Source organism: Streptomyces sp. NPDC051662, assembly GCF_040681655.1.
In the GTDB taxonomy this organism is placed as follows: Bacteria; Actinomycetota; Actinomycetes; order Streptomycetales; family Streptomycetaceae; genus Streptomyces.
Window position 1 is genome coordinate 113,820 of the sequence record NZ_JBFAZD010000003.1, and the last position, 56,747, is coordinate 170,566.

At 70.9% G+C, this 56,747-nt stretch carries 49 protein-coding genes (2 of these 49 cut by a window edge); 31 read left to right on the top strand and 18 right to left on the bottom strand.

The annotated features are described in order from the left end of the window. Positions 1–1,056: the 3' portion of a sigma-70 family RNA polymerase sigma factor gene (locus AB0M67_RS05995; protein ID WP_365743086.1), read on the top strand. It extends 183 nt beyond the left edge of the window; the window shows 1,056 of its 1,239 coding nt (coding positions 184–1,239); its start codon lies off the left edge, out of view; the stop codon is at positions 1,054–1,056. A 93-nt stretch (positions 1,057–1,149) separates the two neighbouring features. Here AB0M67_RS05995 and AB0M67_RS06000 read toward each other — a convergent pair whose 3' ends face one another. After that, on the bottom strand, positions 1,150–1,851 hold the full coding sequence (locus AB0M67_RS06000; protein WP_365743088.1) for a CGNR zinc finger domain-containing protein: 702 nt from the start codon (positions 1,849–1,851) through the stop codon (positions 1,150–1,152). A gap of 116 nt (positions 1,852–1,967) precedes the next feature. On the opposite strand from AB0M67_RS06000, the gene AB0M67_RS06005 reads away from it, so the two are divergent. Continuing rightward, on the top strand, positions 1,968–2,669 hold the full coding sequence (locus AB0M67_RS06005; protein WP_365743090.1) for an SDR family oxidoreductase: 702 nt from the start codon (positions 1,968–1,970) through the stop codon (positions 2,667–2,669). Positions 2,670–2,757: 88 nt separating this feature from the next. On the opposite strand, the gene AB0M67_RS06010 is transcribed toward AB0M67_RS06005, so the two are convergent. Continuing rightward, on the bottom strand, positions 2,758–3,186 hold the full coding sequence (locus AB0M67_RS06010) for a PPOX class F420-dependent oxidoreductase (RefSeq protein ID WP_365743092.1): 429 nt from the start codon (positions 3,184–3,186) through the stop codon (positions 2,758–2,760). A gap of 134 nt (positions 3,187–3,320) precedes the next feature. On the opposite strand from AB0M67_RS06010, the gene AB0M67_RS06015 reads away from it, so the two are divergent. After that, entirely contained in the window at positions 3,321–3,734 is a 414-nt protein-coding gene (locus AB0M67_RS06015; protein ID WP_365743094.1) for a roadblock/LC7 domain-containing protein, read from the top strand. Between the two features lie 204 nt (positions 3,735–3,938). Then, positions 3,939–5,099, top strand: a complete 1,161-nt coding sequence (locus tag AB0M67_RS06020) for a DUF6397 family protein (protein WP_365743096.1) — start codon at positions 3,939–3,941, stop codon at positions 5,097–5,099. Positions 5,100–5,144: 45 nt separating this feature from the next. Here the strand turns inward: AB0M67_RS06020 and AB0M67_RS06025 are convergent, their stop codons facing one another. From AB0M67_RS06025 to AB0M67_RS06040, 4 genes are all read right to left on the bottom strand, one after another. Beyond that, positions 5,145–6,119, bottom strand: a complete 975-nt coding sequence (locus AB0M67_RS06025) for an NADP-dependent oxidoreductase (protein ID WP_365743098.1) — start codon at positions 6,117–6,119, stop codon at positions 5,145–5,147. Positions 6,120–6,250: 131 nt separating this feature from the next. After that, positions 6,251–6,604 (bottom strand): VOC family protein, encoded by a 354-nt coding sequence (locus AB0M67_RS06030; RefSeq protein WP_365743100.1) that lies wholly within the window; start codon positions 6,602–6,604, stop codon positions 6,251–6,253. A 75-nt stretch (positions 6,605–6,679) separates the two neighbouring features. Further along, positions 6,680–7,654, bottom strand: a complete 975-nt coding sequence (locus tag AB0M67_RS06035; protein ID WP_365743102.1) for a fibronectin type III domain-containing protein — start codon at positions 7,652–7,654, stop codon at positions 6,680–6,682. A 425-nt stretch (positions 7,655–8,079) separates the two neighbouring features. Beyond that, positions 8,080–8,790 carry a carbonic anhydrase gene (locus tag AB0M67_RS06040; RefSeq protein ID WP_365743104.1) on the bottom strand — a complete coding sequence of 237 codons (711 nt, stop codon included), beginning with the start codon at positions 8,788–8,790 and terminating at the stop codon, positions 8,080–8,082. Positions 8,791–9,062: 272 nt separating this feature from the next. Between AB0M67_RS06040 and AB0M67_RS06045 the strand changes: the two genes are divergently transcribed. After that, positions 9,063–9,545 carry a GNAT family N-acetyltransferase gene (locus tag AB0M67_RS06045; RefSeq protein ID WP_365743106.1) on the top strand — a complete coding sequence of 161 codons (483 nt, stop codon included), beginning with the start codon at positions 9,063–9,065 and terminating at the stop codon, positions 9,543–9,545. 222 nt (positions 9,546–9,767) lie between these two features. On the opposite strand, the gene AB0M67_RS06050 is transcribed toward AB0M67_RS06045, so the two are convergent. The 4 genes from AB0M67_RS06050 to rhaI form a co-directional block, all read right to left on the bottom strand. Further along, a complete protein-coding gene (locus tag AB0M67_RS06050; protein ID WP_365743699.1) occupies positions 9,768–10,790 on the bottom strand; it encodes a LacI family DNA-binding transcriptional regulator in 1,023 nt (340 codons plus the stop codon). A 192-nt stretch (positions 10,791–10,982) separates the two neighbouring features. Further along, complete coding sequence (locus AB0M67_RS06055) at positions 10,983–12,485, bottom strand: rhamnulokinase family protein (RefSeq protein WP_365743108.1); 1,503 nt, start codon at positions 12,483–12,485, stop codon at positions 10,983–10,985. A 159-nt stretch (positions 12,486–12,644) separates the two neighbouring features. Further along, positions 12,645–14,696 (bottom strand): bifunctional aldolase/short-chain dehydrogenase, encoded by a 2,052-nt coding sequence (locus AB0M67_RS06060; protein ID WP_365743701.1) that lies wholly within the window; start codon positions 14,694–14,696, stop codon positions 12,645–12,647. A 52-nt stretch (positions 14,697–14,748) separates the two neighbouring features. Then, positions 14,749–15,918 carry an L-rhamnose isomerase gene (gene rhaI / locus AB0M67_RS06065; protein ID WP_365743110.1) on the bottom strand — a complete coding sequence of 390 codons (1,170 nt, stop codon included), beginning with the start codon at positions 15,916–15,918 and terminating at the stop codon, positions 14,749–14,751. A 274-nt stretch (positions 15,919–16,192) separates the two neighbouring features. Here rhaI and AB0M67_RS06070 point away from each other — a divergent pair, with 274 nt between their 5' ends. From AB0M67_RS06070 to AB0M67_RS06110, 9 genes are all read left to right on the top strand, one after another. Further along, on the top strand, positions 16,193–17,716 hold the full coding sequence (locus AB0M67_RS06070; RefSeq protein WP_365743112.1) for a sugar ABC transporter ATP-binding protein: 1,524 nt from the start codon (positions 16,193–16,195) through the stop codon (positions 17,714–17,716). Then, on the top strand, positions 17,713–18,762 hold the full coding sequence (locus AB0M67_RS06075; protein ID WP_365743114.1) for an ABC transporter permease: 1,050 nt from the start codon (positions 17,713–17,715) through the stop codon (positions 18,760–18,762). The genes AB0M67_RS06070 and AB0M67_RS06075 overlap by 4 nt, the downstream gene beginning before the upstream one ends. Continuing rightward, a complete protein-coding gene (locus AB0M67_RS06080) occupies positions 18,746–19,816 on the top strand; it encodes an ABC transporter permease (protein WP_365743116.1) in 1,071 nt (356 codons plus the stop codon). The genes AB0M67_RS06075 and AB0M67_RS06080 overlap by 17 nt, the downstream gene beginning before the upstream one ends. Before the next feature lie 84 nt (positions 19,817–19,900). After that, positions 19,901–20,986 (top strand): rhamnose ABC transporter substrate-binding protein, encoded by a 1,086-nt coding sequence (gene rhaS, locus AB0M67_RS06085; protein ID WP_365743118.1) that lies wholly within the window; start codon positions 19,901–19,903, stop codon positions 20,984–20,986. Between the two features lie 136 nt (positions 20,987–21,122). Next, complete coding sequence (locus tag AB0M67_RS06090; protein WP_365743120.1) at positions 21,123–22,547, top strand: L-fucose/L-arabinose isomerase family protein; 1,425 nt, start codon at positions 21,123–21,125, stop codon at positions 22,545–22,547. After that, positions 22,547–23,572 (top strand): LacI family DNA-binding transcriptional regulator, encoded by a 1,026-nt coding sequence (locus AB0M67_RS06095; RefSeq protein ID WP_365743122.1) that lies wholly within the window; start codon positions 22,547–22,549, stop codon positions 23,570–23,572. The genes AB0M67_RS06090 and AB0M67_RS06095 overlap by 1 nt, the downstream gene beginning before the upstream one ends. A gap of 134 nt (positions 23,573–23,706) precedes the next feature. After that, the gene (locus AB0M67_RS06100; RefSeq protein WP_365743124.1) at positions 23,707–24,765 is read left to right on the top strand and encodes a glycoside hydrolase family 19 protein; all 1,059 of its coding nucleotides are present in this window, start codon (positions 23,707–23,709) and stop codon (positions 24,763–24,765) included. A 215-nt stretch (positions 24,766–24,980) separates the two neighbouring features. Then, positions 24,981–25,559, top strand: coding sequence for a tyrosinase family oxidase copper chaperone (locus tag AB0M67_RS06105; RefSeq protein ID WP_365743126.1), 579 nt, complete (start codon positions 24,981–24,983; stop codon positions 25,557–25,559). A gap of 54 nt (positions 25,560–25,613) precedes the next feature. Continuing rightward, complete coding sequence (locus AB0M67_RS06110) at positions 25,614–26,477, top strand: tyrosinase family protein (protein ID WP_365743128.1); 864 nt, start codon at positions 25,614–25,616, stop codon at positions 26,475–26,477. 94 nt (positions 26,478–26,571) lie between these two features. Here AB0M67_RS06110 and AB0M67_RS06115 read toward each other — a convergent pair whose 3' ends face one another. Both AB0M67_RS06115 and AB0M67_RS06120 read right to left on the bottom strand, forming a co-directional pair. Beyond that, the gene (locus AB0M67_RS06115) at positions 26,572–26,868 is read right to left on the bottom strand and encodes a chaplin (RefSeq protein ID WP_365743130.1); all 297 of its coding nucleotides are present in this window, start codon (positions 26,866–26,868) and stop codon (positions 26,572–26,574) included. Between the two features lie 129 nt (positions 26,869–26,997). Beyond that, complete coding sequence (locus AB0M67_RS06120) at positions 26,998–27,477, bottom strand: DUF2000 domain-containing protein (protein ID WP_365743132.1); 480 nt, start codon at positions 27,475–27,477, stop codon at positions 26,998–27,000. Positions 27,478–27,571: 94 nt separating this feature from the next. On the opposite strand from AB0M67_RS06120, the gene AB0M67_RS06125 reads away from it, so the two are divergent. Continuing rightward, positions 27,572–28,066: an Lrp/AsnC family transcriptional regulator gene (locus AB0M67_RS06125; RefSeq protein WP_365743134.1), complete on the top strand. Its 495-nt coding sequence runs from the start codon at positions 27,572–27,574 to the stop codon at positions 28,064–28,066. A 9-nt stretch (positions 28,067–28,075) separates the two neighbouring features. Here the strand turns inward: AB0M67_RS06125 and AB0M67_RS06130 are convergent, their stop codons facing one another. Next, positions 28,076–29,863, bottom strand: a complete 1,788-nt coding sequence (locus AB0M67_RS06130) for an ABC transporter ATP-binding protein (protein ID WP_365743137.1) — start codon at positions 29,861–29,863, stop codon at positions 28,076–28,078. Between the two features lie 162 nt (positions 29,864–30,025). Here AB0M67_RS06130 and AB0M67_RS06135 point away from each other — a divergent pair, with 162 nt between their 5' ends. The 3 genes from AB0M67_RS06135 to AB0M67_RS06145 all read left to right on the top strand — a co-directional run bounded on the left by AB0M67_RS06135 (position 30,026) and on the right by AB0M67_RS06145 (position 35,839). Further along, complete coding sequence (locus AB0M67_RS06135; RefSeq protein WP_365743139.1) at positions 30,026–31,702, top strand: SpoIIE family protein phosphatase; 1,677 nt, start codon at positions 30,026–30,028, stop codon at positions 31,700–31,702. A gap of 270 nt (positions 31,703–31,972) precedes the next feature. Next, a complete protein-coding gene (locus AB0M67_RS06140; RefSeq protein ID WP_365743703.1) occupies positions 31,973–35,461 on the top strand; it encodes a phosphodiester glycosidase family protein in 3,489 nt (1,162 codons plus the stop codon). A 162-nt stretch (positions 35,462–35,623) separates the two neighbouring features. Further along, entirely contained in the window at positions 35,624–35,839 is a 216-nt protein-coding gene (locus AB0M67_RS06145) for a hypothetical protein (RefSeq protein WP_365743141.1), read from the top strand. Here AB0M67_RS06145 and AB0M67_RS06150 read toward each other — a convergent pair. Next, complete coding sequence (locus AB0M67_RS06150; RefSeq protein WP_365743143.1) at positions 35,836–37,185, bottom strand: cytochrome P450; 1,350 nt, start codon at positions 37,183–37,185, stop codon at positions 35,836–35,838. The genes AB0M67_RS06145 and AB0M67_RS06150 overlap by 4 nt on opposite strands. A gap of 232 nt (positions 37,186–37,417) precedes the next feature. Between AB0M67_RS06150 and AB0M67_RS06155 the strand changes: the two genes are divergently transcribed. Beyond that, on the top strand, positions 37,418–37,831 hold the full coding sequence (locus tag AB0M67_RS06155) for a MerR family transcriptional regulator (protein ID WP_365743145.1): 414 nt from the start codon (positions 37,418–37,420) through the stop codon (positions 37,829–37,831). Next, positions 37,828–38,796, top strand: coding sequence for an aldo/keto reductase (locus AB0M67_RS06160; protein WP_365743147.1), 969 nt, complete (start codon positions 37,828–37,830; stop codon positions 38,794–38,796). The genes AB0M67_RS06155 and AB0M67_RS06160 overlap by 4 nt, the downstream gene beginning before the upstream one ends. Positions 38,797–38,850: 54 nt before the next feature. On the opposite strand, the gene AB0M67_RS06165 is transcribed toward AB0M67_RS06160, so the two are convergent. Continuing rightward, a complete protein-coding gene (locus AB0M67_RS06165; RefSeq protein ID WP_365743149.1) occupies positions 38,851–39,504 on the bottom strand; it encodes a GNAT family N-acetyltransferase in 654 nt (217 codons plus the stop codon). Between the two features lie 217 nt (positions 39,505–39,721). Between AB0M67_RS06165 and AB0M67_RS06170 the strand changes: the two genes are divergently transcribed. Further along, complete coding sequence (locus tag AB0M67_RS06170) at positions 39,722–40,699, top strand: LLM class flavin-dependent oxidoreductase (protein ID WP_365743151.1); 978 nt, start codon at positions 39,722–39,724, stop codon at positions 40,697–40,699. Positions 40,700–40,709: 10 nt separating this feature from the next. Here AB0M67_RS06170 and AB0M67_RS06175 read toward each other — a convergent pair whose 3' ends face one another. Beyond that, complete coding sequence (locus AB0M67_RS06175; RefSeq protein WP_365743153.1) at positions 40,710–41,981, bottom strand: cytochrome P450; 1,272 nt, start codon at positions 41,979–41,981, stop codon at positions 40,710–40,712. A 209-nt stretch (positions 41,982–42,190) separates the two neighbouring features. Beyond that, the gene (locus AB0M67_RS06180; RefSeq protein WP_365743155.1) at positions 42,191–46,186 is read right to left on the bottom strand and encodes a bifunctional nitrate reductase/sulfite reductase flavoprotein subunit alpha; all 3,996 of its coding nucleotides are present in this window, start codon (positions 46,184–46,186) and stop codon (positions 42,191–42,193) included. A 712-nt stretch (positions 46,187–46,898) separates the two neighbouring features. On the opposite strand from AB0M67_RS06180, the gene AB0M67_RS06185 reads away from it, so the two are divergent. The 10 genes from AB0M67_RS06185 (at position 46,899) to AB0M67_RS06230 (ending at position 55,565) form a co-directional block, all read left to right on the top strand. Next, complete coding sequence (locus AB0M67_RS06185; RefSeq protein ID WP_365743157.1) at positions 46,899–48,041, top strand: type III polyketide synthase; 1,143 nt, start codon at positions 46,899–46,901, stop codon at positions 48,039–48,041. Positions 48,042–48,153: 112 nt separating this feature from the next. Further along, positions 48,154–48,753 carry a cupin domain-containing protein gene (locus AB0M67_RS06190; RefSeq protein ID WP_365743160.1) on the top strand — a complete coding sequence of 200 codons (600 nt, stop codon included), beginning with the start codon at positions 48,154–48,156 and terminating at the stop codon, positions 48,751–48,753. A 37-nt stretch (positions 48,754–48,790) separates the two neighbouring features. Further along, positions 48,791–49,393: a hypothetical protein gene (locus tag AB0M67_RS06195; protein ID WP_365743162.1), complete on the top strand. Its 603-nt coding sequence runs from the start codon at positions 48,791–48,793 to the stop codon at positions 49,391–49,393. Beyond that, on the top strand, positions 49,390–50,475 hold the full coding sequence (locus AB0M67_RS06200) for a PrsW family intramembrane metalloprotease (RefSeq protein ID WP_365743164.1): 1,086 nt from the start codon (positions 49,390–49,392) through the stop codon (positions 50,473–50,475). Before AB0M67_RS06195 ends, AB0M67_RS06200 begins: the two co-directional genes overlap by 4 nt. Continuing rightward, positions 50,472–51,113: a ScbR family autoregulator-binding transcription factor gene (locus AB0M67_RS06205; RefSeq protein ID WP_365743167.1), complete on the top strand. Its 642-nt coding sequence runs from the start codon at positions 50,472–50,474 to the stop codon at positions 51,111–51,113. Before AB0M67_RS06200 ends, AB0M67_RS06205 begins: the two co-directional genes overlap by 4 nt. Before the next feature lie 299 nt (positions 51,114–51,412). Further along, positions 51,413–52,198, top strand: coding sequence for a 3-oxoacyl-ACP reductase FabG (gene fabG, locus AB0M67_RS06210; protein WP_365743169.1), 786 nt, complete (start codon positions 51,413–51,415; stop codon positions 52,196–52,198). A 91-nt stretch (positions 52,199–52,289) separates the two neighbouring features. Beyond that, entirely contained in the window at positions 52,290–53,129 is an 840-nt protein-coding gene (locus tag AB0M67_RS06215; protein ID WP_365743171.1) for an NAD(P)H-binding protein, read from the top strand. 97 nt (positions 53,130–53,226) lie between these two features. Next, positions 53,227–53,880 (top strand): hemerythrin domain-containing protein, encoded by a 654-nt coding sequence (locus AB0M67_RS06220; RefSeq protein ID WP_365743173.1) that lies wholly within the window; start codon positions 53,227–53,229, stop codon positions 53,878–53,880. A 38-nt stretch (positions 53,881–53,918) separates the two neighbouring features. Further along, complete coding sequence (locus AB0M67_RS06225; RefSeq protein WP_365743175.1) at positions 53,919–54,440, top strand: anthrone oxygenase family protein; 522 nt, start codon at positions 53,919–53,921, stop codon at positions 54,438–54,440. A 132-nt stretch (positions 54,441–54,572) separates the two neighbouring features. Next, the gene (locus tag AB0M67_RS06230) at positions 54,573–55,565 is read left to right on the top strand and encodes an AraC family transcriptional regulator (protein ID WP_365743176.1); all 993 of its coding nucleotides are present in this window, start codon (positions 54,573–54,575) and stop codon (positions 55,563–55,565) included. A gap of 486 nt (positions 55,566–56,051) precedes the next feature. On the opposite strand, the gene AB0M67_RS06235 is transcribed toward AB0M67_RS06230, so the two are convergent. Next, positions 56,052–56,747, bottom strand: the 3' portion of a protein-coding gene (locus AB0M67_RS06235) for a 4'-phosphopantetheinyl transferase superfamily protein (protein ID WP_365743178.1). 72 nt of this gene lie beyond the right edge of the window; 696 of the gene's 768 nt are visible here — the last part of the coding sequence; the start codon falls outside the window, past its right edge; its stop codon occupies positions 56,052–56,054.

Below are 56,747 nucleotides of genomic sequence, written 5' to 3' on the forward strand. Positions count from 1 at the left end.
CGCCGGATGACCGAGCGGGTACGTGGCGAGCAGGCGCGCCGCCGCCGCGAGGACCTGGCGGCGAGACAACTGCCCGCGGACCGACGGACGGCGCCGGCCGCGGACAGCGCGGACCCGGCGGACCGGGACGACTCGCTGGTCCTGCTGTTCCTGTGCTGCCATCCGGCACTGTCGCCCTCGGCCGCGATCGCACTGACCCTGCGCTGTGTCGGGGGTCTGACCACGAGCCAGATCGCGCGCGCCTTCATGGTGCCCGAGACGACGATGGGGCAGCGGATCAGCCGGGCCAAGCAGCGGATCAAGACGTCCGGGATCCCGTTCCGGATGCCGGAGGGCGAGGAGCGTGCCGGCCGGCTCGACAACGTACTGCATGTCCTCTATCTGATCTTCAATGAGGGTTACGCCACCAGCGAGGGCCCCGATCTGCAACGGGTCGAGCTGTCCCGGGAGGCGATCCGGCTGACCAGGGCCGCCCATGAACTGCTCCCCGATGACAGCGAGGTGGCCGGTCTGCTGGCGCTGATGCTCCTCACCCACGCCAGAAGCGCCGCGCGCACCGGCGCGGCCGGTGAACTGATCCCGCTGGCGGAGCAGGACCGGCGGCTCTGGGACGCGCGGGCCATCGACGAGGGCACCGCGCTCCTTACGGCCACCCTTCCCAAGGGGCCCCTCGGTCCGTATCAGGTCCAGGCGGCGGTCGCCGCCGTCCATGACGAGGCGGCGACGGTCGAGGAGACCGACTGGCCGCAGATCCTCGCCCTGTACGGAGTGCTGGAGCAGCTGTCCGCCAGTCCGGTGGTCTCCCTGAACCGGGCGGTGGCCGTCGCGATGGTGCGTGGTGCGGACGCCGGTCTCGGCATTCTCAAGGCCCTTGAGGCGGACGGCCGTCTGGCGGGCAACCACCGGCTGTATGTGGCGCGGGCCCATCTCCTCGAAATGGCCGGCGACCGGCAGGGCGCGCTGGAGAACTACCGGGAGGCGGCGCACCGTACGACCAGTCTTCCGGAACGGCATTACCTCACGCTTCGCGCCGCGCGCCTCGCCGCCGCGGACTGAGGACGCCTCCTTGGTAGCCCTGCTTGGGGTGCCCCTGTTCGGAGTGCCCCTCTTCGGAGTGCCCCTCTTCGGGAGTGCCCGCCCTGCCCGGGATCAGCCGGCCGGTGCGCCCTCGTCCTTGCCGTCGCGGTCGCCCTCTGCGGCGGCCCGTATCCGCTTGCGCTGTCGTGAGGCGCGCAGATTGGCCGCGTTGCCGCAGATACGTACGTCATGCCAGACACCGCTGTTGTTGCGCGACGTGTCGTAGAAGGCCGACCCGCACTCGCCATTGCGGCAGATCTTGAGCCGGGGCCAGGTCCCGGCCCGCTGGGCGAGCAGTGTCTCCGACCAGAGAGCCGACTCCAGCCAGCCGCGCCCCCGGCCGACCGGGAGTAGCCGTACCTGGCCCTGTTCGTCGGGGGCGAGCCGCACTGGGACACCGCGACCGGAAATGGGGCGGGGAGCCGTATCGGAACTGGGGCGGGGCGTCGTCCCGGAAGCGGGGCCGGGCGCCACGACGGCGCCGGGTTCCGTGTGTGACGCCGGGGCCGTGGTGATCAGCCGCTCGAAGGATTCCCGCAGCTCGCGCAGGGCCCGCGGATCCGACGGGGACAGCGCGCAGTCGGGGGAGTCGAGGCCGTGGATATGGGCCCATTCCCCGGCGGCGCCGGTCAGCCACCGCTCGGCGGCCTCGTGGTCGGCGAGCAGATCGGGCGCGTATCCCTTGATGGCGCGGGTGTTGATCAGCTCCTGCACCAGCGCGAGTCCGGCAGGAGCCTGGCGTACGCGATATCGCTCATTGGCCACCCATGACATAACCGAATCGTACTTGACTATGTCGGGGTGGGCGAGCAAGGTGAAGACAGAGGCTATTGCGTTACGCCTCTGTCTCATTCAAGGGGTATACGTCCATTTCGCGAGGAGAGAGCGACATGACCACCGTCACTGGAGCAACCGCCCTGGTCACTGGGGGACAGCGCGGCCTGGGCAGGGCCTTCGTACAGGAACTGCTGGAGGCGGGGGCGGCGAAGGTCTACGCCACGGCCCGTACGCCCGTCGCCGAGAGCGACCCCCGGATCGTCCCCCTGCCGCTGGAGGTGACCGACGGGAACTCGGTCGCCGAGCTGGCGCGTACGGCCGACGATGTCTCCATCGTCATCAACAACGCGGGGATCTCCGGCGGCAGCCCGCTCACCGAAGTCGGCATCGACGAGGTCAGGGCCGTCTTCGAGGCCAATGTGTTCGGTGCGCTGCGGGTTGCCCAGGCATTCGCGCCGGTGCTGGCGGCCCGTGGTGGCGGGGCCCTGGTCGATGTTCACTCGGTGCTGTCCTGGGTGGCGGGAGCCGGTGTCTACGGTGCGACGAAGGCCGCTCTGTGGTCGCTCACCAACTCGCTCCGGCTGGAACTGGCGCCCCAGGGGACACAGGTGGTGGGTGTCCATCTGGGTTACACGGACACCGACATGACCCGTGGGCTGGACGTCGCCAAGAACGATCCACGGGACGTGGCCCGCGATGTCGTCGCCGCGCTGGAGAAGGGCGAGAGCGAAGTCCTCGCCGACGAGGTGAGCCGTGCCTTCAAGGCCGCGCTGTCCGGACCCGTCGAGGGGCTGAGTCTTCGGCCGGCCGCCTGACGCCGTGATCGCTCGCGCGGCCCGGCACGGGTGAGACCCGGCGGGGTGGGGCGGCGGCACCGAGTCGTGCCGCCGCCCCACCCGGGGGTCAGTCCGCGATGTCGGCGTACGCCAGCACCTTGTCGATCTTCACCCGTACCACCATTTCGCCCGGCACCCCGTTGCGCTCCCCGAACTCTTGCGCCCGTTCCTCCCCCATATACCGCGCGGCGATCCGGGTCGCCCAGGCGCGCAGCTGATCCGGCTCCTCATGGATCTCGGCCCGCCCGTTGATCACCACGAAGGAGAACGGCGGACGTTCGTCGTCCACGCACAGCGCCAGCCGGTCGTCGCGCAGCAGATTGCCCCCCTTCACGGTCTCCCTGCCGGTGTTGAAGACAAGATCGTCGCCGTCCAGTACGAACCAGATGGGCGCGATGTGCGGGCTTCCGTCGGCCCGTACGGTGGACAACTTGCCGGTGCGCGTACCTTCCGAGACGAAGGCGCGCCACTGCTCCTTGCTCATGTTTGTCGCCATGTCCGCATTTTCCGCTGATCGTGCGGCCGGCGCGACGCGGCACCGCCGGGGACCCGCTTGCCCGGGAGCGGCCGGTGCGGAAGGCTACGGGCGTTGCGGGACCATGGGGAACACTTGAACGGGGAGGAACGACAATGCCGTTGGAAAAGGGACTCGACTGGTTGCTCGACGACCTGACCGAACGGGTCGAGCACATCAAGCACGCTCTGGTGCTGTCCAACGACGGTCTGGTGACGGGGGCCAGCACCGGACTGGCCCGCGAGGACGCGGAACACCTCGCGGCGGTCTCCTCGGGGCTGCACAGCCTCGCCCGGGGATCGGGACGGCATTTCCGGGCCGGCCAGGCCCGGCAGACGATGGTCGAGTTCGACGAGGCGCTGCTGTTCGTCACCGCCGCCGGTGACAGCAGCTGTCTGTGCGTACTGACGGCGGCCGAGGCCGATGTCGGCCAGGTCGCCTACGAGATGACGCTGCTCGTCAACCGGGTCGGTGAGCACCTGGGTGTCGCGGCGCGGCAGCCGGGAGACACCAGCCTGAGTGGTCTCTGAGGTCCCTGACCTCTCTGAAGACTCTCAGCCGGAAGCCGGAAGCCGGAAGCCGGAAGCCGGAAGCCGGAAGCCGGAAGCCGGAAGCCGGAAGCCGGATCCTCGGCCCGGTCCGGTCCGGGAGTTATCCACAGGGTCGGCGAAGAATGCCGCTGTCGCGCTACGGTCGTCACCGAGAGTAGTTACGCCTCACGGGGGAGGACCATCATGTCCGTCAGCGATGCTCAGTCACAGGCTCGGAGCCACAGCGCAGGGGAAGCGAACACGTCCGCCGTCCCGGCGACGGCCGAGGCGGTGGAAACCGCGGGGAAGGGCCCCCGGGCCGTCGGCGCCGACCGGGCCGCGCGGGAACTGGACCTGCGGCGGGGCGAATTCGAGCTCGCCGTGCGACTCGGGCACATCCGTACCATCACCACCGTCGGCGTGACGACCGCCGGCTCGACCGCCCGGACCACCTTCGGTCGACGGCAGGTCACCCGGCAGGAGATCGACCGTCTGAGGGCGGCGGAGGGATTCCCGGACACTCTGCGCGAGCGGGTGAGGACCGTGGGCACCGCCGAGGGGGCGGCGCTGATGCCTGTCAGTCCGGGGCGCTTCACACAGCTGGCCCGGTCGGGGTTCCTCGTGCCGGTGAGGTTCTATCTCAATCGCTACCGCGCGGTCGTATGGCTGTATCTGGCCGATGAGCTACGGTCCTTCGCCGCCAGGGAACCAGGGCTGCTCACCGGACGGTTCCCACGGCCCCTGCGGGCCGGCCTGGAGGCGGGGGTGGACTGGCGGCCACGCAACTGGCGGGGCCGGCGCATCGGTGAGTTGCTGCATGACAGCGGGGACCCCTGGGAGCGGGCCGCCATCGCGGGCTGTGTGCTCGATCCGGTCCAACTGGCGGAGTTGGTGGCCGACCCCTACGAACGTGCCTATCTGGACTGGCTGCGGCCGGACCTCGGCCATGGCCGGCCCGAGTCGGAAGCGGCGCGGACCGCCGTCCAGCGTGTGCTGGTGGCGGACCACCCGGACGAGATCCAGTGGCACCGCGCCAGTCTTGACACGCTGCTGACGGCGGCCCGGCGCGCACGCCCCGCGCCACGCCCCGGCACCTCCACGCCGCACAGCGGGGGTCCTGCCCCGAGGTATGGCGGGACAGGACCGGCACCGGCACCGGCACCCGATCTCGCACCCGCAGCCGCACTCGTACCCACACCCACACCCGCAGCCGCACTGACAGGACCAGAACCTGTGCCGACAGGGCGGGAATCCGGGGCGACGCCGGTCACGCGCCGGCCGGCGTGCGAGGGCGGCCACCGGGGGCTGCTGAACCGACTGCGGGTCAGGGGGAGGAGAGGTCTCCGCGCCGGGGTTTGGAGCTGAGCGGTGCTCTCCGGGGCCGAGCCCGACGGGGGCAGGGCACGGAGGTCAGGAGATGACGCGCAGGACGAGCTTGCCGCGGATCCGTCCCCGCTCGCCCCGGCGGTGCGCCTCGGCCGCGTCCGCCAGCGGAAGGACGTCCTCGATCTCGACCTTGGCGACGCCCCTGTCGATCAGCTCCGCGATCCGGGCCAGGGACGCGCCGTCGGGCTCCACGAGAAAGGCGCTCGCGCGCACATCCCGCACGAGGGCCGCGTCATGGAGCTCGGGGGAGACGCCGGAGGGCACGGCGACGAGGACGCCACCCGGCCGCAGGGTCGTGAGCGAACGGGTGCTCGTCGTGTCGTGTTCGTCCCCTACGAGATCGATCACCACATCGACGTCGCGTACGGCGTCCTCGAACCGGACCGCGGTGTAGTCGATGAGTTCGTCGGCGCCGAGCGCGCGCAGCCAGTCGTGCTTGGCGGCGCGGGCGGTGCCGATGACATGGGCGCCGAGGTGCTTGGCGAACTGCACCGCGAAGTGGCCCACGCCGCCCGCGGCGGCGTGGACGAGGACGCGCTGTCCCGGCTCGACCCGCGCGGCGTCGACGAGCGACTGCCACGCGGTGAGCGCGGCCAGGGGCACCGCGGCGGCCTGGTCGTGGCCGACCGACGTGGGCTTGCGGGCGAACTGGCGGGAGGGCGCGGTCACATACTCGGCGTAGGCGCCGGCCTGCCGGGGGAACCACGGCATGCCGTACACCTCGTCGCCCACCCGATGGGTGTGGACACCGAAACCGACCTCCGTCACGACGCCCGAGACATCCCAGCCCAGCACGAAGGGAGGTTCCCCCAGAACGCCGGCCATCCCGCCGCCCGCGCGGGTCTTCCAGTCGACGGGGTTCACCCCCGCCGCGTGGACGCGGACCTGTACCTCGGTCGGCAGTGGCTGTGGCCGTGCCCGCTCGGCGGGCCTGAGCACCTCGGGGCCGCCGAAGGTGTCCTGGGTGATCACGCGCATCGTTCTCGCGTCGCTGCTCATCGCGGTTCTCCTGTGGTGCGTGCCGGGGCGCCTGCGTACCCCCGGCGGCTGCCGTCCGATGTCCGCAAGCTATCCCCAGGGGGCCGTGCCGGCGATCGGCGCGCCGGGGGACACGGAGGAGGCCGCCTGTGTCACTGCCGGAGGTGACTCACCACATTGACCACCCGGCCGTTGGGATCGGTGACGAAGAACCGCCGTACCCCCCACGCCTCGTCCCGCAGGGGGTAGACGATCTCGGCGCCGCTCGCGACGACCGCCGCGTACACCGTGTCCACGTCGTCCACCTCGATGCTCAGATCGGGGACGACGGCGACGGACTCGTCGTGCCGCATCAGCGTCAGCTGCGCGGTGGGCTGGGAAGGGGAGGCGAGCGTCATGACCCAGCCCAGGTTCATGACTTCTTCCAGTCCGAGGAGCCCGTAGAAGTCCCGGCTCTCTTTCATGGCCTCGGACCGAATGTCGGGTACGACTCTGCGGACGGACATCGGTGGCTCCTGTCAGTGACTGCGGGCGGTCCCGCATACCCCATCCTTCCCCCAAGCGGGGCCCGGGGGCCGTCGTCAGGGCCGGGCGTCGCCGGTGACGATGGTGCGTTCCGCGGAGAACTTGCCCCAGTTGCCGTCGGGCAACTTGGCGCGGATCTTCACCCGGTAGGTCTCGCCGGCCTTCTTGCTCGCGTACACGCTATAGCTGGCCCGGCCCGTCGGAGGCTCGCCGCCCCAGATCAGGGTCGTCGCGAACTTCCCGTCGAGATAGATCTGATAGGAGGGGACCTCGCCGCCGGTCTTCGGCGCCAGCCAGGACAGATCCACGTAATAGGCGCCGTCGGCGGCGTGTGTGGTGGCTCGGAAGTCGATCGGAGCGGTGTCGGGGTCGTCGCCGGGGCCGCGCGGGGTGGTGATCTCCACGGCCCGGCTGGCGGGCGAGGTGTTGTCGGCCGCGTCCCGCGCGGTCACGGTGAAGCTGTAGTGGGTTCCGGGCCGCAGTTGGGTGATCCGCGCGCCCGTCGCGTCCCCGCCGACGCTATGGATCTTGGAGCCGCCCTGATAGATGTCGTACGAGGTGATGCCCTGGTCGCCCGCCGCCGCGGCCCAGTTGAGCTGGGCGCCTCTGGCGCCGTCGCTCTTGCCCGTCACCCCGGTCGGCCGGGCCGGGGCCTTCTTGTCCTCGGTGACCGCGGCCGGTGTGGTGACGGCCAGTTCGCCGCTGGGCGGGGAGACGGCGCCCTCGGCGCCCTTGGCCCGGACGCTGAAGGTGTAGGCGGTCGACGGCTTCAGTCCGGTGACATCGATCATGGTCTCGTCGGCCGGGACGTCCTTGATCTTCGTCTTGCCCCGGTACACCTCATATCCGCTGACTCCGTCCTTGCCGGGCGCCGGCTTCCACATGACATGGACGGAAGTGGCGCTCCCGGCCTGGGCCGTGACACCGGCCGGCACCGAAGGCGCCTTCGGTGCCTCGTCGTTGGAGCCGCACGCGCCCAGCGCGAGGACGGCGGCGGACGCGAGGGCGGCAAGACAGAAGGTCCTTCTCATGGCCGTGTCCTCCACCTGGGGGGCAATGGTCTAGACATATATGACACAGGTGTCGGGTGCACATCAAGGGGGAGGCGGTATCCGATGACGGATCATCACGAGATCCACGCGCCAGGACGTCGGCGCGGACAGGTGCCGGGCGGGGAATTCCTCGCCGCGACCGGTGATATCGCCTCGGACGAGGGGACCCGGCAGGTGCTCTCGCGCGCGGCCCCGGGCGGACATCCTCATCAACGATCCGGGCGTCTTCGGCGCCCGGCCCGCGCTGGGGATCAGCGATACGGGGTGGCGGCGACGCGGCGTGGCGGCGATCCGGGTCGACGGCGGATACCCGGATACGCGGATACATCGACTCGATCGTTCCCTGACCGGGACACCTTCCGGCCCCGGTCAGGGAACGATCGAGTGGCGACGTGGAGAACCGGTCAGTCTATCCGGTGGACCAACTGGTTGGTGAGCTCGTAACGGGCTCCGACGATGGCCAGCTTGCCCTCGGCCACCTTGGCCGCGAGGTCGGGCTCGGCGGCGAGGCGCGCACGGACCAGCTTGACGTTGGCGCTGACGGTGGCGTCGACGCGCGCGTCGCCGTGCTGCGAGTGATCGATGGCGGGCTTGATCTGATCGGCCAGATACTGGATGTGGTTCGGCAGCCGCTCGCCGGTCTCCTCGGCCTCGACCGCCGCGGCGACGGCGCCGCACGACTGGTGGCCCAGGACCAGGACCAGCGGGATCGCCAGCTCCAGCACGCCATAGGCGATGCTGCCGAGGACGGCCTCGTCCAGGACCTCGCCGGCCGACCGTACGGTCATCAGGTCGCCGAGGCCCTGGTCGAAGGCGAGCTCCGGTGGTACGCGGGAGTCGATGCACCCGAGGACGACGGCGAAGGGGTGCTGGCCCGTCACCAGGGACTGCCGCAGGGCCGTGGTCTCGTGCGGGTGCTGCTGGCGGAAGGTTCGCCAGCGCTTGTTGCCCTCGGAGAGCTCGTGAAGGGCCTGGTCGGGGGTGGTCGGGCGAGTGCTCCTCGGCCGGGTGACAGCCGCGCCCGCGGAGGGCGCGGCAAGCGTCACTCCCGCGGTGGCCGCACTTCCCGCGAGGGCCGCGCGAAGCAGCGTCCTGCGGGGTGTTCCCGTGGTCATGGGGGGTCTCTGTGCTCTGGTCAATATCACGGCCGGAGACTATCCGTGACAGCCTTGGCCAAGGATTTCACTTGGTGATCTGTTGACCAGCTCTTGAGCCAACTGTGGCTCAAACCCGACGGGTTCAGTGTGGCCTCATGATTCGTTCCCTCGCCGTTCAGCCGTTGAAGCCTGCCGGGGAGGCCGTCCGTTTGTGGTTGCATGGTTCGGTGAATCGACAGACGATGCCTACGGCCGATGACATCCCCATGTGTGATGTCCGGCGTCGCGGCATGGATGACCTCGACGCGTGCGTGCGGGTCCTGGGCGAGGTGCACAAGGGCGACGGGTACCCGGTGAACTGGCCCGAGCACCCCATGGGCTGGCTCGCCCAGCCCGCTCAACTCGACGCCTGGGTAGCCGAATTGGATGGCCGGATCGTTGGCCATCTCGCCCTCTGCCCGGCGGGCGAGGGTGATGTCGCCCCCGCCCTCTGGAGCAGCCGCGCCGGTACCACCATCCGCGAGATCGCTGTGGTGAGCCGCCTGTTCGTCGCTCCCTCGGCGCGCGGTCACGGCATCGGCGCCCTGCTCATGGCCCAGGCGGCGAGAGAGGCCAGACGGCGCGGCCTGCACCCCGTACTGGACGTGGTGTCCACCGACGCCGCCGCGGCGGCACTTTACGAACGCATGGGCTGGAGCCTGCTCGCTGTTGTCGATCAGCGCTGGAGCCCGGATCAGACGGTCACCGTCCGCTGCTACGCCGCCCCCGCCTGATCCGACCGCCGCACAGCCGCTTCGAGTCGCGGGGCCATGTGGCACCAGGCCCGGGACCTCTGTCCGGCCCCGCGACCACGCGGCACCCACCGCCGGTCAGAACTCCACCTCACGGCGCGGCGGTTCACGCCCACACCCCAGCGCCGGGCAGTGACACGAATGGGCGAATTTCCCTGACCCGCCGACGGTCCTGCCACCGCCGGGAAACCGGTCGTCACGCGCTCAGCGCCCCAGCCGGCGCGTCGAACTGCGTACCACCAGCTCCGGCTGGAGGACGACGGAGTGATGCGTGTGACGCTCGGCGTCCGGGCCCGTCTCGTCCATCAGCATCTCCGCCGCCGCCCGCCCCATCGCGTCGGCCGGCTGCCGTACGGACGTGAGCGGTACGACGGCCGCCGCGGCGAACTCGATGTCGTCATAGCCGACGATCGACACATCACCGGGCACATCCACCCCGGCCCCGTACATCGCCTGAAGGACCCCGAGCGCGAGCAGGTCATTGGCGCAGAACACCGCGGTGGGGCGTTCCGCGAGTCCCAGCAGCCGGGCCCCCGCGTCGATACCGGACGCCACATCGAGCCGCGCCGACTCCACCTGCCGCAGGGCCTGTTCGGGCAGACCCGCGTCGCGCAGCGCCATCAGCGCGCCGGTACGGCGGTCCCGGCACTGGGGGAGCGACATCGGTCCGCTGATGTAGGTGACGGAGCGGTGCCCGGCCGCCAGCAGATGCCGGACGGCGAGCGCGCCACCGGCCACATCGTCCACTGATACCGAGCACCCCTCGGCGGCGGGCACCGCACGGTCGACATGGACGAACGGAATGCCCCGGCGCGCGAAGTCCCGTACGTTACGGCCGGTCGTGTCGGCCGGGGTGAGCAGCACCCCGCGTACCCGCTGCTCGGCGAAGAGCCCCAGATACTCCGCCTCCTCGGCCGTGCTGCCCGCGCTGTTGCAGAGCATCACCCCGAGCCCCGCCTCACGCGCCGCCCGCTCGGCTCCCTTGGCGACGGCGACGAAGAAGGGGTTGGCCATGTCGAGCACCAGGATGGCGAGAATGCGGCTGGTACCGACCCTGAGCTGCCGGGCCGTCTCGCTCCGTACGAAACCGAGCTGGTCTATCACCGCCCGCACCCGCACCCGGGTGTGCTCAGACACCTTCTCGGGGCGGTTGAGCACATTCGAGACGGTGCCGACCGAGACCCCCGCCAGCCGGGCCACGTCCTTGATACCGACCGTCTGCACCACGCGCCCTGCCCGTTCTGTCACATCTCGTTGGTTCCCCTGACCGAGTGGACCATCCTAACGGGGGAAGCACGCCCGATCGGATATATCACCCACAGGGGTGTCAGCACAGACATGTCACCACGGGCCTGTCCGCAGAGCCCCAGGGACCCAGAGGACTCAGGGCCCCAGGGACCCAGAGGACCCAGGGGCACGTCAGCGCCGCGCGCCCTCGCCGGCGAGCGACTCCGCGGCCCGGTCCCAGCCGGCCCGGTCTCCCGTGGGCTCGTAACGGCGCGGCTCCATCGTGGCGCGGAGCAGGGCGCGCAGCTCGGCCAGACCGCCACGGACGACGCCCGCCGCGCGCGCCTGGACGAGGACGTTGCCGAGCGCGGCGGCCTCGGCGGGACCCGCGACGACGGGCAGCCCGCAGGCGTCCGCGGTGAGCCGGCACAGCAGTTCGTTGCGGGCGCCGCCGCCGACGACATGCACGGTGTCCACGGCGCGGCCGGACAGCCGCTGGGCGTCCTGGATCGCCCTGCGGTGCGCGAGCGCCAGGGAGTCGAGAACACAACGGGCGATCTCGGCCGGGCTCTCCGGCGCCGGTCCTCCGGCGCGGCGGCAGGCGTCCCGGATACGGTCCGGCATACCGCCGGGCGCGAGGAACGCCGGATCGTCCGCGTCCACGAACGACCGCAGGCCCGGCACCTCCGCGGCCTCCCGCAGCAGCCGGTCGAGCCGCTGCGGCGCGCCCTCGGCCTCCCAGGTCCGCAGACACTCCTGGAGCAGCCACAGACCCATGATGTTGCGCAGATAACGGACCGTGCCGTCCACGCCCAGCTCGTTCGTGAAGTTGGCGCGCCTGCTCTCCTCGGTGAGCACCGGGGCGTCCAGCTCCAGTCCCGCCAAGGACCAGGTGCCGGTGGCGACATACGCGAAGCGGTCCCCGGAGGCGGGCACCGCGGCGACCGCGGAGGCGGTGTCGTGCGAGCCGACGGCCGTCACCGGCACCGGGCCGGTCAGCCCGGTCTCGGCGAGCACGTCAGGGAGCAGCTGTCCCGCCGGATCGCCCGGACCGCGCAGCGGCGCGAAGAGCGTCAGATCGATACCGAGCGCGTCGGCGACGGACCGTGACCACTCCCGGGTCCGGGGGTCGATGAGCTGGGTGGTGGAGGCGTTGGTGAGTTCGGTCCCCGCCTCGCCGGTGAGCCAGTACGCGATCAGATCGGGGATCAGCAGCAGCCGCCGCGCGGCCCCCAGCGCGGCACTGCCCCGCGCGGCGGTGAGCTGGAACAGCGTGTTGAACGGCAGATACTGCAGGCCCGTGGCCCCGTACAGCGCGGACGGCGACAGCACGGCGCCGACCTTCGCCGCCTCGCCCTCGGTACGGGTGTCCCGGTAGTGCACCGGATTGCCGAGCAGCGCGCCGGAGGCGTCCAGCAGTCCGTAGTCGACGGCCCAGGTGTCGATCCCGACACTCGCGGGCGCGCGTCCCGCCGCCGCGCCGGCCGCCCGCAGACCGTCCAGCACGCCTCCGTACAGCGACAGGATGTCCCAGTGCAGCGTGCCCGCGGTTCGTACCGGCCGGTTGGGAAAGCGATGGACCTCTTCCAGACGCAGCGTCCCCGCGCCCCGGCCGGAGACCCGCCCCACCATGACACGGCCGCTGGACGCGCCGAGGTCGACGGCGGCGAAGGGGAGCGGTTCGGTGGCTGGCACGGCTGACCTCGTCGGAACTCGTCGAACAGCGGAGAGACAGGGGGACACAGGGGGAGACAGCGGGGAGTGAGGGCGGCGGGAGCGGGGTGAGAGGAGCGGGGCAGTCGGGCCGGTCGTGCTGCCCCACCCCGGCCCCGCCCACCCCGCTCCGCCATGGCGTCAGCGCAGGAACGCCGCCGCGACCCCCGCGTCCACCGGGACATGCAGCCCTGTCGTATGGGTCAGCTCGCCGCCCGTGAGCGCGAACACCGCGTTGGCCACATGCTCGGGCAGCACTTCCCGTTTGAGGATCGTCCGCTGCGCGTAGAACTCGCCGAGCTTCTCCTCCGGCACGCCGTACACCGCCGCGCGCTCCGCACCCCAGCCACCGGCGAAGATCCCGGAGCCGCGCACCACCCCATCGGGGTTGACGCCGTTGACGCGGATACCGAGACCGCCCAACTCGGCGGCGAGCAGCCGCACCTGATGGGCCTGGTCGGCCTTGGTCGCGGAGTAGGCGACGTTGTTCGGGCCCGCGAACACCGCGTTCTTGGAGGCGATATAGACGAGGTCACCGCCGAAGCCCTGATCGGTCATCACCCGGGCGGCCTCGCGCGAGACCAGGAACGAGCCGCGCGCCATGATGGAGTGCTGGAGGTCCCAGTCCCGGGCCGTGGTCTCCAGCAGCGGCCTGGAGATCGAGATTCCGGCGTTGTTCACGACGAGATCCACTCCGCCGAAGGCGAGCGCCGCCGCGTCGAACGCGGCCTTGATCTGGTCCTCGTCGGTCACATCGACGCTCACCGCGACGGCCTTGTCCGCGCCGCCCAGTTCATCGGCGACCACCTTCGCGCCCTCGGTGTTGAGATCGGCGACCACCACACACGCGCCCTCGGCGACCAGCCGGTGCGCGATGGCCCGGCCGATCCCGGAGCCCGCGCCCGTCACCAGCGCCACCCGGGAGGCCAGCGCCTTGGGCGCGGGCATCCGGCGCAGCTTGGCCTCCTCCAGCTCCCAGTACTCGATCCGGAACTTCTCGGACTCCTCGATCGGCGCGTACGAGGAGACGGCCTCGGCGCCGCGCATCACATTGATGGCGTTGAGATAGAACTCCCCGGCGACCCGGGCGGTCTGCTTGTCCTTGCCGAACGAGAACATGCCCACGCCCGGCACCAGCACGATCGCCGGGTCCGCGCCGCGCATCGCCGGCGAGTCGGGCGACGCGTGCCGCTCGTAGTAAGCCCGGTACTCCTCGCGGTACGCGGTGTGCAGCTCCGCGAGCCGCTCCCGCACCCGCTCCAGAGGCGCGCCGGCCGGCAGATCGAGCACGAGCGGACGGACCTTGGTGCGCAGGAAGTGGTCCGGGCAGGAGGTGCCCAGGGCCGCCAGCCGCGGATGCTCCGCGCGGGAGAGGAAGTCGAGGACCGGTCCGGTGTCCGTGTAGTGGCCCACCTGGGGCCGGTCGGTGGAGGCGAGCCCGCGGATCAGCGGGGCGAGCGCCGCCGCCCTGGCCCGTCGCTCGGCCTCCGGCAGCGGCTCGTACCCCTGCTGTACGGGGCCGAACGGCTCGGGCGCCCCGCGCTCGGCGAGAAACGTCTCGGCCGTACGGATGATGTGCAGGGAGTTGCGTTCGCACTCCTCCGAGGTGGCGCCCCAGGCGGTGATCCCATGGCCGCCGAGCACACAGCCGATCGCCCGCGGATGGGCCTCCTTGACCGCGGCGATGTCCAGGCCCAGCTGGAAGCCGGGGCGGCGCCAGGGCACCCAGATCACGGTGTCGCCGAAGCACTCGGCCGTCAGCTTCTCGCCGTCGGCCGCGCAGGCCAAGGCGATCCCCGAGTCGGGGTGCAGATGGTCCACGTGGGGAGCGTCGACCAGCCCGTGCATCGCGGTGTCGATGGACGGGGCCGCCCCGCCCTTGCCGTGCAGGCAGTAGTCGAACGCGGCGACCATCTCGTCCTCGCGCGCCACCCCCGGGTAGACCCGGCTCAGCGCGCGCAGCCGGTCGACCCGCAGCGCGGCCAGTCCGCCGGCGGTGAGCGTGCCCAGGTCGCCGCCCGACCCCTTGACCCACATCAGTTCGATGTCGTCACCGGTCACCGGGTCAGGGGCGGATGCCTTGGCCGAGGTGTTGCCGCCGGCGTAGTTGGTGTTGCGCGGATCGGCGCCGAGCCGGTGCGAACGGTCGAGCAACTGGGCTGCCACAGGGTGGATATGGGGCTGGTCGGTCATCATGTCCCTCTGTGAGGTGCGGTCTTCGCGAGAGCGGGGAACGGGGGAGCGCTCAGGCTCCCCAGCCGGCCTGGGTGCCGCCGATCCGCTCGGTGACGATCTTCTCGCCGTAGCCGGAGGCGTGATAGGCGGCGACGGGGTCGGCGTCCGCGCCCAGTTCGGCACGGACCTCGGCGACCAGCGGGCGTACGTCGGTGTTGAAGGCGTCCATCAGAGCCGCGTTCGCCGCCAGTACATCGCCGGAGCGCTGCGCCGCGTCCAGCGCGTCCGCGTCCACCAGCAGCGCCTTGGCCGTTGCCTCCTGGACATTCATCACCGACCGGATGATCGCGGGGATCTTCTCCTCGATGTTGTGGCACTGGTCGAGCATGAACGCGGTCCGCGCGGTGAACCCACCGCCGTTGATCACCTCGTACATGATCCGGAACAGCTGGAAGGGGTCCGCGGCCCCGGCCATCAGATCGTCGTCCGCGTAGAAGCGGGAGTTGAAGTCGAACCCGCCGAGCTTTCCCTCGCGCAGCAGCAGCGCGACGATGAACTCGATGTTGGTGCCCGGCGCGTGGTGCCCGGTGTCGACGACGACCTGGGCCTTCTCGCCCAGCTTGAGGCAGTGCGCGTAGGCCGTGCCCCAGTCCGGGACGTCCGTGGCGTAGAAGGCGGGCTCGAACAGCTTGTACTCCAGCAGCATCCGCTGCCCCTCGCCGAGCCGCTCGTACACCGTGGCGAGGGCTTCGGCCAGCCGGCCCTGGCGGGCGGAGATGTCGTCCTGGCCCGGGTAGTTGGTGCCGTCGGAGAACCACAGCTTCAGATCGCGCGAGCCGGTGGCGTCCATGACGTCCACGCACTCCAGCAGATGCCCCAGCGCCTTGCGCCGGACCGCGGCGTCCGGATGGGTCACGGACCCCAGCTTGTAGTCGTCGTCCTGGAACACATTGGAGTTGATCGCCCCGATGCGCAGGCCCAGTTCGCGCGCCTCGGCGGCGAGCGCGCCGTAATCGTCCACGCGGTCCCAGGGGATGTGCAGGGCGACCGTGGGAGCCACGCCCGTGTGCGCGTGCACCCGGGCGGCGTCCGCCAGTTTCTCCTGTGGGGTCCGCGGCACGCCCGGCTGTGTGAACACCTTGAAACGGGTGCCCGAGTTCCCGAACGCCCACGACGGCGTCTCGACAGCCTGTGACTTCAGCGCGTTCTTCACAGCGGACACGGCGGATCGACCCGTCATCTCTCAGCGCTCCCGTGGTGCGGACTCGGCGGGCGAGTCGGTGCAGCGATTCCTTATGAATCGTTTCATCGCGGTGAAGCTATGGGAGTACCCGGTGCGTGTCAACCCTTTCCGCGCCACCTCGGGTTGCGCGACGCGCGCCCCTCGAATTCAACGGAAAATGTCGCGCACACCCCATTGACGCCGTCGGTAGTGGCCGTTTAGCTTCCGTGCAACCTCATTGAAACCTTTCACGGCGGGTCGTGCCACGAGTCCCCACCGCTGAGGAGCCCTCATGAACCAGCCCGCCACGGGCCCCGCCCCGGTCCTGGCCCTCAAGGATGTGAGCAAGTCCTTCGGCGCCGTACGGGCCCTGCGGGACGTCTCCCTGCAGCTGTTCCCCGGTGAGGCACACGCCCTCGCCGGGGAGAACGGCGCGGGCAAGTCCACCCTCATCAAGACACTCGCCGGGGTGCACAGGCCCGACGCCGGCGAGGTGGTGCTCGACGGCGAGGCCGTCGTCTTCCACGGGCCGGCCGACGCCAGGGACGCCGGTATCGCCGTCATCTACCAGGAGCCGACGCTCTTCCCCGATCTGTCGATCGCCGAGAACATCTTCATGGGCCGTCAGCCGCGGCGCGCGCTCGGCCGCATCGACCGCCGGGCCGTACGGGACACCACCGCGGCCCTGATGAAGCGCCTCGGTGTGGAGCTGGACCCGGACCGGCCCGCCCGCGGGCTCTCCATAGCCGACCAGCAGATCGTCGAGATCGCCAAGGCGCTCTCCTTCGACGCGCGCGTCCTCATCATGGACGAGCCCACCGCGGCCCTGACCGGCGGTGAGACCGCCCGGCTGTTCTCCGTCGTACGGACCCTCAGGGCCGAGGGCGCCGCCGTCCTGTTCATCTCCCACCGACTGGAGGAGATCTTCGCGCTCTGCCAGCGGGTCACCGTTCTGCGCGACGGCCGCAGGATCTCCTCCGAGCCGCTGGCCGGACTGACCGAGGACGACCTGGTGCGCTCCATGGTGGGGCGGGTTCTGGGCGACCTGTACCCCAAACAGTCCGTGGACGCCGGGGAGACCGCCCTGTCGGTGCGGCGGCTGACCCGGGAGGGGGTGTTCCGCGATATCTCCTTCGAGGTGCGCAGGGGCGAGATCGTCGCCCTGGCCGGACTCGTCGGGGCGGGCCGCAGCGAGGTGGCGCAGGCGGTCTTCGGTGTCGACCGGGCCGACGCGGGTGAGGTGGTGGTCGACGGACGTACGCTCCCGGCCGGTTCACCGACCGCCGCGATGGACGCGGGACTCGCGCTCGTCCCCGAGGACCGCAGACAGCGCGGACTGGTGATGGACCTGTCCATCGAACGGAACATCGCCCTCACCGGACTCGACCGGCTCGGCAGGGGCGGCATGGTGCGCCGGGCCCTGGAGCGCGGCCGGGCCGCGGACTGGGCCGTACGCCTCCAGCTCAAGTACAACCGGCTCGCCGATCCCGTCGGCGTACTCTCCGGCGGCAATCAGCAGAAGGTCGTCCTCGCCAAGTGGCTGGCGACGGAACCGGCCGTACTCATCGTCGACGAACCCACCCGGGGGATCGATGTCGGCACCAAGGCGGAGGTGCACCGGCTCCTCTCCTCCCTGGCCGCGGAAGGACTCGCCGTCCTCATGATCTCCTCCGATCTGCCCGAGGTACTCGGCATGGCCGACCGGGTGCTGGTGATGCACGAGGGCCGGCTCACCGCCGAACTGCCGCGCGCCGAGGCCACCGAGGAAACCGTGATGGCCGCCGCCACCGGGCGGGGCGGGAGGGCGGCGGCATGACCACCCTGATGGACAAGCCCACCACGAGCAGCGAGGACGACGGCTCGGCACGCTCGCTCGTCGACGCCGTGTTCCGGGCCCGCGAGATCAGCATCGCCGGAGCGCTGGCGCTGCTCGTCCTCGGCACCTGGCTCGCCAACCCGCGCTTCCTCGACGACCAGGGCGTCAAGGACCTCCTCCTCAACGCCTCCATCCTGGTCCTGCTCGCCGTCGGCCAGTCCGTGGTCGTCGTCACCCGCAATATCGACCTCTCGGTCGGCTCGGTCGTCGGCCTCTCCGCGTTCGCCTGCGGCAAGTTCGTCGCGGGCACCGATCACGGCGTACTCACCGTCATGCTGCTGGGTATCGCCCTCGGCGTGGCCTGCGGACTGGTCAGCGGCGCCCTGGTCAGCTTCGGCAGGGTACCGGCGCTCGTGGTCACCCTCGGGATGCTCTACATCATCCAGGGCCTCGACTACTGGTGGGCGCAGGGCGAGCAGATCAGCGCCAACGACGTGCCCGACCCGGTCCTCGGGCTGGGCAGCGGCAGCGTCCTCGGTATCCCCTATCTGCCGCTGATCGCCCTGGCCCTGCTCGCCGCCACCGCGTACTACCTGCGCGGCTACCGGTCGGGGCGTGAGCTGTACGCGATCGGCTCCAACCCCGAGGCCGCCCGGCTGGCCGGTGTGCCGATCCGCCGCCGGATCCTCGGCGCGTACGCCTTCTCCGGCGCCGTGGCCGGATTCGCCGGTGCCCTGTGGCTCGCCCGCTTCGGCACCGTCGTCGCCGACAACGCGCACGGCTGGGAACTGACCGTCGTCAGCGCCGTTGTCGTCGGCGGCGTCGCCATCACCGGCGGAACCGGCACGGTCTGGGGAGCCGCGCTCGGCGCGCTGCTGCTCACCACCATCGGCAGCGCGCTGGTCGTCCTGAAGGTCGACTCGTTCTGGCAGGGAGCCATCACCGGCGCACTGCTCCTCGCGGCCATCACCGTCGACCGGATCGTGTCCCTGCGCATGACAGCCGCACTGAGGAAGAGGAGCGCCCGACATGGGAATGGCGCCTGACACACAGACCGCGCCGCGGCCACCGGCCAAGGCACCGGCGCCCCGCGCCACATCGGCGGGCGAGTTCGTCAAGTCCGTCGGTCTGCGCTGGGACACCGCGGTCGGCGCCCTGCTGGTGGCGGTCTTCGTCGTCGGGCTCGGCACGACGGACGGCTTCGCGTCCGGTGAGAACCTCGCCTTCGCCTTCAACGACATCGCGGAAGTCGCCCTGATCGCGCTGCCCATGACCCTGCTGGTGGTGGCCGGACAGGTCGATCTGTCCGTCGCCTCGATGCTGGGTCTGGGCAGCGCGCTGACCGGTGCCCTGTGGAACGCGGGCTGGGCGTTCGAGCTGATCGTGCCCGTCGTCCTGCTGGTCGGCGTCGCGGGCGGTCTTCTCAACGGCTGGCTGGTCACCCGTGTCGGCCTGCCCTCGCTCGCCGTCACCATCGGTACGCTCGCCCTCTACCGGGGTCTCGCCTCGGTCGCGCTGGGCAGCGACGCCGTCACCGACTTCCCTCAGACGTACGCCAGTTGGGCCGTGGACACCACCACGATCCCCGGCACCTTCCTCACCTATCCCATCGCCCTGTTCATCACACTGGCCGTGGCGACCGCCGTACTGCTGCACTCCACCGCCTTCGGACGGTCGCTGTTCGCGATCGGCGCGCAGGAGGAGGCCGCCTACTTCGCCGGGATCAGGGTCAAACGCTTCAAACTGATCCTCTTCGTCGTCACCGGGGTGTTCGCCGCCTTCGCCGGGATCGTCTTCACCCTCCGCTACGGCAGCGCCCGCGCCGACAACGGTCTCGGGTTCGAGATGCTCGTCATCGCCTCCGTACTGCTCGGCGGCGTCGACTTCGACGGCGGCAAGGGCACGCTCTTCGGGGCGGTCGCCGGTGTGCTGCTCATCGGAGTCCTCAAGAACCTGCTCACGCTGAACGATGTGCCGAACGAGGTCCAGGTCATCGTGACCGGGCTGCTGCTCGTCGCCTCCGTCCTCACCCCACGGGTCATCGCCACCGTGATCGAACGCCGGCACCGGCGCGCGGCGGGCGCCGCCCCCGAGTCCTGAGCATGCCCGTACCCCGCACGCGCCCATATGTCCCCCCCGCATGGCCCCGAGTCCGCCGTACCTCCCGAAAGGCAGCTGCCCGCCATGACCATCCGTATCGCCGCCCGACGCCGTGCGGCCGCCACCGCCGCCACCGTCTGCGCCCTCGCCGTCGCACTGACCGCCTGCTCCGGCACCACCAAGGACAGCGCCCGGAAGGACACCACGAACGCGGGCACCGCGGCGAAGGCCGACCCGAACGCCCCCCTCAAGAAGGGGCTCAAGCTCGCGTTCCTGCCCAAGCAGATCAACAACCCGTACGAGAAGATCGTCGACGAGGCGGGCATCGCCGCCGCCAAGGAGTACGGCGCCACCGGCAAGGAGGTCGGTCCCTCCGACGCCAGCGCCTCTTCCCAGGTCTCGTACATCAACACCCTGATCCAGCAGCGCCAGGACGCCATCCTCATCGCGGCCAATGACCCGAACGCGGTGTGCGGCCCGCTCAAGCAGGCCATGAAGAAGGACATCAAGGTCGTCGCGTACGACTCGGACACCGCCAAGGACTGCCGACAGCTCTTCATCAACCAGGCCAGCTCCGAGGAGATAGGCCGCAGCCTCGTCCAGCACCTGGGCGAACAGATCGGCTACCAGGGCAAGATCGCGATCCTCTCGGCCACCCAGAACGCCACGAACCAGAACACCTGGATCGAGTTCATGAAGGACGAGCTGAAGCTGCCCAAGTACAAGAACATGCGGCTCGTCAAGGTCGCGTACGGCGACGACGCGGACCAGAAGTCCTTCCAGCAGACCCAGGGCCTGCTTCAGGCGTACCCCGACCTCAAGGGCATCATCTCGCCCACCACCGTCGGTATCGCCGCCGCCGCCCGCTACCTCGGCGACTCCTCGTACAAGGGCAAGGTCGTGCTCAACGGTCTGGGCACCCCGAACCAGATGCGCAAGTACGTCAAGGACGGCACCGTCGAGCAGTTCTCGCTCTGGAACCCCGAAGAGCTGGGCTATCTGGGCTCGTACGCCGCCGCGGCCCTGGCCTCCGGCCAGATCACCGGCGCCGAGGGAGAGAAGTTCAAGGCGGGGAAGCTCGGTGAGTACACCATCGGCAAGGACGGCGAGATCATCCTCGGCGAGCCGACCGTGTTCAACAAGCAGAACATCGACACGTTCGACTTCTGAGCGGGAAGTTTGCCGTGTGACGTGTCTGATTTCCGCGGAAGGTCCGCCAGGACCACACAGCCGAGTGCCCCTCACCGATCGACTTCCGCCCCCCGTTCTGACGCACCACCACGTCCCGAGGCACGAAGGAATCACCATGACCGCACGCACCCCCGCCGTCGCCCGTAAACCCAGGATCGGCCTGGTCGCCGGGGGACTCGGCGCCTACTGGCCGCAGTTCCCCGATCTGCTTCCACAGCTCCAGCGCTCCGCTGACCGAGTCACCGTACGGATGCGGGAGTTCGACGCCGAGGTCGTCGATGCCGGCTTCATCTCCGACGCCCGGCAGGGGGCCGAGGCCGCCGAGAAGCTGCGCGCCGCCGACTGCGATCTGATCGTCGGCTTCCTCACCACCTATATGACGGCCACCATGCTCGTGCCCATCGCACAGCGCAGCGGCGCGCCCGTCCTGCTGATCAACCTCCAGCCCACCCCGGCCATGGACCACGCCTCCTTCGACACCGGACAGTGGCTGGCGTACTGCGGCGCCTGCCCGCTGCCGGAGATGGCCAACGCCTTCGAACGCGTCGGTGTGCCGTTCCGCTCCGTCTCCGGACATCTGGAGGACGAGCGCGCCTGGCAGCGCATCGGCCGCTGGATCCGCGCCGCCGGGGTCCGCTCGGTGCTACGGAACGGCCGCCACGGTCTGATGGGCCACCTCTATCCCGGGATGTACGACGTCTCCACGGACCTCACCATGGTCCCCGGCCATCTCGGCGGCCATGTGGAGGTCGTCGAATTCGATGATCTGCGGGTACGGGTGGAGCGGGTCAAGGACGACGACCTCACGGCCAAACTGGACGAGACCCGGGCACTCTTCGAACTCGCCGACTCCGTGGTCGAGGAGGACCTCCGCTGGGCCGCCCGCGTCGCCGTCGGCCTCGACCGGCTGGTCGAGGACTTCGACCTGGACTCCCTCGCGTACTACCACCGCGGACTCGACGCCGAGATCCATGAACGGCTCGGCGCGGGCATGATCCTCGGCTCCTCGCTGCTCACCGCCCGCGGTGTCCCGGCCTGCGGTGAGTATGAACTCCGCACCTCCCTGGCCATGCTCGTCGCCGACCGGCTCGGCGCCGGCGGCTCGTTCACCGAACTCCAGGCCCTGGACTTCACGGCCGGTGTGGTCGAGATGGGCCATGACGGTCCCGGGCACCTCGCCATCAGCGCGCGCAAGCCCCTGCTGCGCGGACTGGGCGTCTACCACGGCAAACGCGGCTGGGGGGTCTCCGTCGAGTTCGACGTACGGCATGGACCCGTCACCCTGGTCGGGCTCGGACAGAGCCGCGACGGCCGCTACCGGCTGGTCGCCGCCGAGGGCGAGGTCGTCCCCGGCCCGCATCTGGAGATCGGCAACACCACCTCGCGCGTCGACTTCGGCTGTGACCCGGGGGAGTGGACCGACGCCTGGAGCGCGAGCGGGGTCGGCCATCACTGGGCGCTGGCCACCGGCGCACTGCTGCCCGAGCTGCGCGCGCTGTCCGGGCTGACCGGCCTGGAGCTCGTGGAAGTCTCCGTCTGATGCGTCGTCCGGTGGGGATCAAGGACGTGGCCGGCGCGGCCGGTGTCTCGGTGGGCACCGTCTCGAATGTGATCAACCGCCCCGAGTCCGTGACCGAGGAGACCCGCCGGCGCGTTCTGTCCACCATCGAACGGCTCGGCTACGTACGCAGCGAATCCGCACGGCAGTTGCGCGCGGGCCGCAGTCGTATTCTGGCCATGCTCGTGCTCGACATGGCCAATCCGTTCTTCGTGGCGGTCGCCTCGGGCGCGGAACGCTCCGCCCGCGCCGCCGGACTCGGCGTGATGCTGTGCAACAGCGCGGAGAGCCCCGCCGAGGAGGCCACCTACCTCAACCTCTTCTCCGAACAGCAGGTACGGGGCGTGCTGGTCACCCCGGCCGATATGAGCGGACGCAACCTCGACGCGTTCCGGCGCCACGGCATCCCGTTCGTCCTCGTCGACCGTATCGTGCCCAGCGCGGACGGCTGTTCGGTCTCCGTCGACGATGTGGCGGGCGGCGCCCTGGCCGTACGCCATCTGCTGCGGCGCGGCTGCCGGGAGATCGTGTACGTCAGCGGTCCGATGCATCTGGCGCAGTGCAGGAACCGCCGCGAGGGCGCGCTGATCGCCCTCGCGGAAGCGGGGCTGCCGCCCGGGGCGCTCCGGCATATCGAGGCCGCGCGGCTCGATGTCGCGGCGGGCCGGGACGCCGGGGCCCGGCTGCTCGGTATGGAGTCCCGGCCGAGCGCGGTGTTCTGCGCCAACGACCTGCTCGCACTGGGCGTGTTGCAGACGCTCTACCACGCCGGGATACGGGTGCCCGAGGAGGTCGCCCTCGTCGGTTACGACGACATAGAGTTCGCGTCCGCCGCGGCGGTGCCGCTGACGTCGGTGCGCCAGCCGGCCGTCCAACTGGGCGGGGCCGCGGCGGATCTGCTCATCGAGGAGACCGGCGACGACGCCGCGTGCCATGAGCACCGGCGTGTCGTGCTGCGGCCCGAACTGGTGGTGCGGGCCTCCACCCTCGCCCGGCCGCACCCCTGAACGGCCGGGAACTGAGCGCCCATCAGCCGCTGACTTGGTCTAGACCTTGACAGGGTCCGCACAATTCCGGTTTGGTTCCCTCACCCCCCATGGCGAGCGCCGGCAGCGGCTGCTCGCGCGAAGGAGTGAGTCGTTTGAGACAGCGAGTTCTTGCCCTCCTCACGGCGATGGTTTCGGCCCTCGCGCTCGCGGTGTTCCTGCCCGCCTCATCCGCCTCCGCGGCGACCTGCGGCCCCGGCTGGACCGCCTCCGCCGTCTACACCGGCGGAAACGTCGCCTCGTACAACGGTCGCAACTGGTCGGCGAAGTGGTGGACCCAGGGGGAGACCCCCGGCACCGCCGATGTCTGGGCCGACCAGGGCGGTTGTGACGGCTCCAGCCCCGGTGGCGGATCCGGCGGCAGCTGTGACTATCCCGCCTGGGTCGCGGGCCGGGCGTATGTCGCCGGCGACATCGTCAAGTACACCGACGGCAAGTTCTACCGGGCCGAGCACGACAACCCGGGCTACGACCCGGTCATCAGCACCTGGTACTGGGAGCCGTACACCTGCGGCACCACCCCGCCCCCGCAGGGCGGATTCGTGGTCAGTGAGAGCCAGTTCAACCAGATGTTCCCGAGCCGGAACTCCTTCTACTCCTACAGCGGTCTGACCGCGGCCCTCGGCGCCTACCCCGGCTTCGCGAACACCGGCAGCGACACCATCAAGCGCCAGGAAGCCGCCGCGTTCCTGGCGAATGTCAGCCATGAGACCGGTGGGCTCGTCCACATCGTCGAGCAGAACACCGCCAACTACCCGCACTACTGCGACACTTCGCAGCCCTACGGCTGTCCCGCCGGACAGGCCGCCTATTACGGACGCGGCCCGATCCAGCTGAGCTGGAACTTCAACTACAAGGCCGCGGGCGACGCCCTCGGCATCGACCTCCTCAACAACCCCTGGCTCGTGCAGAACGACTCGGCCGTGGCCTGGAAGACCGCCCTCTGGTACTGGAACACCCAGACCGGACCCGGCACGATGACCCCGCACAACGCCATGGTCAACAGCCGCGGCTTCGGCGAGACCATCCGCAGCATCAACGGCAGCATCGAGTGCAACGGGGGCAACCCCGGACAGGTGCAGAGCCGGATCAACAACTACCAGCGCTTCGTGGGGATCCTCGGCACCACTCCCGGGTCCAACCTGAGCTGCTGAGCATCATCCGAGCAGCGGCCGGTCCGACGGTGTTCGCCGCCGTCGGACCGGCTTTCGCGTACGTACGAACGTTCCCCGTCCGTGCCGGTTCCCCGCCGGAGAACTGATCGGCCGCCGCGTCGTTGAGCCGGTCGGGCCACGGTCCGTTCTCGCGCGCTCGTCGCGTGGCGGAGCCGTCGCCCCGACCGAGCGGCGCACGACGAGGGAAGGTCTTCATGCAGGCGGGGATCCAGCCGGAGCCGGACCGTACGAGGGTGTCAGGACTGATAGCGGCCGTCGCGACGGAGGCCGTCGCGACAGATCCGTCAAAGGGCGCCAGGACACGGCGCGATCTGCTGCGCGCGCTCTTCACCCTGGGTGTGGTCGCGGGCACCTCCGCGGCGCTGGCGCCCATCCTCAGGGCGGGCCGCGGGGCGGGCCCCGGGGCGGACGGCGAGGCCGTCGGCGCGGTGGCCGGAGGCCCGGCACGGAGCGCGGAGAGCGAGGACGACCGGGCCTTCGAGGAGATGTACCGAGGACGGCGTATCCGGATCGGCCGCACCGGCACCGCGCATCCCGGCTCCGTCACCGCGGTCTCCGCCGCTCCGGACGTCTCCGCTCTGTCTCCGCCCTCCCCGCCCGACATCCGGATCGACGGCCGGCCGCTCCAGGTGATGCGGCGGGCCGACGGCGGCTATCTGAGCGTGGTCAACCACTACGAGTCGTTCCCGACCCCGCTCGCGGCGGCCCGTGCGGCGGTCAGGGATCTCAGGGGCGCGCAACTGGCCCTCGACGGGCCGGTCCACCACAGCTGACCCGTCCAGCCACCCCGTCCCACCGCATCCGACGGCTGGAGGGCCGCCCCACCGATGTACATCAGAAAGAACCAGCGGAATCTCACCGGCGCCGAAAAGAAGAGCTTCGTCAGCGCCGTCCTCGAACTCAAACGCCGCGGTGAGTACGACGAGTTCGTCCGGCTGCACCTTCAGTACCATGTCTCCGACGCGGAGGGCGGACCGCGCGCCGCGCACATGGCCCCGTCGTTCTTCCCCTGGCACCGCCGCTTCCTGCTCGACTTCGAGCGCGCGCTCCAGCGGGTGGACCCGAGGGTGAGCGTCCCGTACTGGGACTGGACCACCGACAACAGACCCGCCGCCACGCCCTGGACCGAGGACTTCCTCGGAGGCACCGGCCGGTCCCACGACCAGCAGGTCGTCACCGGTCCGTTCGCCTACACGTCGGGCAACTGGACGATCAGGGGCGGGGTCACGGAGGGGAAGTTCCTCACCCGCGATCTCGGCCGTCCCGCCGAGCCGGTCACACTGCCCACCAAGGACGAACTGGCCTGGGCGATGAACGAGAAGGTCTACGACGCCGCCCCCTGGGACTCGACGGCGGCCTCCGGCTTCCGGAACAGGCTGGAGGGCTGGATGTCAGGAGGCGACGAGCCCTGGTGCAACCACAACCGCGTCCACCGCTGGATCGGCGGCCATATGCTCGGCGGTTCCTCCCCCAACGACCCCGTCTTCTGGCTCCACCACGCCTTTGTCGATCTGCTCTGGGACCGCTGGCGGAGCAAGCACCCGAAGGCGACCTATCTGCCGAAGTCGAAGCTGGGCGCCGGAGATCCGCAGAGCGGCCGGGCGATCAGTCTGGTGGAACCGATGCCGCCCTGGAACGTCAGGCCGTCCGAACTCCTCGACCACCAGGACCTGTACCGCTATGAAGCGTGACTCCCCGGGACAGGGACGGCCCCCCGCGTGGACACGCGGGGGGCCGTCCTCATACCGACCGCGCGACCCCGGGGCCGCGCGCCCTCATCGGCGATCAGCCGCCGTAGCCGCCACCCTGGTGGTGCTCGCCACCCTTGTGGTGCTTCTCGCCCGACAGGTTGGCGCACTGGTTGCCGAACGCCGGGTTGAGCAGACCGACCACGTCGATGGTGTTGCCGCAGAGGTTGATCGGGACGTGCAGGGGCACCTGGATGACATTGCCCGACACGACACCGGGCGAGCCGATGGCGGCGGCCCCGGCGTCGGCGTCAGCAGCGGCCATACCGGCGCCACCGGCCAGCACGGCGCCCGTGCCGACGAGAACAGCGGTTGCCTTCGCGATACGCGACATCAAGAATCTCCTTGAACCGTTTGGAGCACAGCCGCACGAAGTGCGGCCTCACGCCCGTTCAACGCCCCGATTCACGCCCGGTAACGGATATTCGGTGATCCGATTCCGATCACCGTCATCATCACCTGGTCAGCGGAGCAGACTCAGCCCGCCGACGAGCCGGTCGATCCTGTTGCGCGGGCCCACCAGGCTGATGGCGCAGTACCCCAGATCGTCCTGGCCGGTCCCGGCGAGCGCACCGAGATACTCGTCGTACACCCGTGAGGTCTGGGCCGGCTCGGGCATGTCCACGATCAGCACCTCGTCCTTGGTGGCCGCCTTCGCCCGCAGCGCGCGCAGGGTCCCGCCGTCGGCGGCGAGGACCGTGCAGCCGGCCCAGGGCAGCCCGGGGTGGGTGACGCCGGAGGCATCCGCGCCGTCGGGTCCGAGGAGACCGGGCAGCGCCTTTCCCACGGCGGCGGCCATACACGCGGCGGCGTTCGTGATCCGGCCCGCCGGGAGGCTCTCGTCCACGACGATCACCCACTTCAGCCGTGCCTGCCGGGTGGAGCGGTCGGTGGTGATGTCCTCGGCGGTCAGTCGCGGGAGGGACAGCTGCGGGACGGACATGGAACTCCTTCGTCGGTGGATATCCCGCTACGCTAGGTAGAAGTTCCGACGCTGTCGCGAGCCGCCGCATTTCATACGGCAATCGAGGTGTTCCATGAAATTTGATGCGATCGATCAAGCTCTGCTGCGGGAGTTGCAGAACGACGCACGGCAGACCAACCGTGAGCTGGCGGCCAAGACCGGGGTCTCACCCTCCACCTCGCTGGAGCGGGTGAGGCTGCTGCGCGAGAGCGGCGTCATCACCGGCTACCACGCGGCCGTCGATCTCGACGCGGTGGGCCGGCCCGTACAGGCCCTGATCTCGGTCCGTATCCGGCCGCCGGCCCGCCCGGTGATCGAGGGGTTCCGGGAATGGGCGGCCCGGCTGCCGGAGGTGATCGGCCTGTTCGTCACCTCCGGCGCCCATGACTTCCTCCTGCATATCGCCGTTCCCGACGTCAACGGCGTCTACGCCTTTGTCATCGACCGCCTCACGGAACGCCGCGAGGTCGCCGATGTGCAGACGACGATGGCGTACGAACATGTCAGACCGCGCCGGATCGACCCGGTCGCCGACGAGCCGCCCGCGCGGTCGCGCGGGCCCCGCTGAGCGGCGCCCTCAGCCGGAGCGCCTCGGCTGGAGCGTGGTCGCGTACGCCCCGCCGTGCGCCAGCAGCTCGTGGTGGCTGCCGGCCTCGACGATGCGGCCACGCTCCATCACGATGATGCGGTCCGCGTTCCGGATGGTGGACAGCCGGTGCGCCACGACGAAGACCGTCCTGCCCCGCACGAGATGGGACAGCGCGTCCTGGATCAGCCCCTCCGACGTGTTGTCGAGGGCGGAGGTCGCCTCGTCGAGCACCAGGATGCGGGGATCCCTGATCAGCGCCCTGGCGATCGCCAGCCGCTGCTTCTGCCCGCCCGACAGCCGGGCGCCGCGCTGCCCCACCACCGTGTCGAGGCCGTCAGGCAGCCGCTCGATGAACTCCATCGCGTTCGCGGCGAGCAGCGCCCCGCGCAGCGCGTCCTCGTCGGCGCCGCCCTCCAGACCGTAGGTGACGTTCTCCCGGATGGTTCCCTCGAAGAGGATCGACTCCTGCGGTACGACGGACAGGAAACGGCGGTAGGTGCGCAGATCCAGGGAGGCCATGTCGATGCCGTCGAGCAGTATCCGGCCCTCGGTGGGCCGGATGAAGCCGATCAGCAGATTCAGGATCGTGGACTTGCCCGCGCCCGACGCCCCGACCAGGGCTATGGTCTCGCCCGGCCGTACGGACAGCTCGAACCCGCGCACCGAGTGCTCCGTCGCCTCGGGGTAGCGGAAACCCATCCCCTGGAAGTCGATTCGCCCGCCGATACGGTCGACGGACGCCTTGCCCTCGTTGCTCTCCAGGTCGGGCGCCTGAAGGACCTCACCGATCGAACGCACCGACTCCAGGCCCTTGGAGATGATCGGGGTCAGATTCATCAGGGTCGTCAGCGAGGCGGTCAGCGCCGTGAAGAAGGCGCTGATCATCACAACATCGCCGGCCGAGAGCCCCAGCCAACCGTAGTACGCGACGACCGCCGACCCCGAGAGACAGCCGACGGCCATCGTGTTGAGCAGGATCCAGGAGAGCGATCCGAAGCGGCCGTTGAGCAGATCGAGCCGGAACCCGGCGGAGAGCACCCGCTCCAGGGTGTGGTCGACGCGGTGCAGAGCGGTCCGCTCCAGACCGTGGGCACGGGTGATCGGGATGAGGGTGGTCATCTCGCCGACACGTGAGGAGAGCTGCTCGATCTCCAGCCGGAACTCCTCGTTGTTGCTGCGGATCCGGGAGCGCAGCCGGCGTACCAGCAGGGCGGCCAGGGGCACGACGACCAGGAACACCGGCAGCACGACGGGGGCGCGGTACCCGATCACCGCCAGCCCGCCGATCAGCGTCATGATGGCGCCGAGCCCCATGTCGGCGCTCTGCTGGGTCATCTGCTCCACGCTCTCGACGTCCCGTACGACCTTGGTCTGCAGGACGCCCGCGCTGACCCGGGCGTGGTAGCCGATGGACAGGTACTGCATCCGGCGGCAGAGCGCCGAGCGCAGCTCGCGCCCCATCCGGCGGATGCTTGAGCTCATCAGGCGCGCGTACAGCAGCGCCAGCGGAAAGTTCAGCACCAGGACGAACACCAGGACCCCGGTGTTGTACCAGAGTTCGGCGACCGGGCCGTGATCCACCACCACATCGATGATGTTGGCCGTGATCAGAGGGAGCAGCCAGACCGGAATGTGTTTGACGGCGAACACCAGGACCGCGAGGGACAGCCGGTGGCGGTCGGGCCGGAAGAGATAGGCGAGGGTGCGGAGCGGATGCTCCCCGGAGTAGTGATGGTCCAGTGGACTGGGACGCGGGGCGGATTCGGGTTTCTGCATGGAGAGCGGAGTCCTCTTTCGGCAGCGATAGTGCGCGCTCGGTAGCAGACACCCAGTTTCCTCCGGCCCGCTCCCAGGGGGAAGCGCTTTCTCGGCGCCCCGGCGCCGGACCGGACGGCGGCTCGGGGAGTGGGACGGGCCGATCGGTGAGATGGTGGCTCCATGGCTGATCGGGGCGCACTTCCGGCTGCCGTGTCGCTGCCGGACGACTGGCCCGCCCATCCGGACCTGAGCCTCGCTCTCAACCGCATGGGAAGCTTCGACTGGGATCTCGACAGCGGGCTGCTGCATCTGAACGCGCCCGCCCTCCAGGTCCTGGGCCTTCGTCCGGAGGAGTATTCCGGCAGTCCGCGCAGCCTCGTCCGCCGGTTGTCGCGGTTCGAGGCCGCCCGGCTGAAGAGTCTGCTGGCGCGTGCGCTCAAGGAGGGCTCGGCCGAGGTCGCGGCGTACTTCCGGATCGTCCGGCGCGACGGATCACGGCAGTGGACCCGCGCCCAGGCGCATATCGCCTATGACCGAGCGGGACGGCCCCGGCGGATCATCGGCCTCGTACGGAGCGCGGAACACGAGCTGACCGAGGTGGCCACCAGAAGCGATCTGGACGAGGCACGGCGCAGGCTGACCGGGGTGGTGGAGCGCACCACCGTGCTGCTGGCGCGCGCCGAGACCGTCGAGGACGTCCTCGACGTCCTGCGGGACGAGGAGGCGCTCGGCCATCTCAAGGCCGTGAGCGTCATGCTGGGCGTGGTGGAGGGCGGGCGGATCCGGACGGTCGCCGAGGGCCGGGCGGGGTCGTACGTACCGGAGCTGCAGTACACCCGGATCGACGGGCAGTTCCCGATGAGCGAGGTGGTACGCACCCAGCGGGCCCGCTTCATCACCTCGCGCGAGGACTTCCGGTCCTCCTACCCGCTGCTCTGGCCGCATGTGGAGCCGCTGTCGGTGGCCTCCGGTGCCTATCTGCCGCTGATCGCCCAGGGCAGGATGATCGGCGCCATGGGGCTGCTCTACCCCCGGCACGGCGAATTCAGCGCCGAGGAACGCAATCTGCTGGTCGCGCTCTCCAGCGGTATCGCGCAGAGCCTGCAACGGGCCATCCTCTACGAGCAGGAACACGATCTCTCCCAGGACCTCCAGCGGGCGATGCTGCCCCGGCACGTCCCCGAGGTCCCCGGCGCGCGCAGCGCCTTCCGCTACCGCTCCGCGCGTATCGGCCGGAGCGTCGGCGGTGACTGGTACGACGTGCTTCCGCTGCCCGGCGACCGGGTGGGGCTGACGATCGGCGATGTCCAGGGCCATGACACCGACGCGGCCGTGGTCATGGGCCAGCTGCGCATGGCGCTCTGGGCGTACGCCGCCGAAGGGCATCCGCCCGACGCGGCGATGGCCCGCGCCTCCGCCCTGCTGCGCGAGCTGGGCACCGACCGCTTCGCGACCTGCACCTATGTGGAGGTGGACCTGACGACCGGAGGGCTGCGGATCGTACGGGCGGGCCATCTCGACCCGCTGGTACGGCGTGCCGACGGCGGCTGCCACTGGATCGAGACGGCGGGCGGGCTGCCCCTCGGGCTCTCCGCCGAGTTCGCGGAGCTCGGCGGGATCAGCTATCCGGTGACCACCGGGGTGCTGGCGCCCGGTGAGACGCTGCTGCTCTGTACCGACGGGCTGGTGGAGCAGCCGGGCATCGACCTCGGCGAGAGCCTGGAAGAGCTCAGGGAGACCGTACTAACGGGCCCGGTGGATCTGGAGGAGCTGGCGGACCTGCTGTTCGAGGCGGAGGGCGAGCGGAGCGGCGGGGACGACATGGCCCTGCTGCTTCTGCGGCGGGACAGCGCCTGACGGCGGGCAGGCACCTGACGCCGGAACAGCGCCTCACGCCGGGACAGTCTCTGACGGCGGGAAAGACCGTGACGCCGTGGCGGTGTCCGATCCCGGCCGGTTTCGCCGCCCCGTTCCCCCCTGTCACCGCGTGTTCTCCCCGACGTCCCCACGAACCCCTGGTTCATTGGTCCGCGCACGGCGATGCTGGCGGCCGACACCGCACAAGCCATGCGTATTCACCGTCTTCCAGGAGAAGTTGTGGGCCCAGGCATCGCCGGGCGGACCGCCGTGCTCTTCGCGGCCGTGACCGCTCTGACGGTGGGGGCGGTATCCCCGTCCTCCGCCGACTCCACCCCCGACCCCCGACCCCGTACCGCCGCGGAGGTGCTGCGGCCGGTCGCGCCACCACCCGCGAGCGCGGCCACCGCGGACCCGCGATCCACCGGGACCCCCGGAACCGTCGCCGACGCCGACGGCATCGAGACCGCGCGGGCCTCGCGCCCGATCGCCCCCGGCGTCCGGCTCACTTCGTACGACCGGCTGGAATCCGACAAATGGCTGCGTGTGGACGCGCTCTCCGTCGACCTCGACGGCACCGGCGCCCAGGCCGACTACCTCTCCTCGGGCAAGGTCTCCGACCGCCGTACGGTCTCGGAGCTGGCCGCCGGCCATGACGCCGGCCCCGGACGCCGTACCGTCGCCGCGATCAACGCCGACTTCTTCGACATCAACGAGACGGGCGCGCCCCAGGGCCCCGGGATCGCGGACGGGGAGGTCACCCACTCGCCCGCGCCCGGGGTCAACCAGGCCATCGGAATCGGCCCGGGGAACGCCGGACGCCTCCTGAAGCTGTACTTCGACGGCACCGTGACACTCCCCTCGGGACCGCGCGCGCTGAACGCCTACAACGCGGCCAATGTGCCGGCCGGCGGCATCGGCGCGTACAACGCGGGGTGGGGGGTGGCGGACCGCGCGCTCACCGTGGACCGGGCGACCCCCGTCGCCGAGGCCGCCGTACGGGACGGCCAGGTCGTCTCCGTGACGGACCGCCCCGGCACGGGAGCGATCGCCGAGGGCACGACCGTCCTGGTCGGCCGCGAAGCGGGCGCCGAGGCGCTCCGCGCGCTGCGCCCGGGGGACCAGGTCACCCTCGAATACCGGCCGCGCACCGACAGCGGAGCCGTCCCGCGGACCGCGGTCGGCGGCCGTGAACTCCTCGTGGTGGACGGCGTGGCGCAGAACCACGACGGCGAGGGCAACAACACCGCCGCGCCGCGCACCGCCGTCGGGTTCTCGCGCGACGGCAGCACCATGCAGGTGATCACCGTCGACGGCCGGCAGGCCGACAGCGGGGGCGTCACGCTCACCGAACTGGGCCTGATGATGCTGCGCGCCGGTGCCCACAGCGCGCTCAACCTCGACGGCGGCGGCTCGTCCACGCTGGTCGCCCGCGCACCGGGCAGCGACGCGCTGCGCGTGGAGAACAGCCCCTCCGACGGCAGCGAGCGCACGGTCCCCAACGGTCTGGCCCTCACCGCGCCGGACGGCAGTGGACGCCTCAAGGGCTTCTGGGTCGAGCCCCGTACCCCCGCGAGCGGCGCCCCGAGCGTCGACCCCGTCAAGGGCGGCCACCCCGAGCGGGTCTTCCCGGGACTGACCAGGACGCTCACCGCGGCCGGATACGACGAGACCTACGGGCCCGCGTCGGGCGATCCGCGCTGGCGGGCCGTACGGTCCTCGGTGGGGCGCGTCGACACCGACGGCGTGTTCACCGCACGCGGCAGCGGCACCACCGAGGTACGCGCCGAACACGGTCGGGCCGGGGGCGGCATGGAGCTGACCGTCCTGGACCGGCTCGACCGTATCCAGCCGACCACCCGGCGCGTCGGACTCGCGGACACCGCGGCGACCGGCACCTTCGGCCTCGTCGGTCTCGACGCCCATGGCACCAGCGCACCCATCGAACCCCGTGACACACGGCTCGACTACGACCGCTCGCTCTTCTCCGTCACCGACGACGGCCGGGGCTCCTTCACCGTGAAGTCCCTGAAGGGCAGCGGAGCCGGGCGCGTCACGGTCGAGGCGGGCGGCCGTACGACGGTCCTCGCCATCAGCGTCGGACTCGACGAGCAGCCGGTCTCCGCCTTCGACGACGCCGCGTCCTGGACCTTCAGCCAGGCACGCGCGGAGGGCTCGGTCTCGGCCACCCCGGACGGCCGGACCGGTACCGGGCTCACCCTCACCTACGACTTCACCCGCTCCACCGCCACCCGCGCCGCGTACGCGAATCCGCCCCGGCCGATCCCGGTGCCCGGCCAGCCGCAGTCCTTCACGCTCTGGATCAAGGGCGACGGCAAGGGCGCCTGGCCCACCCTGCATCTCAAGGACGCGGCCGGCTCCGACCAGTTGCTGCGCGGCCCGTATGTCACCTGGACCGGCTGGCGCCAGGTGACCTTCGCCGTGCCGGCCGGAGCCGCGACGCCGCTCGGCGTGTACCGCTTCTATCTCGCGGAGACCGCCGCCACCAAGCAGTACACCGGTGAGATCGTGATCGACGGGCTGACGGCGCAGGTGCCGCCCACGGTGGAGCTGCCCGCGCAGCCGCGCCCGGCCGATCCGCTGATCGACTCGGCGGCCGAAACCGGCGCCAGGGACTGGCGGTTCGCGGTGATGTCCGACGCCCAGTTCGTCGCCCGTGACCCCGACAGCGCGATCGTGGCACAGGCACGCCGTACCCTGCGCGAGATCAAGGCGGCGAAGCCCGACTTCCTCGTCATCAACGGCGACCTGGTGGACGAGGGATCTCCGGCGGATCTCGCCTTCGCCGAGACACTGCTGACCGAGGAACTGGGCGACGCCCTGCCCTGGTACTACGTACCGGGCAACCACGAGGTGATGGGCGGCACGATCAAGAACTTCGTGGACCGGTTCGGCCCCGCCCAGCGGATCTTCGACCACCGGGGAACCCGCTTCCTCACCCTCGACACATCGAGTCTGACGCTGCGCGGCGGAGGCCTGGCGCAGATCAAGGCGGTACGGGAGCAGCTGGACGCGGCGGCGAAGGACGACCGGGTCCGCTCGGTGATGGTGATCGAGCACGTACCGCCACGCGATCCGACCGTCCAGAAGGCCAGCGAGCTGAGCGACCGCAAGGAGGCGGCCCTCCTCGAACAGTGGCTCGCGGACTTCCGCCGGACGACCGGCAAGGGCGCTGGGCTGATCGGTAGCCATGTCGGGGTCTTCGACGCCTCGCGGGTCAACGGCGTGCCGTATCTGATCAACGGGAACTCCGGCAAGGCACCCGCGGCACCGGCGGGCGAGGGCGGGTTCACCGGCTGGTCGCTCGTCGGGGTCGACCGGATCTCGCGGGGCGCGCAGTCGGCCGCGCGGCTGGCTCCGTGGAAGGGCGGCCCCGACTGGGTCTCCGTGCAGACCCGCGCGCACACCGACGCGCTCACGCTGGACGCGCCGACCACGCTGGCCCCCGGGCACAGCGCCCGCGCCACGGCGGCCATCACCCAGGGGACCAGGGCGGTCCCGGTCGGGTTCCCGCTCAGCGCCGACTGGACGGGCTCCCCAAACCTCCGTATCGGCGACCGGAACGGCGCCCGCTTCCGCCACGCGGCGGTCTTCGATCCGGCGACGGGCACCCTGACCGCGCTGCGGCCCGGGACGGTCATCCTCGCGGTGACGGTCAACGGCGTCACGCGGCGGGCGGAGATCAGGATCGCGGCGACGGCCTCCGGAGCGTCCGCGGCGGTCGCACCCGCGGCCTGACCGGATGAGTACGGTGGCCCCGCGTCCGGCCGTCCGGACGCGGGGCCACCGTATGCGGCGACTTTGGGACGGGCGAGCGGCACCCCACTCGCGACTTTGGTCACCGAGGCCGCACCGGAAGGCCAATAGCCCTGCCGAGCCCGCCCTTTCTAGCCTTGAGGGGTGAAGACGGTATGCGGAATCCTGTGTTTCCTTCTGTTGTCCCAAGGCGTGGGGGGACTGCTGCACGAATGGACGGACGGGTGGTTCTCACTCTGGTCGCTGGTGGCGAGGATGAGCTACTTCGACGGCTATGAGATCTATGTGTCCGCCGTGCTGATCGTGGCGGGCCTCGGCATGGGCGCGGCCGCGGAGAGTGCGAAGAAGCGCGGTCTCTAGGGCGTGTCCTGACGGTCCTGGACGGCATGGAGGGTGGCGCGCACGGGACGTGCCGGTTGGAGGGTGAGGCCCGTGCGCGGCGGGATCTCGCCCTTGTCCACGTCGACATGGAAGCGTTGCGCGAGCGTGGCCAGTACGAGGACGGCCTCTACCATCGCGAATCTGGCCCCGAGGCAGGCGCGTGAACCGCCGCCGAACGGGAACCACGCGTGGTCCGGTACGGCGGCGGCCACGTCGGCGTCCCACCGCTCGGGACGGAACGCCTCCGGGTCGGGGAACCAGCGCGCGTCCCGGTGGGCGCTCCACTGGCTGGACCAGACCACGGTGCCCTTCGCGACCGGATGACCGCCCACCGTCGAACGCTCCTTGGCGATCCCGCTCATCAGCCAGACCGGGGGATAGAGCCGAAGGGTCTCCTTGATGATCTGCTCGGTCCAGGGCAGCAGCCGGAGATCGTCATGGCCCGGCGCCCGGCCGCCGAGGGCGTCGCGGAGTTCCCGGCTGAGCCTGTCCCGCGCCTCCGGACTGCGGGAGAGCAGATACCAGGCCCAGGTGAGTGTGGTGCCGGTGGTCTCGTGCCCGCCGATGTAGAGGGTGACCGCCTCGTCCCGGATCTCCTTGTCGGTGAGCGGCCGGTCCTGTTCGTCCCTGGCCGCGAGCAGCCGGCTCAGCAGATCGTCGCGCTCCTCGCCGCTCCGGCGGCGTATCCCGGTGACCCGGGCCACCTCGCGGTCGATGACGGCGACGGCCCTCCGCAGCTTGCGGCGGCCCGGGGTGGGGAGCCACGGCGGCAGAAACAGTGTGACGCCGCGGAACTCGTCGCCGATCGCCCGCTGGGCGATGTCCATCGCCGGTCCGATCGTGGACTCGCGCCCCGCGGTGTCGGCGCCGAAGAGTGTCCGTACGGCGATCCGCTGGGTGAGCCCCAGCATCTCGTCACGTACATCGAGGCGTTGACCGGGCCGCCAGGTGTTCGCGAGCGTGGCCGCGCAGTCGGTCATCGTCTCCGCGTAGCCCCGCACCTGGCGGGGGCGTACGGCGGGCTGCACCAGGGCGCGCTTACGGCGCCAGGACGGCCCCTCCGAGGTGACGACGCCCTCGCCGAGAACCAGCTTGAACGCCCAGCCGAGTTCGGGGTGGCGGAACTCGCTCTCGATGCCCGTGAGCAGCTCCCCGATGTGCTCGGGCCGGGAGAGGAACAGGGACCGCTGCGGGCCGAGCCGCCACTCGACGAGGTCGCCGTGGCCGCGCAGCCGGGTGAAGAAGCCGAGCGGATCACGCGCGAAGGCGGGCAGATTCCCGAGTAAGGGAAGTCGGCGCGGACCTGGTACGGGCACAGTCGTCATGGCAGGGCTCCTCGGGGTGGAAGGCCGTGGGGCGGGAGGGACGGAGACGACGGGACCCGACAAGCAAAGCGCCCGGCCGCGCTCCGTACCAGAGGGCCCGCACCGTGCCGGGTCCCGGCCGCCGGGTCCCGGTCGGCGGATCTGTCCGACGGTCTGTCCGACGGTTCTGTCCGACGGTGGGATCGCCGGTTCCGCTTGCCCTGGAGCGCGCTCCAGGGTGGACGCTGGAGGTATGAGCTCAGTGGTTCCCCGGCCGGAGCCGGATGTGGAGATTCCGCACGGCGGACTGACGATCGGCGAAGCCGCCGCGGTCTGCGGCCTCAGCATCGACACCCTCAGGTACTACGAACGCGAGGGGTTGACGGCGCTCCCCGCCGATCGCGCGCCCTCGGGCCAGCGGCGCTATTTCGCCCAGGATCTCCACTGGCTCGCCGGGATCGTCATGCTGCGCGGCACCGGCATGCCGATCCGCGACATCCGCGCCTTCACCGAGATCTGCCGGTACGAGGGCAACGAGGCCGAGCGGCTGGCGGTGCTTGAGCAGCACCGTGAACGCGTACTCGAACAGCTCAACGAGACCCGGGAACATCTCGCCGCCATTGAACGCAAGATCGACTTCTATCGAAAGGGCGTCTCCGCGTCATGAAGAACGTGAAACTCGGTTCGCAGGGCCTCACCGTCTCCGCCGAGGGCCTGGGCGCGATGGGCATGAGCGTCTGGTACGGCCCCAGGGACGAGCGGGAGGCCATGGCCACGCTCAACCGGGCCGTCGACATCGGGGTCACACATATCGACACGGCCGAGGCGTACGGCCCGTTCGAGAACGAGAAGCTGATCGGACGCGCCCTGGGCAAGCGGCGTGACGAGATCACGATCGCGACCAAGTTCGCCATCGAGTTCGACGACGACGGCACGTCGCACGGTCACAACGGCAGCGCCGCGTACGCGCACCGGGCGGTGGACCGCTCCCTGCGGCACCTCGGCATGGATGTCATCGATCTGTACTATCTGCACCGCGTCGACCCGAACGTCCCCATCGAGGAGAGCGTCGGGGCGATGAGCGAGATGGTGCGGGCGGGCAAGGTCCGGTACATCGGTGTCTCGGAGGCGAGCCCCGAGCTGATCCGCCGGGCCCACGCGGTGCATCCGCTGACCGCGCTCCAGTCCGAGTACTCCCTGTTCACCCGGGACGTGGAGCACAACGGCGTGCTGGCGACCGTACGGGAGCTGGGCATCGGGTTCGTCGCGTTCTCGCCGCTCGGACGCGGCTTCCTGTCCGGGAAGATCAGGCGCCGCGACGATCTCGCGCCCGACGACGCGCGCCGCGGTCTGCCCCGGTTCACCGAGGAGAACATCGCGGCGAATCTGGCGGTCGTCCACAAGGTCACCGAGCTGGCGGAGGCCAAGGGCGTCACCCCGACACAGCTGACACTGGCCTGGCTGCTGGCGCAGCGGGTCGTACCGATCCCCGGCACCAAGCGGCGCACCTATCTGGAACACAACGCCGAGGCCGCCGATATCGAACTGACCGACGGCGATCTGGCGGCGATCGACGCGGCGGCGCCGCACGGTATCGCGGCGGGCGACAGAGAGGCCGCTCCGCGTACGTGAGCCCCGCCGTCCCCTGTCGTCACGACAGGGGGAGCGGCAGACGCGTGCGGCTGCTCAACTGTCTTCCACGCAAGGGTCGTCGAGTGAGGTCGAGCGCCCGAGATAGGTGAGCGGGCCGGGATCCGGCACCGCGATCTCATGGAAGCCGAGCCGGTCGTAGAAGGCCCGGGCGGAGGTGTTGGCGGTGACCATCGAGAGATGGACCGCGCCGGCTCCCCGGTCACGAAGGGCGCGCAGGAACGTGTGCATCAGGGCCCGGCCGTATCCCTGGCGCTGTGCGACGGGCAGCAGATCGATATGGAGATGCGCGGGGTAGCCGGCCAGTTCGGGCAGGATCATCCGTTCCGGCCGGTGCAGCAGGGCGGTCATCTCCTCGCTCGGGGTACGGGCCGGGCCGGCCGGTGCCGGATAGCGGCCGGCGACCCGCGGCAGCCACACCTCGCGGAACGCGCTCACGAAGCCGGCGGTGTCGGCGGTGCCGAGGACATAGCCGACGGCCCGGCCGCGGCCGTCGTCGAGGACGAAGGTCAGCCCGGGCTCCAGCGCCGCGTACGGCGCGGCGAAGATGCTCGGCATCAGGTCCGGGTCCGGATAGAGGTGCCGCGAGTCCCCGCCCGCGTCGGCCGTGCGTACGCAGATGTCGTGGAGCGCGGGAAGGTCCTCGGGGCGATAGGCGCGAACGCCGGCAGTGGCGAGTGGAGGCGGCACAGCAACGCATGGTGCCAGTGACGGGAGCGCTCCCACAAGAGTGGGATCACGCGGTGGACCTTGTGACGTGGCTCGTGGGCGCTGCCATACCGCGTACATACGGGTGCAATGTCCGAGGACAACAGTAGGAGGGTGCCTCCTGTTCGACGCCCCCTCGACCGGGTGCGCCGCGGACCGGGGCCTTCGTATCGCCGGGCAACGCAGGGGAGTCGTGACCGTGACCGTACGAGAACAGCTGAGCCTCGGAATCGCGCTGGACGGAGCGGGCGCGCACCCGGCGGCCCCCGGCGGGGCGCCGCCGCCCGAGGAGTTCGTCCGGCTGGTCCGGCGGGCGGAGGCGGCCCTGCTCGACTTCGTCACCGCTGAGGACGGCCCCGGCCGGCTCGACTCCACGGTGCTGCTCGCCGCGGCGGCGGGCTCCACGTCACGGATCGGGCTGGTGCCTCTCGGGCCCGTGGCGGGAGCGCCGTCCGCCTACGCCGCACAGATCGCCACCCTCGACAGGATCAGCGGCGGACGGGCCGGGATACGGCCGCGACTGGCGACGAGCGCGGCGGACCATGACGCCCTCGTCCAGCTGATCGGCACGCCCGAGGGCCACCGGCGGATCGCCGGACTCTTCGATGCCGCGGCGGAGTTCCTCGGCGAGGTCGAAGAGGAGTGGGACAGCGCGGCCGAGAGGGTACGGGCCCCGCAGGGACGCCCTCCGGTGCTGGCGCTGGCGCATGACACCGTTCCCTACCGGTTCGCCGCGCGCCGGGCCGACGTGGTGTTCGTGACGCCCGGGGACCTCCAGGGCCTGCGGCTGATCCGTGAACAGGTGGGGCGGCTGGCGCGGGAGGCGGGCAGGAAGCCGGACTCACCGCTGGTCTTCGCGGATCTGAACGTCATCCTCGCCGACACACCCGAGCAGGCCACCGAGCGCCGGGAACGGCTCGACGCCGCGGCGGGCGCGCCGTTCACATCGGACGCGGAGATCTTCACCGGCACGCCGCAGGGCCTGGCCGATCTGCTGGAGGAGTGGTCGGGCGAGGGCGGCGCCGACGGATTCCGGATCAGACCGGCGGTGCTGCCGGACGATCTCTATGCCGTGGTGGACCGCACGGCTCCGGAACTGGTCCGGCGCGGACTGCTGCGCTCCACCTACGCCACCCGCACGCTCCGCGGCCACCTCGGCCTCACCGACACCCCCTGAACGGCTGCCGCTAGCGGCTGACGAGAGCCGGAATCCGGGCCGCCGAGAACTCCACGGGGAGCGAGACCGGGATCCGCGTCCATGGCGAGGGATGCCAGGCGACCTGGTCGGCGGGGATGGTGAGTCTCATGTCGGGGAGCAAGTGCAGGACGGTGTTGACGGCGGTGCGGGTGATGAGCCGGGCGGGTACTTGTGCGGGGCAGACGTGGGGGCCCGCGGAGAAGGCGAGGTGGGCGCGGTTGCCGGGTTCTCCGGCGGTGTCGTCGGGTCGGATGGCGGGGTCGTCGTTGGCGGCGGCGATGCCGAGGATGAGGACGTCGCCGCGGCGGATGTGCCGGCCGCCGAGTTCGGTGTCGCGCAGTGCGTAGCGTGCGGGCATGTTGTTCATGGGCGGGTCGCGCCAGAGCGCCTCGTCGAGAGCGTCGTCCACACCCAGCCGGCCGCCGTGCATCCTGGCGGCGAAGCGCGGATCGGTGAGCATCAGCCGCAGCGTCAGTGATGTCCAGGCGTTGACGCCCTCGGTACCCGAAGAGATCATCACCGCCATCGACTGGATACGTTCCGACTCGTTGCGCAGATTGGGGTGGTTGATGAACGCCGTCGTCAGATCGTCGGTCGGGCACTCCTGCCGGCGGCGCAACGCGTCGACCAGGATCTCCTCGAAGTGGCGGTTGCCGTCCTGCGAGTCGTCGGCGCTGCCGAACAGCGCGATGAGCGCCCGCAGCAGCTCCTGGCCCTCCGCGCTGTTCAGACCGAACAGGGAGGCGATGGAGAGCAACGGCACGATCGTGGCGTAGTCGTTCACCAGATCCGCCCGGCCCTGCTGGGAGAAGCGCGCGATCAACTCCGTACACACCGACTGGACCTGGCGGCGCGCCCTGCGCTGGTCGATTCGCGCCACCCCGTCGTCCAGCGGCTGGCGCAGCCGCCGGTGCTCGGGGCCGTCCGCGCCGATGACATTGGCACGCCAGGCCATCATCGGCAGCAGCCCCGAATGCGGCGGGACCAGACCCTCGTTGAGATCGCGCCAGTTGCGGGCGTCGCGGGAGAAGATCTGTTCCTGCCGGGTGATCGTGAGCAACTCCCGGTAGCCCATGACGAGCCAGGCCGGTACGCCCGGTTCCAGCTCGACGCGGGCGACATTGCCCCACTGCTCGCGCAGTCTTCGGTAGACCTCGCGGGGTTCGGACGCGCCGGTCGCGGCCGACAGGGAAAGCACCTCCGCGTCGGGGGAGTGGGCCGGACACTCCGGCGGCGCGGAGAGCGGGGAGGGATGGTTCATGAGGCGGTCTCCTTGGCACGCACCGCGCCGGCGTGCGGCGCGCATTCGACAAGGCTGATCAGGGCATCCATCGACGGGGCACGTTCACGCGTGTGAGGCATCACCAAAGTCGTTTCCTCCGCTGGGCAAACGACCCACTCACCAAGGAGGACACGGGCATCGGCCGGCGTGCGGGCGCCCGGTGTCCGCCCACGGCGCCGAACCCGGTGTCAGTACACGTCGCGGACGTAGCGCCGGTCGGCGGCGAGCTGTTGGACGTATGCCCCGGCTGTCTCCTCGTCCAGCCCGCCATGGGCGGCGGCGATGTCGCGCAGCGCGCGGTCGACGTCCTTGGCCATACGGGAGGCGTCCCCGCAGACATAGAAATGGGCACCCTCCTGGAGCCAGGCCCAGAGCCGGGCGCCGTGCTCACGCATACGGTCCTGGACATAGACCTTGACGCGCTGGTCGCGGGAGAAGGCGGTGTCCAGCCGGGTCAGCGTGCCGTCCCGGCGCAACGCGTCGAGTTCTTCCCGGTAGTAGAAGTCGGTGGTCCGGCGCTGCTCGCCGAAGAAGAGCCAGTTGGGGGCCCGATGGCCCCGGGCCCGCCGCTCTTCGAGGAAGCCGAGGAAGGGCGCGACGCCGGTGCCGGGACCCACCATCACCATGGGGGTGGCGGGGTCGGCCGGCGGACGGAAGCGGGCGGCGCGTCGCACATACACCGGTACGGCGCTGCCGGGCGCGGCGTCGGCCAGGAACCCGGAGGCGACGCCTTCGCGCGCGCGGCCCTGGCGGTTCTCGTACCGCACCACGGAGACCGTCAGCCGGATACGCCCGGGGTCGGTCAACGGGCTGGACGAGATGGAGTAGAGACGCGGCCGAAGGCGCCTGAGGACGGTCGTCCACTCCGCCGCGGTGGCCCGGACGGGGTGTTCGGCGAGGACATCGACCGCCTGCCTGCCCCAGGTCCACTGCGCCAGCTCACCCTTGTTGTCCGGGCGCAGGAGCTTCCTGAGGGTACGGTCGCGGCCGTGCTCGGCGACGAGGCGGAGCAGAGCGGGGGTGATCGCGGTGATGTCCAGATGGCGGTGCAGGGCATCGCCCAGCGGCACCGGACCGGCTCCGGGCACCTCCACCGTGACGGTGGGATCGAGACCGGTGACGGCCAGCCATTCCGCCACCAGGGCGGGGCGGTTCAGCGGCCGGACGCCGAGGGCGTCCCCGGCCTCGTAGGGGAGGAGGGGCCTGGCGCGGTCGTACGAGTCGGATGTGTCGAAGGTGAACTCCCGTACCTCCTTCGCGGAGCCGGGAAGACTCAGCAGCCGGTTGCCGGTCAGCCGCGCGAGCGCCGGGGACGCCTCGGAGGGGCGGCTGTCGGCGGGAAGGGCGGCGGACACCGGGACGGTGGCGCGGACGGCGGGCGCGCCGTTCGGCGCGCCGGCCGGTTCTCCTTTCGCCGGGGCGCGCAGAGCGGCGGCCATCTGATCGAGCCACTGATCCGCGGACCGCTCGTACTCCGGCTCGCAGTCGGTGCGCGGGGCCAGCCGGACCGCGCCCAACTCGTCGAACCGCTCGTCGAGTCGTCGGCCGTGGCCGCAGAAATCGGCGTACGAGGAGTCGCCGAGGGCGAGGACCGCGTACCGCACACCGTCCAGCCGCGGTACGCCCGGCGCGCCGAGGGTCTGCCAGAACCGGGCGCCGTTGTCGGGTGCCTCGCCGTCACCGAAGGTGCTGGTGACGAGGAGCAGATCGGCGGCGCGTGGCAGTGTGCCGGGCGTGATGTCGTCCATGGGGAGGAGTCGCGGCGCCCGGCCGTCGTCGGCCAGTCGCCGTGCGGCGGACGCGGCGATCTCCTCGGCGTTGCCGGTCTGTGAGGCCCACAGGACGATGATCTCGCGGCCGGGCGCGGTACGTCCGAGTGTGGCGCCGGTCTCCGCGAGCACGCCGGACGCGGACGCGGGTCTGTCGTCCCGGCGCGAGGGGCGCGCCGCGAGCCTGACGAGGGATACCGCGCTCACCTTGAACTCGGGCTGGAACGAGACCGGATCGACCGCGTCGTTGGTGACCGCGTTCACGCTCAGATCCGCGCCGAACAGATCGTTCCAGTGGAAGGGCGCGAAGCACTCCCCCTGCCGGACCCGGTCGGTCACGACGGCGGGCAGCACCGCCCGGCCCCGCCGGGACGCCACCTCGACCGAGTCGCCCTCCACGACCCCCAGCACCCGCGCGTCCTGTGGGTGGATCTCCACGAAGGGGCCGGGTGCGAGCCGGTTGAGCTTGGCGACCTTCCCGGTCTTGGTGAGCGTGTGCCACTGGTGCTGGAGACGGCCCGTGTTGAGGATGTACGGGAACGCGGCGTCGGGCAGCTCGGCGGCCGGAAGGTGCGGACGCGGGAAGAACACGGCGCGGCCGGTGGCGGTGGGGAAGGCCAGCCGGGGCCTTGTGCCGTCCACCCGCTCGATCAGCGTCTGGCTGACACCGTCGTTGAGATAGCGGACCGGGTTGCGACCGGGTCCTGCCGGGGACGCGCTGGGCCACTGCACGGGGGAACGGCGCAGCCGCTCATAGGTCACCCCGCGCAGGTCGTAGCCGGTCCTCGGGTTCCAGGCGCGCGTGATCTCGTCGAAGATCTCCTCGGCACAGCTGTAGCCGAACGCGTCCTCGTACCCCATCTCGCAGGCGATCCGGGCGATGATCCGCCAGTCGGGCCAGGCCTCGCCCGGCGGGTCGGCCGCCCGCGCGCCGAGCGTCAGTGTGCGTTCCGAGTTGACGAATACGCCGTCGGCCTCCGACCACAGGGCGGCCGGGAGGACGACATCGGCGTGCGCGTTGGTCTCGGTGTGGGTGAAGACGTCCTGGGTGACGACGAGTTCCGCCGCCGCGAGCCCCTTGACGACGGTCGTGCGGTTGGCCACCGACGCGACGGGGTTGGTGCAGATGATCCAGCACGCCTTGATGTCCCCGTCCGCCATCCGCCGGAACATCTCCACGGTGCCCTCGCCGGACCGGTCCGCGCCGGCCCCGTCCTCGCCCGGCCGCCGCGCGCCGGACGTGTCCGACCGCAGGGTGCCGGGCTCGATGCCCCACAGCTCCTCGACGAAGGCCCTGTCCTCGTCCACCAGAAGCGATCGCTGCCCCGGCAGTCCCGGACCCAGGTAGCCCATCTCCCGGCCGCCCATGGCGTTGGGCTGGCCCGTGAGCGAGAACGGGCCGCTGCCTGGGCGGCAGATGGCGCCGGTCGCCAGATGCAGATTGACCAGCGCGTTGGTGTTCCAGGTGCCGTGCGTGCTCTGGTTCAGGCCCATGGTCCAGCAGCTCATCCACTCGCCCGCGCCGCCGATCCACTCGGCGGCCCGGCGCAGGTCCGCCTCCGGGACACCGGTGATCTCCGCCACCGCGGCGGGCGGATAGTCCTGGAGAAAGGCGGGCATCGCCGCCCAGCCCTCGGTGTGCTCGGCGATGAACTCCGGGTCGGTGTGGCCGTTGTCGACCAGCAGCCGCAGCAGCCCATTGAGCAGCGCCAGATCCGTCCCCGGTCTGATCGGCAGGAACAGATCGGCTCCGGCCGCGGTGGCGGTGCGGCGCGGATCCACCACGATCAGCTTCGCGCCCGCCCTGACCCGCTCCATGAGCCGCAGAAAGAGGACCGGATGGCAGTCGGCCATGTTGGAGCCGATGACGAGGAAGACATCGGCGTGGTCGAAGTCCTGGTAGGAACCGGGCGGGCCGTCCGCGCCGAGCGACAGTTTGTAACCGCTGCCCGCGCTCGCCATGCACAGCCGGGAGTTGGACTCGATCCAGCGGGTACGGACGAAACCCTTCGCCAGCTTGTTGGCCAGATACTGGGCCTCCAGCGTCATTTGCCCGGACACATAGAGGGCCAGCGCGTCCGGGCCGTGTTCGTCGACGATCGCGCGCAGCCGCCGCGCGGTCTCCTTGACCGCCGTGTCCATCGCCGACGGCGCGAGTGCGCCGTCGCGGTCCTGCCGTACCAGCGCACTCGTCAGCCGTCCGGGGGCGGCGAGCATGTCGGCGCTCGTCGCGCCCTTGGTGCAGAGCCGGCCCGCGTTGGCCGGGTGCGCGGTGTCACCGGCCGCCCTGACCACGGTCCTGCGGCCGTCGGTGCCCGTCGTGACATCGAGGACGAGCCCGCAGCCGACACCGCAGTACGAGCAGACGGTACGCACCTTGGCGACGGTGCCGGCCCGCTGGTTCGGTGCGGTCACGTGCGTGCCCCTTCGTGGTCGGACGCTCGGGCCCTGACCGTACGTAGCCCTCGTTACCCGGAAGTCACGCCGGGTGATCACACCCGGTTACACCCGCCACACACCCGTCAGGAGAGAGGCGTGAGGAGCCGGGCGTCCGACGGTGTTCGCGAGAGACGTCGGCCGGATTCCCCGGCCCACGACGGAACTTGCGGACCCGCGGTGGACGAACGGCCGCGACAGCCGCGGTGGGTCGCCCCCCCGGCGGTACGTGTGCACGCGCCGCTACGACGGGGCGGCGGTCTCCGCTCATCGCACGACCCGGACGGGCGTACGCTCGACGGCTTCCTGAACGGCGTTCGCCGGACGCGGGGGCGCCGTTCGGCTCTCGCTCGGGGCGGGTGATGACCACGACAACAGGACTGACAATCAGTGACTTCTCGGGGCATGTCACAGCCGGCCCGGGAACACAGCGGGTCACCGATCAGGTGGGCTGTCAGCGCGTGCCCGACGTCGGGCACGCATCACCCGAACGGACGAGGCGCCCCGGCCCCCGGGTTACGTTCCGTAGTCACCGTGTGAGCCCCGAAGGTTCTCCGGATCCCGAGCCGACCCCTTGCGGGCAGCCGTCGCCGCCTCCTTCCACCTCCCGCTCCCGGGTTGCGGGGCGGGGGACCACCGGTGAGTGTGGGCCGCAGTTCACAGCGAACACGGATGAAGGAGAGAGAGCGTCGTGGCGACTCTGTGTAAACCCGCGGTCTCGGTTCCCCAGTATGTGATCACCATGGAGGACACCCTCGCTCTCGCGCGCTCGCTGCACGCGGACCATCCTCAACTGCCCCTGGCACTGCGGCTGATCCGGAACACCGGGGTGGCCAAACGGCATATCGTCCAGCCGATCGAGGACACGCTCCGCCATCCCGGCTTCGAAGACCGGAACATGCTGTACGAGGCGGAGGCGAAGGCACGCGTCCCCGAGGTGGTCGAGCGCGCCCTCGACCACGCGGAGTTGCGCCCCGCGGACATCGACATGATCGTCTACGTTTCCTGCACCGGCTTCATGATGCCGTCACTGACCGCCTGGCTGATCAACACCATGGGCTTCCCCGGTCACACCCGGCAGCTCCCGATCGCCCAACTCGGCTGCGCGGCCGGAGGCGCGGCCATCAACAGGGCGCACGACTTCTGCCGCTCGTACCCCGGCGCCAACGTACTCATCGTCGCCTGCGAGTTCTGCTCGCTCTGCTACCAGCCGACCGACCTCGGGGTCGGATCGCTCCTGTCCAACGGGCTGTTCGGCGACGCGGTCGCCGCCGCCGTCGTACGCGGTCAGGGCGGCACCGGGATCGCGCTGGAGCGCAACGGCTCCCACCTCGTACCCGACACCATCGACTGGATCGCCTACAGCGTCCGGGCCACCGGCTTCCACTTCCTGCTGGACAAGCGGGTACCCACCACCATGGAGCCGCTGGCGCCCGCACTGCGAACGATCGCCGACCAGCACGGCTGGGACGCCACCGGGCTCGATTTCTACATCATCCACGCGGGCGGCCCGCGCATCCTGGACGACCTCAGCCACTTCCTCGAAGTGCCGCCGGAAGCCTTCCGGTTCAGCCGGGGCACGCTCACCGAGTACGGCAATATCGCCAGCGCCGTCGTCCTCGACGCGGTGCGCAGGCTCTTCGACGAGGGCGGGGTGGCCGACGGCGCGCGCGGCATCGTCGCCGGCTTCGGGCCCGGCATCACCGCCGAGATGGCGCTGGGCCGCTGGACGACCACCGGCGCTTCCGTCGACCCCGCGATGACCGGAGGCCGGCTCGTGGAGAGGCTGGGGCACGAAAGCGAGCCGTCGCCCGTGGGTGAACCGGTGAGATGACGACCACGGCGGCGAGCGCCGATCCCACCGGCGTCCGGGCCGGCGTCACCCGAACGGCCCCGCGCCACCGCACCGCCGTACGACCACCACCTCCACCGTCACGGAGCACCGTATGACCCAGCTGACCCAGGCCGAGGGGCTCATCGTCCCTCCGGGCGGGGGCACCACCATCCTCACCGAGGCGCAGCAGGTGACCTTCAAAGTCACCGGCGAGCACTCCCGGGTCTCCTCCAGCTTCGAGGTCGTCGTGCCGCCCGGCTTCGATGTCGGTGCCCACCGGCACACCCACAGCGAGGAGCTCTTCTACATCCTCGACGGTGAGCTGGACGTGCTGGCGTTCGAACCGCGGGTGCTCAGCGAGGACTGGCGGCACTGGGAGTCCGCGTCGGGGCTGAGGTCGGTACGCGCCACACCGGGCACGGTCATCGTCGTACCCCCGGGCTGCCCGCACGCGTTCGCCAACCGGGGCGACGGCCCGGCCAAGATGTTCTTCCAGTCGTCCCCGCCCTCCGACCACGAGCGATACTTCGAGGAACTGCTCGACATCCTCAAGGACGGCGGAACGCCCGATCCCGCCGCCATCGCCGATCTCCGGCTGCGCTACGACATCGAGCAGCTCACCCCGCTGCGCCACGACGCCCAGTGCCGCCCCGGCGATGACGTCGGCGATGACGTCGGCGCCGGTTCCGGGGCCACTCGTATGAGTCACTGACGCTGCGTGAACGCGGCACCTGACTGACCGTAGGGAGATGGACTCCGCATCGGACATCAGGCGCCCACCGCGGCGAACCTCCCGGCGGGCCCGGTCGTCGGTCATCGGCGTCCTGCTCGTCATGGCCGCTCTGACCGCGGGCTGGCCACTGATCGGCCGGGCGCTGAACGATCGCGAGCGGCTGCCGGACGGCACGCTGCTGGAGCTGGGGCCCGATGACGACATCGCGGTGCTGCGGGTGACCGGCGCGGGCTGGGCGCTCGGCAAGTCGGAGAGCGATCCGGACACGATGTACGTACTGACCCGTGACGGCGTCGATCTGGTCGCCGGGTATGTCGCCCTCACCACGGCCCGTGAGGCCGAGGAGCTGTGGGCGGGCCTGCGCAAGATCCAGTCGGTCGGCGACGAGAACGCCCGGCTGGGCGCTCCGCACCCCGTCACCAGCGCCGGGGGAGCCCAGGGCGCGACGGGCACACTGACCCGTGGCGGGCGTACGGGCACGGCGACCGTGTGGCTGCCGCCCGACATGTCCTACGCGGTCGAGATCACCGTACTGGCCGGGCCGGACGCGGATCCGCGCGCCTCGGCGGACGCCGCGGCGACGGTCCGTTCCGTCGCCTTCCCACGGGAGGCGCCATGACCACGGCGGCCGTGGCCTCCGCGTACACCGGACTGCGCGGCTCCGTCCGACGGTGGCCGGTGGGGTGGCTGTGCGGCGTCCTGTGCGCTCTCGGTCTCGCGCTGCTCGTCCTCGAATTCGCCCCGGCCATCAGGGTGTTCCCCGGCCCGGCGGTGCTGGCCTTTCTGTTGCTGCTGGTCACGCTGGGGATCGGGGTGGCCGTCCTGAGGCGCGTGCGACCGTTCCAGGCACCGCCGCGCGGCTGGGCCTGGAGCGGGGTCGTCTGGGGGGCCACCGCGGCGACCGGCTGCGCGATCGTGGCCAACGGCGGGCTCCAGGGCATCTGGTTCAAGGCGGCCGGTATCGACTTCGGCTCGCGGTGGGGCGCCGCGCTCACCGCCCCGCTCAACGAGGAACTGCTCAAGGTGTCCGGTGTCGCGCTGATCGCCCTCGGCGCACGGCAGTTGGTGCGTGGCCCGCTCGACGGCTTCTTCCTCGGGGCGTTCACCGGACTCGGCTTCCAGGTCATGGAGAACTGGACCTACGCGATGAACTCCATCCTCAGTGGTGGGGGAGTGAACGCGGACAACGACGTCTTCCAGTCCTTCGTCACCCGGGTCGGGCTGACGGGGCTCGGCTCGCACTGGGCGATGACCGCCGTCTCGGGAACGGGCATCGGCATCCTGCTCGCCCACACCGAGCGGCCGGTGCGCCGGCGGCTCCTGCCGGCGGCACTCTGTCTGCTCACCGCCATGGCGATGCACTGGCTCTTCGACTCACCCCTGCTCGGCTCCACCGCCGGACTCGCCGGCAAGGTGGCCATCAACTTCCTTGTCGCCGTGGGGTTCTATGTCGTCCTGCGGCACCGCGCACGGCGCCGGGCCCGCGACTTCCTGCTCTCGCCACGTTCCCCGTTCTCCATCGAACTGCTCACCCGCCGCTCCCGCAAGCACGCCCTGCGCCGGCTGCCCCCGGCGCGCCGCCCGGTCGCGGCCCTGCGGGCCGCCCGTCATCTCGCGGTGGTCGAGGAGTACGCGGCCGGAGCACACGGACCGCCCGGTGAGACGGACACCCCTGACAGTGAATGGCGGGGAAGCCAGTGACATCCGCGACACGCGCCGCGATCCTGGAAGCGGCGGCCTGGGTCTTCGACCGGTACGGCTACGACGCCGCGACGGTCACGGAGATCATGGCGCGCTCCGGGGCGACCAAGGGCGCCCTCCACTCCCACTTCTCGTCCAAGGAGGAACTGGCGCGGGGCGTGCTCCGCGAGCTGACCGGGGATCTCGCCGTGGAAGCGGCGGACTCCCTTGTCCAGGAACTGATCGACATGACGATGGCCATCGCGCACCGCTCCCTGCACGACCTGATCGTCAGGGCCGGTCTCCGGCTGGCCCTGGAACCGGGGTCGGCCGACTTCTCCGAGGTCAGCCCCTTCCTGGCGTGGGCGGGGTTGAGCGAGGACCTGCTGCTGCGGGCGGGTGAGCGGGGCGAGCTGTTGCCGTACGTCGTGCCCCGGGAGACGGCCGAACTGGTGGTCAGCGCCTGGGCGGGGATCCAGCTCTTCGCCCGCACCGTGGCAGGCCGCCGTGATGTGGAGCGGCGGATGTCGGTGATGTGGGCGCATCTGCTGCCCAGCGTGGTGATGCCGCGTCTGCTGCTCGAACTGGACGTGGCACCCGACCGCGGCGCGCGCGTCGAGGCCGTCCGCGCTCTTCGGTCCGCCTCAAGCGGCTCTTGAGCCGTACGGGAGCGCGCGCCACGCGCTGCCGGCACCCGGGTCGTGGAATTTCCCCATCGTTCGCGCGGCGTTGTTCTCTCGCGCTATTCGATGGTTGTCGCGCACCCCAATTCCTCCGCCATGCCCGGTAAATGGAGACTTTGGAGATGTGCTCGACGGTTACTCAAGAATTCAAGAAGCGAAGCCCGCACGGGACTAACATGCCTGGCGTCGAAGAGTCATTCGGCGGGGATTTGACGAGGTGCGGAGGAAACCGTGGAGATTGAGGTTCCGGGGTCGCTGCGAACCAGGAAAGACCGATGAAGGCCCCGAGAAATCCGGTGGCCCTGATCACAGGCGGGACACGGGGGATCGGGCTCGGGGTGGCACGGGAGCTCGGTGGCCGGGGTCACCGGGTCTTCATCTGCGCGCGCACGGCGCAGGAGGTCAAGCAGACGGTCGAAGATCTGCGCGCGGAGGGGATGGAGGCCGAGGGCGCGGTCGCCGACGTCCGGGACCGCGCGTCGGTGTCCGCGCTGGTGGCGGCCGTCGTCGAGCAGTTCGGCCCGCTCAACATCCTGGTCAACAACGCGGGCCGGGGCGGCGGCGGCCCCACCGCTGAGATAGCCGACGAGCTCTGGTACGACGTGATGAACACCAACCTCAACGGAGTGTTCCTGCTGACCCGCGAGGTCCTGGCCCATGGCGGTCTGCTGGAGTCGGGTTACGGACGCATCATCAACATCGCCTCGACCGCCGGGAAGCAGGGGGTCCTGATGGGCGCCCCCTACTCCGCCTCCAAGCACGGTGTCGTCGGCTTCACCAGGTCCCTCGGCAAGGAGCTGGCACCCCTCGGCATCACCGTGAACGCGGTCTGCCCGGGGTACGTGGAGACCCCGACCGCCGAGCGGGTCCGCCAGGGATACGCCGCGGCCTGGGACACCACCGAGGACTTCGTCCAGGAGCAGTTCGAGGCGAAGATCCCACTCGGCCGCTACTCCACCCCGGAGGAGGTGGCGGGTCTGGTCGGCTATCTCACGACGGTCAGCGCCGCCTCGATCACCGCGCAGGCGATCAACGTCTGCGGCGGCATGGGCTACTCCTGAGCCGTTTCCGCGATGCGACCGTAGACGCACGCGTATGGAACTGAGCTTCGTAGCTATGTCCCGTCTCACCGGAGTGGACTTGACTGTACGCATGACACAGACCACGCAGAACGCCCAGGCAGAGACGAAGACGACGCTCGTCATCGGTGGCACCGGCAAGACCGGACGGAAGGTCGCGGAGCGACTCGCCGGCCAGGGCCTGCCGGTACGCATCGGTTCGCGCAACGCCGAACGGCCCTTCGTCTGGGAGGACCGGGCCACCTGGGAGGGCGCGCTGGAGGGCATCTCGGCCGTATACATCACCTACTACCCCGATCTCGGTTTCCCCGGGGCCGCCGAGGTCGTCGGCGAGTTCTCCGCGTTCGCCGTCGCCCACGGCGCCCGCCGTCTGGTGCTGCTCTCCGGCCGCGGCGAGGAGGGCGCGCAGGTCGCCGAGGAGAAGATGAAGGAGTCCGGCGCCGACTGGACCGTGGTCCGGGCCAGCTGGTTCAACCAGAACTTCAACGAGAGCTTCTTCCTCGACCCCGTACTCGCCGGTGAACTGGCGCTGCCGACCGGTGACGCCGTCGAGCCCTTCGTGGACACCGACGACATCGCCGATGTGGCCGTCGCCGCGCTGACCGGAGACCAGCACATCGGCAAGACCTATGAGCTGTCCGGCCCCCGGCTGCTCAGCTTCCAGGACGTCGCCGCCGAGCTGTCCAAGGCCACCGGCCGGGACATCAGCTACATCCCGGTCTCGATCGACGACTACCGCGCCGCGCTGGAAGAGCACGGGCAGCCGGTCGAGTTCGCCGACCTGTTCGGTCTGATCCTCGACGGCCGCAACGCGTTCCTGGTGCACGGAGTGGAGGAAGCCCTCGGCCGCAAGCCCCGTGACTTCTCCGACTTCGCCCGCGAGGCCGCCGCCGGCGGCGTCTGGAACGTCTGATCCCGCACGGCGAACGGCCGGGCGCCACCGGTACGCGGACGAACCCCGCGTACCGGTGACGCCCGGCGCCCGGCGCACCACCCGCGAGGAGCCCGCCATGAGCACCCCCATGTCCAGCGAGTACGGACTCGCGTCCCTGCCCGCTCACTTCCACGGATTCGCGCTGATGCACATCGCGATGCGCCGGGACGCCCGCCGGCTGCTCGCCGCCGCGCCCGCCCTGACCCCCGCCGGGCTCGGCGCCGCCGCCGCGTGGTGGCGGCAGTTGCGCGACATCATCGACTGGCACCACCACAGCGAGGACGAGGTGCTCTGGCCGGGACTGCTCAGCAGGGCACCGAAGTTCACCGCCGAGGCACGGCGGCTCGGTGACGACCATGCCGTGCTCGACCGCGCCATGGAGGCGGTCACGGCCGCACTGCGGCCCGGCGGGAACCCCGCCGCCGTCGCCCCCGCGGCCACCCGCTTCGAGTCCGTACTCCGCGATCATCTGCGGGACGAGGAGACCGTCTCGTTCCCCGTCTTCGCCAGGCTCTCCCCGGACGAGTACCTCGCCGTCGAGCGGAAGGTGATCGCCAGTGCCCCGATCACCGTCCTGACGCGTCTCCAGCCCTGGATGTTCGACGGCGCCGACAAGCGGTCGGTGGCGCACGTCGCCGCGACCATCCCGCCGCCCGTGCGGCTGATCGGCAATACGGTGCTGCGCCGGCGGTACGAACGGACCCTCGCCGGAGTGACCCGCCCCCACTGACCCGCCCTGTGAACGCCCGACCGGATGAGGAAGCCCCGATGCAGACCGCTCAGACAGTCGCCGGCCCCGTGCTCGCCGCCGCCACCATCGGCACCGGGCTGATGGCGGGGCTCTACTTCGCCTTCGACGTCTCGGTCATGCCGGGACTCGCCGACGCCGACGACCGCACGTTCGTCACCGTGATGGGCAACATCAACCAGATCATCGATAACAGCGCCCTGTTCGGCCTGCTGTTCGTCGGGGTGTTCCTCGCCACGGGCGTCGCCGCCGTACTCCAACGGCGCCTGGGCCGACCGGACGCCGCGCGCTGGACCCGGACCGCCTTCGCCCTCTACGCCCTGTCCGTCGCGATCACCGTATGCGTCAACGTTCCGCTGAACAGGATGCTGGCCCGCACCGTATCAGCGGGCAGCACCCCCGACTTGGGCGTGGTACGCGGCCGATTCGAGCGGCCGTGGACCTCGGCCAACGTCGTCAGAACCCTGGCGTGCACGGCGGCCCTCGGCGCCCTCGGCCGCGCCCTGGTCCTGCACGGCAGGGGAGCGGACCGGCGGCTCTGACGCCCCCGGGCCGCCCGGAACCGCGCCCGTCCTCTCAACTCGTTCCCCCGCGGGGAGGGCGGGCGCGTCCCATCCTGAGACGGATCCACCGGAAACGGTGACCCCGCATACGGCAACGTCTAAGGTGATGACATGGACACACTGACCGGTCTGCTCGAAGGTCCGAAGGCCCGCGGCGCGTTCCTGCTCAAGTCGGTCTTCAGCCCACCGTGGTCCCTGCGGGTCGAGGACCGGGCGCCCATCTCCGTCGTCACGATGGTCCGCGGCGACGCCTGGGTGCTCCCCGACAACGGTCGTCCGGTGCGGCTCCGCCCCGGTGACGTCGCCGTGATGCGCGGTCCCGACGCGTACACCATCGCGGACCGGCCCGACACCCCCGTCCAGATCGTCGTCGGCCCCGAACAACGCTGCAACACCACCGAGGGCGAGGACGTCACCGACACGATGGCCCTGGGCGTAAGGACGTGGGGCGACGACAGCCGGGCCGGCTCCTCGGTCATGCTCAGCGGTACGTACCAGGCCCCCAGCGAGATCGGCCGCCGGCTGCTGGCGGCGCTCCCCGTACTGCTCGTCCGCCCGGCGGAAGTGGGCGACAACCCGCTGGTACGCATCCTCGCGGACGAGATGGGCAAGGACGAGATCGGCCAGGAACTGGTCCTCGACCGGTTGCTCGACCTCCTCCTCGTCAGCGTCCTGCGCACCTGGCTCGCGATCCCCGAGTCCGGCGCGCCCGCCTGGTACCGCGCCCAGAGCGACCCGGTGGTCGGCCCGGCGCTGCGGCTGCTGCACGAACAGCCGGGCAAGGCGTGGACGGTGGCCTCGCTCGCGGACAACGTCGGGGTCTCCCGCGCGGGTCTGGCCCGGCACTTCACGACGCTCGTCGGCGAGCCGCCGATGGCGTACCTCACGGAATGGCGGCTCACTCTCGCGGCGGACCTGCTGCGCGAGCCGGACGCGACGGTGGCGACGGTGGCGCGGCGGGTGGGGTACAGCGGGGCGTTCGCGCTGAGCGCGGCGTTCAAGCGGGTGCGGGGGCTGAGTCCGCAGGAGTACCGGAAGGGCGGGCGGGGGGAGCCGGTGGAGCGTCAGGGGGCGGTGAGGCAGACGGTGGTCCTGGACCGTTGAGACGGGGCGCCGTCCGGCGGGGGGCGTGGTGCGGTGCGGTGCGCCTTCCGGCGGGGGTCGTGGTGCGGTGCGCCTTCGGAGCGGGGTGCGTTGTGGTGCCGGGGGCCGGGGCCTCCGGAGGTACATGTCCGGACGGCATACTGTGCTTTCCCGGGGGACACCCCCGGACCCCCGTACGGCGCGACTCTGCCCTGTCGTTGGTTCGGGCGTTCGCGCGCCACAAATCACGCTTTAGTGTCCGGACACGCACCTCCTCCGACCCCGGCCCCCTCCCGCCGGTGGTCACCGGTCCCGATCCGGTCGGTACCGGCAGGTGGCCGGGTGCGGGAGAGTGCCGCCGCCTCCCCCGCCCACCCTCGCGCACGACCGGGCCAGTCCGTGACGGGCGGTGAAGGGGGGCGCGCAGGGGTCGTGTCCGGGACGTAGAGCGTGATTTGTGGCGCGCGACCGCCCGTTTCCTGACTGTGGCCCGTTACGCGCCGTAAATCATGCAGTCCCGGACGCGAGGCCCGGAGCGCACCCCGGCGACAACCCGCACCCGGCTACGCACCCGCACCCCGCCGGAGGCGCACCGCACACAACCACCGGCCCCAGCCGAAACGCACCCGGACAACGACCCCCCGCCGGGAGCACCCGCACTGAGGTCAGGGCGAGATCCGCTCGCAGCAGCCACCGCCCCTCGAACCGCAAAGCCGTCGCCGGCCGCAGCGTTGCCGTGAACGTGCCCGTCGGGGCGAGGCGGACCTCCGCATCCCTGAAGCCGAGCCACAGCCCCGTGGCCGGGAACCACGCCTTGTAGACCGACTCCTTCGCGGAGAACAGCAGCCGGTCCCAGCACACCCCCGGCGCCTCCGCGCCCAGCCGTTCCAGGGCGGCGCGTTCCGTGGTGGAGGAGATCAGGCCCAGTACCCCGCGCGGCAGCGGTCCCGCAGGTTCCGCGTCGATGCCCAGCGCGGCCACGTCGGTCGCCCTGGCCGCCACCGCCGCCCGGTAGCCGTCGCAGTGGGTGATGCTGCCGACCACCCCGTCCGGCCACTGGGGCGCGCCGCCCGCGCCCGGCAGTAAGGGCGCGGGCGGCAGGCCCAGTTCGGCCAGGGCGCGGCGCGCGCAGGCGCGGGCCGTGGCGAACTGCGCGCGCCTGCGCTGCCGTCGGCCCGCCATCAGCGCCGCCTCCTCGGGGAA

What these genes read in the sequence shown, in the direction of transcription:
- AB0M67_RS06000 (WP_365743088.1), bottom strand. Translation starts at nt 1,851, where the DNA reads ATGTCATGGGTGGCCAATGAGCGATATCGCGTACGCCAGGCTCCTGCC.
- AB0M67_RS06005 (WP_365743090.1), top strand. Translation starts at nt 1,968, where the DNA reads ATGACCACCGTCACTGGAGCAACCGCCCTGGTCACTGGGGGACAGCGC.
- AB0M67_RS06010 (WP_365743092.1), bottom strand. Translation starts at nt 3,186, where the DNA reads ATGGCGACAAACATGAGCAAGGAGCAGTGGCGCGCCTTCGTCTCGGAA.
- AB0M67_RS06015 (WP_365743094.1), top strand. Translation starts at nt 3,321, where the DNA reads ATGCCGTTGGAAAAGGGACTCGACTGGTTGCTCGACGACCTGACCGAA.
- AB0M67_RS06020 (WP_365743096.1), top strand. Translation starts at nt 3,939, where the DNA reads ATGTCCGTCAGCGATGCTCAGTCACAGGCTCGGAGCCACAGCGCAGGG.
- AB0M67_RS06025 (WP_365743098.1), bottom strand. Translation starts at nt 6,119, where the DNA reads ATGAGCAGCGACGCGAGAACGATGCGCGTGATCACCCAGGACACCTTC.
- AB0M67_RS06030 (WP_365743100.1), bottom strand. Translation starts at nt 6,604, where the DNA reads ATGTCCGTCCGCAGAGTCGTACCCGACATTCGGTCCGAGGCCATGAAA.
- AB0M67_RS06035 (WP_365743102.1), bottom strand. Translation starts at nt 7,654, where the DNA reads ATGAGAAGGACCTTCTGTCTTGCCGCCCTCGCGTCCGCCGCCGTCCTC.
- AB0M67_RS06040 (WP_365743104.1), bottom strand. Translation starts at nt 8,790, where the DNA reads ATGACCACGGGAACACCCCGCAGGACGCTGCTTCGCGCGGCCCTCGCG.
- AB0M67_RS06045 (WP_365743106.1), top strand. Translation starts at nt 9,063, where the DNA reads ATGGATGACCTCGACGCGTGCGTGCGGGTCCTGGGCGAGGTGCACAAG.
- AB0M67_RS06060 (WP_365743701.1), bottom strand. Translation starts at nt 14,696, where the DNA reads ATGACCGACCAGCCCCATATCCACCCTGTGGCAGCCCAGTTGCTCGAC.
- rhaI (WP_365743110.1), bottom strand. Translation starts at nt 15,918, where the DNA reads ATGACGGGTCGATCCGCCGTGTCCGCTGTGAAGAACGCGCTGAAGTCA.
- AB0M67_RS06070 (WP_365743112.1), top strand. Translation starts at nt 16,193, where the DNA reads ATGAACCAGCCCGCCACGGGCCCCGCCCCGGTCCTGGCCCTCAAGGAT.
- AB0M67_RS06075 (WP_365743114.1), top strand. Translation starts at nt 17,713, where the DNA reads ATGACCACCCTGATGGACAAGCCCACCACGAGCAGCGAGGACGACGGC.
- AB0M67_RS06080 (WP_365743116.1), top strand. Translation starts at nt 18,746, where the DNA reads ATGGGAATGGCGCCTGACACACAGACCGCGCCGCGGCCACCGGCCAAG.
- rhaS (WP_365743118.1), top strand. Translation starts at nt 19,901, where the DNA reads ATGACCATCCGTATCGCCGCCCGACGCCGTGCGGCCGCCACCGCCGCC.
- AB0M67_RS06090 (WP_365743120.1), top strand. Translation starts at nt 21,123, where the DNA reads ATGACCGCACGCACCCCCGCCGTCGCCCGTAAACCCAGGATCGGCCTG.
- AB0M67_RS06095 (WP_365743122.1), top strand. Translation starts at nt 22,547, where the DNA reads ATGCGTCGTCCGGTGGGGATCAAGGACGTGGCCGGCGCGGCCGGTGTC.
- AB0M67_RS06105 (WP_365743126.1), top strand. Translation starts at nt 24,981, where the DNA reads ATGCAGGCGGGGATCCAGCCGGAGCCGGACCGTACGAGGGTGTCAGGA.
- AB0M67_RS06110 (WP_365743128.1), top strand. Translation starts at nt 25,614, where the DNA reads ATGTACATCAGAAAGAACCAGCGGAATCTCACCGGCGCCGAAAAGAAG.
- AB0M67_RS06115 (WP_365743130.1), bottom strand. Translation starts at nt 26,868, where the DNA reads ATGTCGCGTATCGCGAAGGCAACCGCTGTTCTCGTCGGCACGGGCGCC.
- AB0M67_RS06120 (WP_365743132.1), bottom strand. Translation starts at nt 27,477, where the DNA reads ATGTCCGTCCCGCAGCTGTCCCTCCCGCGACTGACCGCCGAGGACATC.
- AB0M67_RS06125 (WP_365743134.1), top strand. Translation starts at nt 27,572, where the DNA reads ATGAAATTTGATGCGATCGATCAAGCTCTGCTGCGGGAGTTGCAGAAC.
- AB0M67_RS06130 (WP_365743137.1), bottom strand. Translation starts at nt 29,863, where the DNA reads ATGCAGAAACCCGAATCCGCCCCGCGTCCCAGTCCACTGGACCATCAC.
- AB0M67_RS06135 (WP_365743139.1), top strand. Translation starts at nt 30,026, where the DNA reads ATGGCTGATCGGGGCGCACTTCCGGCTGCCGTGTCGCTGCCGGACGAC.
- AB0M67_RS06150 (WP_365743143.1), bottom strand. Translation starts at nt 37,185, where the DNA reads ATGACGACTGTGCCCGTACCAGGTCCGCGCCGACTTCCCTTACTCGGG.
- AB0M67_RS06155 (WP_365743145.1), top strand. Translation starts at nt 37,418, where the DNA reads ATGAGCTCAGTGGTTCCCCGGCCGGAGCCGGATGTGGAGATTCCGCAC.
- AB0M67_RS06160 (WP_365743147.1), top strand. Translation starts at nt 37,828, where the DNA reads ATGAAGAACGTGAAACTCGGTTCGCAGGGCCTCACCGTCTCCGCCGAG.
- AB0M67_RS06175 (WP_365743153.1), bottom strand. Translation starts at nt 41,981, where the DNA reads ATGAACCATCCCTCCCCGCTCTCCGCGCCGCCGGAGTGTCCGGCCCAC.
- AB0M67_RS06190 (WP_365743160.1), top strand. Translation starts at nt 48,154, where the DNA reads ATGACCCAGCTGACCCAGGCCGAGGGGCTCATCGTCCCTCCGGGCGGG.
- AB0M67_RS06195 (WP_365743162.1), top strand. Translation starts at nt 48,791, where the DNA reads ATGGACTCCGCATCGGACATCAGGCGCCCACCGCGGCGAACCTCCCGG.
- AB0M67_RS06200 (WP_365743164.1), top strand. Translation starts at nt 49,390, where the DNA reads ATGACCACGGCGGCCGTGGCCTCCGCGTACACCGGACTGCGCGGCTCC.
- fabG (WP_365743169.1), top strand. Translation starts at nt 51,413, where the DNA reads ATGAAGGCCCCGAGAAATCCGGTGGCCCTGATCACAGGCGGGACACGG.
- AB0M67_RS06215 (WP_365743171.1), top strand. Translation starts at nt 52,290, where the DNA reads ATGACACAGACCACGCAGAACGCCCAGGCAGAGACGAAGACGACGCTC.
- AB0M67_RS06220 (WP_365743173.1), top strand. Translation starts at nt 53,227, where the DNA reads ATGAGCACCCCCATGTCCAGCGAGTACGGACTCGCGTCCCTGCCCGCT.
- AB0M67_RS06225 (WP_365743175.1), top strand. Translation starts at nt 53,919, where the DNA reads ATGCAGACCGCTCAGACAGTCGCCGGCCCCGTGCTCGCCGCCGCCACC.
- AB0M67_RS06230 (WP_365743176.1), top strand. Translation starts at nt 54,573, where the DNA reads ATGGACACACTGACCGGTCTGCTCGAAGGTCCGAAGGCCCGCGGCGCG.